The following is a 56,618-nucleotide window of genomic DNA, read 5'->3' on the forward strand; positions in this document are numbered from 1 at the left end:
CGCGAACATTTTGCTTTGCTCGGTGCGACCGTTCAGGAACATTCCGGTGCCATCGTCAAGACGATCGGCGATGCAGTCATGGCGGTCTTCTCTCGCCCGACAGACGCGATCTCGGCGGCGCTCCACATATTGGGGGAAATCGAACGCTACAATTCCGACCACGGCGATCCGAGCATCATCCTGAAGATTGGAGCCCATTGCGGCCCCTCCATCGCCGTGACCCTGAACGACAATCTGGATTATTTCGGCCAGACCGTAAATGTTGCCGCGCGTGTCCAGTCGCTGGCGGATGCGGGCGAGATTTGTATCTCGGAGGCGCTGTATTCGGCGCCGGGAGTGAGCGATCTCCTTTCCGGGCATGCAATCGCGGTGTTTGAAGCTCCTCTTCGCGGCGTTGAAGGAAATGCCAGCGTGTATCGTGTCGTGCCCGGGTAGGACCCTTACCTCCCTTGCCGGGGCAGCTTCTCCGCGAGCGCGGCTGCCATCGCCGAGATCAGAGGCCGCATGAAATAGGCTTCATCGGCCGGCGAGACGTCCGTGCGCAGTCCATGGGCAGCAAGCTCACCCGAAACCGCCGGGCCCACCGACGCAATCAGCGTCCGGTCGAAGCCGGCGCGCAGCTTCGCCTCGCTGCCATGCGCCTTGGCGGCCTCGATCAGGCGGCGGACCTGGCCGAGATTGGTGAGCGCGACGGCATCGATCCGCCCCGCGGCCATGTCGTCGATGGCGGTGACGATGTTGGCATCCGCTGCCTTGGAATCGTAGGCATAGGGCAGCACGGCATCGACCTCGGCGCCTTGCGCGGCAAGGGCGCCGATCAGCGCGCCATGGTCCTTGTCGGGATAGAGCTGAAGGCCAAGGCGCCGGCCCTTCAGGTCGAGCTTGCCCAGCATCTCCATCACGCCCTCGGTGGTCGGCTTGCCCGTGGTCTGCTGCGCTTCGAGGCCGACCTCGCGCAGCGCCTTGCCGGGCTTCGGGCCGCGGGTGAATTTTCGCGATCCGGCGAGGGCTGCGACAAACGCGCCGTCGAGCCCACGCGCCCGCGCGAGCTTCATGATCCGCCGAAGGCCTTCGCCGGTCATCAGCACAAGGTCGTCAAGGGGCTTGTCGGTGGCGCGGCGGATCCAGGCCTCGACCGGAGCAGGGTCCGGTGCATCCTGGATGGTAAACATCGGGCATTGCACGACCTCGGCGCCTTGCTCGCCCAGAAGCTTCGAGAACTGCGCCTCCTCGCGCGTTTCCAGGATCAGGATGCGGTAGCCGTTCAAGCGTTCGGCCATGGGCGTACTCCGGGCAGTTAAAGCAGTCGTCCGTTCATCCTGACTCCGCGCTTCAGGTCGAAGCAAGTCTTGGGATTGGCGCAAGGGGACGTCGGTGATAGAGCAGGGCGCAAATCGCGGGTCGTTCCGCATCATTTGCCCAAACCTTCATCAAGAGCCAAGCCTGTTCATCAACATGCCCGATCATCAATATGTCCTGACCCTGTCCTGTCCGGATCGTCCCGGCATCGTCTCGGCGGTGTCGACGTTTCTCGCCCACAACGGACAGAACATTCTCGATGCTCAGCAGTTCGACGACATCGAGACCAAGCAGTTCTTCATGCGCGTGGTGTTCACCGCGGCCGATCTCGCCGTGGAACTGTCGGCGCTGCAGACCGGCTTTGCCGCGATCGCCGAGCGTTTCGGCATGGACTGGCAGATGCGCGATCGGGCCGCGCATCGCAAGGTGATGCTGCTGGTGTCGAAGTCGGACCACTGCCTGGTCGACATCCTCTATCGCTGGCGCACCGGCGAACTGCCGATGACGCTTGCCGCCATCGTCTCCAACCATCCGCGCGAGGTCTATGGCGGGCTCGATTTCGGCGGCATTCCGTTCCACCATCTGCCGGTGACCAAGGAGACCAAGCGCGAGCAGGAGGCACAGATCCTCGACCTCGTCGCCAAGACCAGGACCGATCTGGTCGTGCTCGCCCGCTACATGCAGATCCTGTCGGACGATCTGTCGGCGCAGCTTTCGGGGCGCTGCATCAACATCCATCACTCGTTCCTGCCGGGCTTCAAGGGCGCAAAGCCCTATCACCAGGCCCATGAGCGCGGCGTCAAGCTGATCGGCGCCACCGCGCATTACGTCACGCGCGATCTCGACGAAGGTCCGATCATCGACCAGGACGTCGAGCGCATCAGCCATCGCGACACGCCTGAGGATCTCGTTCGCAAGGGCCGCGATATCGAGCGTCGCGTGCTGGCCCGCGCGATCCGCTACCACCTCGACGACCGCGTCATTCTCAACGGCCGCAAGACCGTGGTGTTTGTGGATTAGCGAATAGTGAGTGGCGAGTAGCGAATAGAAGGGGTGGCCATGTTCGCCACTCCCTATTCGCCATTCGCTCCCTTAGCGCACCGCGCCAGCCGGCGCTGTCCCGGTCGCGCCCTTCTGCGCCTGCTCTTCCTTCTCGCGATCCGCCGCCGGCAGCAGCCGCTTGCGTTCGCGCTCCTTCATGTAGGCGTCGTATTGCGGCGTGCCCGCTCGCGGCGGGGCATCGGCCGGCAGCCCGCCGGCCCATTGCGGGATGGAGTCGCCCATGCCGGCGGAGAGTCTTTCGTTGACGGTGCCGCAGCCGGCAAGGTTGGAAGCCAGCAAGGCAACGACGGCAGCGATTGAAGGCAAACGGATACGCATGAGCATCTTCTGGGTCGAGCTGGACCGGGCGCGGATGACCGGCGCCCGATGGGCGCCAGCGGCGCACTCTAGTCCTCAACAAGTAAAATTGGCCTATTCGACGACGGATTTGTTTGTATACATAATGGTAAAATAATACGCAATTTTAGGCGTTGATTGGGTCTCTTTAGGTGGTACGGTATACAGTCCGTATTCTCGGCGGGGGCAATCGGAGTTGGGAATTTCGATCTCGTCGTCCGGCGAATGTTCGAATTCTGCAAAGCGGAGGCGGATTTCTCCAGCCACGTCGCCGCCGGGCGCTCTTACCGTGCAGTATCGACCCGGAGGGACCCGGCTCGCACAGCGAAAGGCTTTCTTGTTGACAGGGCCATTTTATTTGTACAATCGTACAAATATCTCCTCCGCCGTCGATCCCGATCGCGCGGCTTGCGCCGAATGGTCGCCCAACGTCCGATTGACAACGGGGTTGCAGAGGACGCCATGTGGCCGCGCGGCATGGCTTGTCCGTAGGTTAGAGCGCGGCAAGGACCGGGTACTCGGTCTGGCGCACAACAGGTCAGGAATGAAGGGGAGGGACATCTGATGTTCGAACGCAGAATTTTTTCACGCACCGTAGCAGCAGCCGCCATCGCGGGCGTTGCAGGCCTTGCGTCTGCCAAGGCCGAGGACACCGTCAAGGTCGGCCTGATCCTGCCGATGACCGGCGGCCAGGCTTCGACCGGCAAGCAGATCGAGAACGCGATCAAGCTCTACATGCAGCAGAAGGGCGACACCGTCGCCGGCAAGAAGATCGAGATCATCCTCAAGGACGACGCCGCGATCCCGGACAAGACCAAGACCGCCGCGCAGGAGCTGATCGTCAACGACAAGGTCAACTTCATCGCCGGCTTCGGCGTGACGCCGGCCGCGCTGGCTGCCGCGCCGCTGGCGACGCAAGCCAAGATCCCGGAAGTCGTGATGGCGGCCGGCACCTCCATCATCACCGAGCGCTCGCCCTATATCGTGCGCACCAGCTTCACGCTGGCGCAGTCCTCGACCATCATCGGCGACTGGGCGGTGAAGAACGGCATCAAGAAAGTGGCGACGCTCACCTCCGACTACGCGCCGGGCAATGACGCGCTCAACTTCTTCAAGCAGAATTTCACCGCAGGCGGCGGCGAGGTGGTTGAAGAAGTCAAGACGCCGCTGCAAAACCCGGACTTCGCGCCGTTTCTGCAGCGCATGAAGGACGCCAAGCCGGACGCGATCTTCGTGTTCGTGCCGGCCGGCCAGGGTGGCAACTTCATGAAGCAGTATGCCGAGCGCGGCCTCGACAAGGCCGGCATCAAGGTGATCGGGCCGGGCGACGTCACCGACGACGACCTGCTCAACAACATGGGCGACGCCGTGCTCGGCACGGTCACCGCGCATCTCTACTCCGCGGCGCACCCCTCGCAGATGAACAAGGATTTCGTGGCAGCCTACAAGAAGGCGTTCGGCAATCGTCCGGGCTTCATGGCGGTGAGCGGGTATGACGGCATCCACCTGATTTATGAGGCGCTCAAGAAGACGAATGGCGACACCGACGGCACCAAGCTGGTCGAGGCCATGAAGGGCCAGAAGTGGGAGAGCCCGCGCGGCCCGATCTCGATCGACCCCGAGACCCGCGACATCGTCCAGAACATCTACATCCGCAAGGTCGAGAAGGTCGACGGCGAGCTCTACAACGTCGAGTTCGCGACCTTCGAGGCCGTCAAGGATCTCGGCAAGACCAAGAAGTGACCCGCGAAAGCGGGGCATCCCGGGGCGCGCATTAGCGCGAACCCGGGATATTATGCCCCTTGCTCCGCGTCATGCCCGGGCTTGCCCCGGGCATCCACGCGAAGCCAGGAAAACAAAGTCCGGACAAGAACCTGGATGGCCGGGACAAGCCCGGCCATGACGATAACTCTAAGCTGAGACGATGACCTCTATCCTCACCAACCTGTTCGATGGCGTTGCCTACGGCATGCTGCTGTTTGTGCTCGCGTGCGGGCTTGCGGTCACGCTTGGATTGATGAACTTCGTCAATCTCGCCCATGGCGCCTTCGCCATGGCCGGCGGCTATGTCTGCATGGTGCTGGTCAACCGGATGGGCTGGCCGTTCTTCGCAGCACTCCCGCTCGCTTTCGTCTCCTCTGCCGCGATCGGCATCGCGCTCGAACGGACGCTGTACCGCCACCTCTATACGCGCAGCCATCTCGATCAGGTGCTGTTCACCATCGGCCTGACCTTCATGTCGGTTGCCGCCGTCGACTATATCCAGGGCTCCTCGCGCGTCTTCATCAACCTGCCGGCGGCACTTCAGGGGCAGTTCGACCTGTTCGGCGTCGGCATCGGCCGCTACCGGCTGATGATCATCGTGATCTGCGGCCTGCTCACCATCGCGCTGCAGATGGTGCTGGCCAAGACCCGCTTCGGCAGCCGCCTGCGCGCCGCCGTCGATGACCCGCGCGCCGCAAGCGGCCTCGGCATCAACGTGCCGCAGGTGTTCGCCTTCACCTTTGCCTTTGGCTGCGGGCTTGCCGGCCTCGGCGGCGCACTGAGCGCTGAGATCCTCGGCCTCGATCCGTATTTCCCGCTGAAGTTCATGATCTACTTCCTGATCGTGGTCACCGTCGGCGGCTCGTCCTCGATCACCGGCCCGTTCCTCGCCTCGCTCCTGCTCGGTATCGGCGACGTCGCCGGCAAATATTACGTGCCGAAGATGGGCCCCTTCGTGATCTACACCATGATGATCGTGATCCTGATCTGGCGTCCGAACGGCCTGTTCGGCCGCACGGCCGCGCGTTGAGTTCGCCGATGAGTGCTTCCTCCGACGTCGGTCATCACGCCCAGCGCCACGCGCGATGGCACTACGGCGAAGTCGCCTTCTGGCTGATCGTGCTGGCCTGCGGCTTTGCATTTCCCACGCGCTATCTGATCATGACCGACATCCTGCGGCTGGCGCTGTTTGCGATGTCGCTCGATCTCATCCTCGGCTATGCCGGCATCGTCTCGCTCGGGCATGCTGCCTTCTTCGGCGTCGGCGCCTATGCCGCGGGGCTTCTCGCGCTTCATGGTATCGTGAACGAGCCCGTGCTGGCGCTGATCGTCGCTGGCCTGGCCGCCATGGTGCTCGGCTTTGCCACCAGTTTCCTGGTGATCCGCGGCGTCGATCTGACGCGCCTGATGGTGACACTCGGCATCGCGCTGCTGCTGGAAGCGCTCGCCGAGCGCTTCTCCAACATCACCGGCGGTACCGACGGCCTGCAGGGCATCGAGATGCAGCCGATCTTCGGCCAGATTCCCTTCGATATGTTCGGCAAGGCCGGTTTCTTCTATTCGCTGGCTGTCCTGTTCCTGCTCTTCCTGTTCGCCCGCCGCGTGGTGCATTCGCCGTTCGGCCTGTCGCTGCGCGCGATCAAGAACAATCCGCTGCGCGCCGCCGCGATCGGCATTCCCGTCAACCGCCGCCTGATCGCGATCTACACGCTCGCGGCGTTCTATGCCGGCGTCGCGGGCGCGCTGTTCACCCAGACCACGGCGATCGCCTCGCTCGACGTGTTTGCCTTCGAACGCTCCGCCGATCTGATGCTGGTGCTCGTCATCGGCGGCACCGGTTACCTCTACGGCGGACTGGTTGGCGCGGTGATCTTCCGCATGCTCCAGGAAGTGTTCTCCACCATCACCCCGCAGTACTGGCAATTCTGGATCGGTCTCGTGCTGGTCGTGATCGTGCTGGTCGGCCGTCAGCGCCTGCACCGCTGGGTGCTGTACGTACCCAATCTGGTCATCAGGCAGATTGCGGGACGCAAGGCCGTCGTCGCCGTGCCGGAGAGCGACGCATGACCATCGTGCTCGAAACCCAAAATCTCGAAAAGCAGTTCGGCGGCCTGCGCGTCACCCGCGACCTGTCCTTGAAGATCGAGCAGGGCGCTCGCCACGCGCTGATTGGCCCGAACGGCGCCGGCAAGACCACGGTCATCAACCAGCTCACCGGCGTGCTCAAGCCGAATTCGGGCCGCATCCTGCTCGAAGGCCAGGACATCACCGATCTTCCCGTGCACAAGCGTGTGCTGCGCGGCCTGTCGCGCACCTTCCAGATCAACCAGCTCTATCCTGACCTGACGCCGCTCGAGACCATTGGCCTTGCCGTTTCCGAGCGGCTCGGGCATGGCGGCGACTGGTGGCGGCGGATGGGCACGCGCAGCGACGTCAACGGCGAGATCGCCGATCTGCTCACGCGCTTCCACCTGCTCGACGTCATGAACGAACAGACCGTGACGCTGCCCTACGGCAAGCAGCGCCTGCTCGAGATCGCGGTCGCGATCGCCGCCAAGCCGCGTGTGCTGCTGCTCGATGAGCCCGCCGCCGGCGTGCCCGAGAGCGAGCGCCACGACATTCTCGCGGTCGTCGGCAGCCTGCCGCGCGACGTCACCGTGCTGTTGATCGAGCACGACATGGACCTCGTGTTCTCCTTCGCCGACCGCATCTCCGTGCTGGTTTCGGGCGCGCTGCTCACCGAGGGGCCGCCCGAGCAGGTCGCGCGCGATCCGCAGGTCAAGGCCGTCTATCTCGGCGAGGAGGCGGTCAATGTCTGACCTGCTCGCGATCGAGGCCCTGCGCGCCGGCTACGGCGAGGCGGTGGTGCTGCCCAACATGTCCCTGCGCCTCGCCGAGGGCCAGGTGCTGGCGCTGTTGGGCCGCAACGGCACCGGCAAGACCACGCTGATCAATTCGATCGTCGGCGTCACCCGCCGCTTCTCAGGCAGCGTGGCGCTCGCCGGCACCGATGTCACTTCGCTCCGGCCTGACCAGCGGGCGCGCGCCGGCATCGGCTGGGTGCCGCAGGAGCGCAACATCTTTCGCTCGCTCACTGTGGAAGAGAACATGACCGCGGTGGCGCAGCCCGGTCCCTGGTCGGTCGAGAAGGTCTACGAGATGTTCCCGCGGCTGAAGGAGCGGCGGAGCAATTTCGGCAACCAGCTCTCCGGCGGCGAGCAGCAGATGCTGGCGATCGGCCGCGCGCTCACCCTCAATCCGAAAGTGCTGTTGCTGGACGAGCCGACAGAGGGCCTTGCCCCCATCATTGTCGAGGAGCTCTTGAAGGCGATTGGCAGCATCACGCGGGCAGGCGGCATCTGCTCGATCATCGTCGAACAGAATGCCCAAAAGATTCTGGGGCTGGCCGACCGCGTTGTGATATTGGAGCGCGGGACGATCGTCCACGATGCTCCGAGCGCCGCGCTGAAAACCGACCCCTCGGTCCTGGAACGCCATCTCGGCGTCGCCGGGGCGGCGGCTCACTAAACTAAAATGTCCAGGGAGTAAGACATGCAGCGAACCAAAGCCCCCTTCCGCGCCGACGAGGTCGGCAGCCTCCTGCGTCCGGCCAAGATCAAGGAAGCCCGTAGCCGGCTCGAGAAGGGCGAGATCTCGGCCGACGATCTGCGCAAGATCGAGGACATGGAGATCGAGAAGGTCGTGCACAAGCAGGCCTCGATCGGGCTCAAGCTCGCGACCGACGGCGAGTTCCGCCGCTCATGGTGGCATTTCGACTTCCTGGCCAAGCTCACCGGCTGCGAGCTGTTTCATCCCGACACCGGCATCCAGTTCGCAGGCGTGCAGACCCGGCACGACGCGGTGCGGGTGATCGACAAGCTCGACTTTCCCGACGACCACCCGATGCTGGACCACTTCCGCTTCCTGAAGAAGGTCGCCGACCAGGCCCACGTCACCGCCAAGATGACGATACCTTCGCCGGCAGTGCTGCACTTCCGCGGCGGCCGCAAGTCGATTTCCAAGGACGTCTATCCCGATCTTGAGGCCTTCTACGAAGACCTCGGCAAGACCTACCGGAAAGCCGTCAAAGCGTTCTACGATGCCGGCTGCCGCTATCTCCAGTTCGACGACACCGTGTGGGCCTATCTCTGCTCGCAGGATGAACTGCAGAAGGCGCGCGAGCGCGGCGACAATCCGGACGGTCTCCAGCAGATCTATGCCCGCATCATCAACTACGCGCTGGCCGAGAAGCCCGCCGACATGGTGGTGACGACGCATGTCTGCCGTGGCAATTTCCGTTCGACCTGGATTTCTTCGGGCGGCTATGAGCCGGTTGCCGAGACCATGCTCGCCGGCACCAATTACGACGGCTATTTCCTCGAATATGACAGCGACCGCGCCGGCGGCTTCGAGCCGCTGCGCTTCCTGCCCAAGGGCAACAAGGTCGTCGTGGTCGGCGTCATCACCTCGAAGTTCGGAGAGCTCGAGAAGAAGGACGACATCAAGCGCCGTCTGGAAGAAGCCGCCAAGTTCGCCCCGCTGGAGCAACTAGCGCTGTCGCCGCAATGCGGCTTTGCCTCGACGGAAGAGGGCAACGTCCTCTCCGAGGAAGAGCAGTGGGCGAAGCTGAGCCTTGCGGTCGAGATCGCGAAGGAAGTGTGGGGCAACTGACGGGCAGCGCTCGCCTCGCTCCTGTCCCGGACGCGCTGCAACGCGCTTAGCGTTGCGGTGCAGAGCCGGGACCCAGAAAGCAACGAGCTGCCCCCGCGGGAAAATGGGCCCCGGTTCTGCAGCGCACCGCTGAACTGGACGATGCTACGCATCGCCAGGAAAGCGCTGCGCTGCGTCCGGGGCACGAGACCATCTCACTTCTCCGCCAGATAGACCTCGCCCAGCAGCGACGAGTTCGACCACGGCACCTGCTTGTTCTTGGTGCTCGAAACCACCTCCGCCCGCACCCGCGTCAGCATCTGCTGTACCTCCAACCCCGGGGTGCCGAGATGGCGAGACAACGCGGCAGAGAACGGCGAATTCGCGCCTTCGCCGTCGAGCGCGACCTGGCCCGGCGCGGTCGCGAATGCGATCAGCGTGCCGGCCCCTAACGTCGCGCCGCTGCCGAGGCTCGTCGGTGCAGCGAGACCCGAAGCGCCCTCGATGCCGCGACTGCTGCCGGCGGATGCGACCTGCTGCGCCATGGGATTGTTGCGGCAGGCATCGAAGATCAGGATGTTGGTGCGAACCTGGTCGTCGAGGCCGGCCATGATCGTGTCCATGTCGATCATCGCTTCTGTCATGCCCGTGCCCGGCTTGAGTTCGACGTCGACGGGAATGAGGTAGTTGCGGCCGTCGACCTGCACGCCATGGCCGGCATAATAGACCACCGCCACCTGCGCCCGTGCGGCCTCGCGCAGGAAGTCGCGCGTCATCTTCTGCATCGCGGCACGGTCGAGATCGACGCCCTCCGATACGGTGAAGCCGATCTCGCGCAGGCTCTTTGCGACCGCACGGGCATCGCTGGACGGGTTGGGTAGTGCCTTGACGTGTTGATAGGCGCCGTTGCCGATAATCAGCGCCATGCGCTTGCCGCGGCCGCTCGCGAGCGGAGATGGCGAGGGCGCCGGCGTCGCGGTCGCCTGCTGCTGTGACGGCGTGCCGGGCTGCTGCGCGATCGACATCGGCGCGTCGCGCGGGACCGGTGCGGGCGCTTCGGTGACGAGCGAGAGCCGCACCTTTGCGGTGGCCTGATTGGCCTTGCTGCCGGCGTCCGACGCCACGACCGCGAGCGCCGCCTTGTAGTCCTCGCGCGCGCTTGCGTAGTCACCCTTCGCTTCATAGGCCAGCGCGCGATGGGTGTAGCCGGAGATCAGCACGCTGTTCGGCGGCGTCATGATGTTGGCCGGCGGTTTGTCCCTGGCGAGCCGGATCGCCTCGCTGCCGTCGGCGATGGCGCGATCGAGATCGCCCTTGGCGCGCCAGATCGCGGTGCGGTTGATCAGCGGCTGCGGCAGCGAGGGGTCTAACCGGATCGCCTGGTTGATGTCGGCGAGCGCGTCGTCGAGATCGCCGAGCGCCTGTTTCGAGATGCCGCGGTTCTGGAACGAGAACGCCGATTTCGGATCGGCCTTGATCGACATGTCGTAATCGGCAATGGCCTTGGCATAGTCGTGCTTGCCGCGCCAGGCGTTGCCGCGATTGTGGAAGATGATGCCGCTGGGCGGTCCGAGTTTCAGCGCGTCGTCGAAATCGGCGATCGCGATGTCGTAGTCGCCCTTGTCGTAATAGGCCGAGCCCCTGAGATTATAGGCCGCCTGGCTCGGCTGGAGCCGGATCGCTTCGGTGGCGTCGGTGATGACTTTTGCGTAGTCGCCCTTCTTGTTCCAGCCCACCGCGCGCCAGAAATGGATCGTCGCAAGCTGCTCGCCTCGAAACACCTTCAAGGCGATGATCTTGTTGCAGGCGTCGATCATCTTGTCCGCTGGCGTCGTGTCGGTGGTGCAGAGCGGCCCAAGCTGGCTGCGCGCCTGCGCGAAGCTGGGTGCGGACCAGGGCAGGGCGGCAAGCAGAGCGGGGATCAGCAGCAGGCGGCGCACGCAGACCTCGGCGACAGGCGGATTTCGACGGTGGTTTCAGCCGTTTGGTCGCGCCGGCCTATGTCCCGGTTCACGCCCGGGCTTACCCAGGCAGCCGCAAGTCACTTCCTTGGCTGCCGGGTCCGGATCTCCATCGATCCACGCGCCATCTGCACCTCAAACCGCGACAGGAAGCTCATGCCGAGGAGGCCGTCGATGCCTGGCCCATAACTCTTGTCGTCGCTGCTCTGAACCGCGATCGGCACGTTGGTCGCCTCGAGCTTGCCCAGCGCGACCTTGTCGGCTTTGGTGAGCTTAGCCTTGATCTGCCCGTTGGCGGTGTTCAGCGTGATCTCGCTTGCGCCGCCGTCTGCAATCTTGGCCTTGCTCGCGAAGGACGACTTCACCGACACGTAGCTCGCACCGGTGTCGAGCACGAACAGCCCGCGCACGCCGTTGATCTCCGCCTTGGCGGTGACGACATCTCTCTGTCCCTGCAATGGGAAGCTCTCCTTGCGGAGCTCGTTCGATGAGACGCAATTACCCTGCCGCTCATAGTCGGCGATGATCTTCTGGGTCTTGCTGGTGTCGCGCGTGGCGGGATCGAACGCAACCCAACGGTTGATCGGCGCTGTCGCCTCGCAGAACTGCTTCAAGGCGGCGTAGGCGTTGGCCATGCGCAGGAACACGCTGCTGGACACCATCGTCTTGTCGCCGGCGAAAAGCTCAATCGTGTCGGAGTAATCGGTCAGCGCGCGGCGATAGTCGCCGGCACCATCCAGCGCCATGCCGCGCAGGTAGCGCGCGGTTTGGTCGGATGGGGCGCGCCTGACGTACTCGTCCGCCGCTTCGACGGCTTTCGGGTAGTCGGTCAGTCTTATGTAGATGCTGACTGCCTTGTTCAGTGCGGTCAGCGGCGCCCCGCAGTGCTTGACGAAATTGAAGAGTCCGTCAGCGGCCTGTCGCCGATAGCCGAGCTTGTCGAGCCACTGCGCAAGATCATCGATGCTCTTCTGGTCGCAGGGCTCGCGCTTGAGCTCTTCCAGCTTCAGCCAGACGGACGGGTCGCGCGTGGCGGCGACCGGGAGTGGCCCGATGCGCGCATAGACGGACTGGAAGACTTCGTCGGGATTGTCGGCCAGGTAGCCCGCGTGACCAGTACCTGAGAGTGCAGCGAGCAACACCACTGCAAGCCAAAACGACCTCAACATATCCAGCCCCGAACATCCCGTCCGCCATGTATACCGATAAGTGTAGGCACGGCCAGACGCACGACGGGAGTGTCCCCAATCGGCGTAGCACCGCCAATCGACAGCACGTGGAGCAATTCCAGGGTATTCCCTGAGTGGGCAGAATTTGTTAGAGAACAGTGCCCAACAGGTCTGCCCACCAAGTTCCCACCGATGAAAAACGACGAAATCCTGAGCCAGATCACGGAGTTCTGCCGCAAGGCGGACATGGCGGAATCGACGTTCGGCCGGCGGGCGGTGAACGATGGGAAGCTGGTGCATCGCCTGCGCGAGGGCAAGCGCATCACCATCGATACGCTGGACCGGATCCAGGCCTATATGGCGGCATCGATGGCCGGCGGCGTTCCGCCGCCGCGCGGGCTTCAGGTGCCGCCCGAAAAGCGCGATCCACGCGGCAATTTCCGTTTCTTCGAGAATCGCCAGAAGTACCTGCTGTTCGTCCACACCTGCAGCGAGAAGCGGGTGGTCGCCGACAGGGTCGCACTGGAGCTTTCCTCCATCCATCCGCGCCCACCGGCCTTGCGCGTGTTCGACGCCGGCGTGGGCGACGGCACGGTGCTGGCGCGGGTGCTGCGCGCGACGCATCAGCGCTACCCGCACATGCCGTTCTACGTCGCCGGCAAGGAGCTCAGCCTGGAAGACCTGCGCCTGACGCTGGAGAAGGTGCCGGACCGCATTTTCGAGCATCCCGCGTCGGTTTTCGTCTTCACCAACATGTTCTACTCGGAGGCGCCCTGGCTGACGCCGGCATCGCCGGCGGCGGCGGCTGCGACCGTCTGGCACGAGGTCCCGCTGCGGGGCGCCTCTTCAGGTGAGTTCGAGCAGCAGATCGCGGAGCTGAGACCGTTCCTGGAGCAGAACTGGCGCGCCGCGATCAGCCCACGCACGGCCATGCCGCTGTACGAACGGCCGGTCGTCCTGGTGCTCTATCGCGAGGACCACAGATTCCTGCTGGATTCGACCATTCCGCGGCCGGGCCAGACCGAGGCCAATTTCGACCTCGTCATCGCATCCCAGCCCTACCGCGCCCTGTCCTCGGTCAATTTCCGGGCAAAGCGGATCATCGCGCCTCTGGCGCGGGCGCTTCGGCCGGGAGGCCGGCTGATCGGAATCCACTCCCACGGCCAGGATCCGGGCATGGAAATGATCCAGGCGATCTGGCCAGGAGAAAATCCTTTCGCCGTGAGCCGTCATGAGCTATTGCGCGCCGTTAAGTATGAACTTGGCTCGTTGGGCCGCGACTTAAATTTTAATGCATATGCGGATAACCGCTCGATCTTCAGGTATGATATGGAAGCGCTGCCCAACGAGGTAACCGGGACGATCGGAACCTCGACAGCCTTTGCAGCGTGGAATGCGGCGGTGTATGTCGCTCAGATTGAGGACGACCGGTTGACAGAAATGACTCAAAACGGCCGCACTCTGGATGCCGCCAGGGACGTGCTGCGGAAGTACAATGGGCTCTGGTTTCTCGACGAATCCTACGTCATCTCGCGCCGGCGTGATTGACATCATCCACAGGTAAACATCGCAAACGCCCGCCGGTTTAGCGGCGGAACAAGGGGTTACTGATGCGCGCGTCCTATCTCTTCACCAGCGAGTCCGTGTCCGAGGGCCATCCGGACAAGGTGTGCGACCGGATCTCCGACGAGATCGTCGATCTGTTCTACCGCGAAGGGCCGAAGGCCGGCATCGACCCCTGGCAGATCCGCGCCGCCTGCGAGACCCTGGCGACCACCAACAAAGTGGTGATCGCCGGTGAGACCCGCGGTCCGAAGTCGGTGACCAACGAGCAGATCGAGGGCGTCGTCCGGGGTGCGATCAAGGACATCGGCTACGAGCAGGAAGGTTTCCACTGGAAGACCTGCGACATCGAGATTCTGCTGCATCCGCAGTCGGCCGACATCGCCCAGGGCGTTGATGCGCTTCAGCCGGGCGAGGTCAAAGAAGAGGGCGCGGGCGACCAGGGCATCATGTTCGGTTACGCCACCAACGAGACGCCAGATCTGATGCCGGCGCCGATCTTCTACGCCCACAAGATCCTTCGCCTGATCTCGGAAGCCCGTCACTCCGGCAAGGAGAAGGTGCTCGGTCCGGACTCCAAGAGCCAGGTCACCGTGCAGTACGAGAACGGCAAGCCCGTCGGCGTGCGCGAGATCGTGGTTTCGCATCAGCACCTGGTCGAGGACATCTCGTCCAAGCAGATTCGCGACATCGTCGAGCCCTATGTGCGCGAGGCGCTGCCGAAGGACTGGATCACGCCGAAGACGATCTGGCACATCAACCCGACCGGCAAGTTCTTCATCGGCGGTCCCGATGGTGACTCCGGCCTGACTGGCCGTAAGATCATCGTCGACACCTATGGTGGCGCGGCCCCGCATGGCGGCGGCGCGTTCTCCGGCAAGGATCCGACCAAGGTCGACCGCTCCGCGGCTTATGCTGCGCGCTACGTCGCCAAGAACATCGTTGCCGCCGGCCTTGCCGACCGCTGCACGCTCCAGCTCGCCTACGCCATCGGCGTGGCGCGGCCGCTGTCGATCTACATCGACACCCACGGCACCGGTAAGGTGCCGGAGGAGCAGCTCGAGAAGGCGGCGGCGCAGGCGATGGATCTGACGCCCCGTGGCATCCGCAGCCATCTCGACCTCAACCGCCCGATCTACGCGCGCACCTCGGCCTACGGCCATTTCGGCCGCACGCCCGACAACGAGGGCGGCTTCTCCTGGGAGAAGACCGACCTCGTCGAGCAGCTCAAGCGCGCGCTCTGATTCACTTGCGTCATTCCGGGGCGCCGCAACAGCGGCGAACCCGGAATCTCGAACTGCCTGATTCCGGGTTCGCTCGTTTCACGAGCGGGTCCGGAATGACGAGCCAAACAAACAGGAACCTCCAATGAACGCGAAGCCCGGCTTCACCGATTACATCGTCAAGGACATTTCGCTCGCCGATTTCGGCCGCAAGGAGCTCTCGCTCGCCGAGACCGAGATGCCCGGTCTGATGGCCACCCGCGAAGAGTACGGCCCGAAGCAGCCGCTGAAGGGCGCGCGCATCGCCGGCTCCTTGCACATGACGATCCAGACCGGCGTGCTGATCGAGACGCTGGCCGCCCTCGGCGCCGACATTCGCTGGGTCTCCTGCAACATCTATTCGACGCAGGACCACGCTGCGGCCGCGATCGCTGCCGCCGGCATTCCCGTCTTCGCCGTCAAGGGCGAGACGCTGACCGAGTACTGGGACTACACCGCAAAACTGTTCGACTGGCACGGCGGCGGTCACCCGAACATGATCCTCGACGACGGTGGTGACGCCACCATGTACGTCCATCTCGGTCTGCGCGCCGAGAACGGCGACGCTGCGTTCCTGGACAAGCCGGGTTCGGAAGAAGAGGAAGTCTTCTTCGCGCTGCTGAAGAAGCAGCTCAAGGAAAAGCCCAAGGGCTACTTCGCCGAGATCGCCAAGAGCATCAAGGGCGTGTCCGAAGAGACCACCACGGGCGTGCATCGTCTCTATGACATGCAGAAGGCCGGCACGCTGCTGTGGCCCGCCATCAACGTCAACGACAGCGTCACCAAGTCGAAGTTCGACAATCTCTATGGCTGCCGTGAATCGCTGGTCGACGGCATCCGCCGCGGCACCGACGTGATGATGTCGGGTAAGGTTGCGATGGTCGCCGGCTTCGGCGACGTCGGCAAGGGTTCGGCCGCCTCGCTGCGCCAGGCCGGCTGCCGCGTGATGGTGTCGGAAGTCGATCCGATCTGCGCGCTGCAGGCCGCGATGGAAGGCTACGAAGTCGTGACCATGGAAGACGCAGCTCCCCGCGCCGACATCTTTGTCACCGCGACCGGCAACAAGGACATCATCACCATCGAACACATGCGCGCGATGAAGGATCGCGCCATCGTCTGCAACATCGGTCACTTCGACAACGAGATCCAGATCGCGGGTCTGCGTAACCTGAAGTGGACCAACATCAAGCCGCAGGTCGACGAGATCGAATTTCCGGACAAGCACCGCATCATCATGCTGTCGGAAGGCCGCCTCGTGAACCTCGGCAACGCGATGGGCCATCCGTCCTTCGTGATGTCGGCCTCCTTCACCAACCAGACCCTGGCGCAGATCGAGCTGTTCGCCAATAACAAGGACGGCAAGTACAAGAAGGAAGTCTACGTGCTGCCGAAGTCGCTCGACGAGAAGGTCGCGCGCCTGCACCTCGCCAAGATCGGCGTCAAGCTCACCGAGCTGCGCAAGGACCAGGCCGACTATATCGGCGTGAAGCAGGAAGGCCCGTACAAGTCGGACCACTACCGCTACTGAGGCGCAGCGCGCGTCAAGAACGCACGAAGCCCCGGAGCAATCCGGGGCTTTTTTTCGGCCTCACGCTGTTGTCGGTCACGCGACCGGCGGACCTCCAGGCTTGCGCGCAAGGACCAGCATGGCCGAAGTCCTTGCGCCAAGCGTGCGACGAAGCAACTCAAAGCCTGTGATCGCCATCAACGGGAGGCGTGACTTCATCGGATTGAACCATTCCGCAAGCTTCGGCATCGGCAGGACCGTGTTGTAGCGCAAGCCATGGCGGAACGAGTGAAGCCAGAAGGAATGTCCGGTCTGGTAGAAAATGCCCGCTGGCTCCAGTCCGGCCTTCTCGACCGCCCGCCCGATGCTCTTGCTGTTAAAGAGGGTCCAATGCCGGGGAATATGAAGTCCGCCCCACCAGCCATTGGAGAAGAGCCGGCGATCGATCGAGTCGGTGTTCGGAGTCTCGAGCGCAAGGACTCCGCCAGGAGATAGCCACTCCGTTAACTTGCGCATCACGGCGATCGGATCTTCCACATGTTCGATCACGTGAAACATCGTGATGAGATCGATCGTGCCCGGTTCGATCTCGGTGCAGTCCTCGACGCGTCCCGCCCAAACCCTGAACCCGTCACTCTGAAGTTTGGGCAGCGCCGGCGAGGGCAAGTCCATGCCATAGATGCGGTCCCGCGACATCCCCCGTTCCGCGAACTGGTAGAGATAGCGGCCATCGCCGCAGCCGACGTCCAGATAGCTGGTCGGTTTTTTCTCCATCCGCTTGGTGATCCCGGCAAGCTTGATGCGATCGAGCATCGCCTTGCCTTTGAGAATGACGGCCGGCAGCTTTTCCGACATATCGTAGGCATAGTAGGTTGGCGGATAGATCGTGGACAGCTCACCGTTTGCCGGTCGCGGATCGATCCAGACCGCTTCACACTCGGTGCACTGGAAAAAGGTCCAAAGATTGCGGCACGTCTCGATTTCATAATCGAATCCGTGCGCATATTCGCGCCGATGATCGGACCCGCAAACGGGACAATGACTGACGCGCACCGTCTCGATCAGTGGTGCGTTCGTATCGTAGTTCGGCGGAAGACCAATGCCTCGCTCAAGCATGGGATTGCTCGGGCATGACAATTGCGGCGTTGCTCCGCCGCCAATTGGCATACGAGATCAGGTAGCCGACATACGATTTTCGCCACACAAGCCGCGTGTCGCCTTTCCTTGCGATCTCCGAGGTGCGTATCAGACGATCAGCCTCGGGCAGGTTGTAGTACGGGATGCTCGGCCAAAGATGGTGAGCCATATGATAGTTCATGTTGTGAGGGGCGAAGAACAGCTTCTCGAACCAATTGCTCTCGTAGGTGATCAATCGCATCGAGCTGTCTGCGTCTTCATCGGCGATCATCATCGAATGCTCGCAGAATACGCGCACGAGATCGGCGCGGTAGGCAAGGGCGTAGGTTGGCGCAAGCCAGAGGCACGGATAAGCCCAGGCTCCGATCGAATAGCTCAGGCCACCAATCAGAGCGAGTTGCCAGGCGGCCAGAAGAAGGATGTCTCGGAGCCGATAGGGCTCGGAGGGTTCGACGGGACTAGCGACGGAGTGGGGCGATCGCTTGAAAAACACATTCCTGACGGCCGTCACAAGCGGGCTGACGCCACTTAGGAATGCCATGAAGGGGATGACCACATCCTTGCCCTCGTGCACATATTTGAAACGATCGGGGTCGTCCGCGAGGCACGTTGAATGATGGTGCGTCATGTGGTTGCGACGATTGATCCGCGTGATTGCGCCGATCGAGGCGGTCATCGTCAGGTCATTCCAGAGATCATTGAGGGTAACCGATCGAAAGAGTCTGCGATGGAGCCCATCATGCATAATGATGTAGAGGCCATAGAAATTCACACCGACGACGAAGAAGGCGAGGACGGCTGTGGCAAAGTTCGGCCACAGCGCGACCATCGTCCAGGCCGCTACGATCAATGTCCAGTGGACCACCGTCGCCAAGACGGGAACCCACGGTCTTATCTCGTTGAGCCGTCTGAGGTCTGACGGCGTGATCAGATTAGCGCGAAACGGCGAATAGGCCTGGACCGACATTTCACGGTGCTCCCAGCGCAGGTCGTTCAAGCGGTCGAAGTACTACCCGCAATGGAAGGGAATATAAAGTAGTTCTACTAGCAAAAGGCCGACTCGATCGCCGGATTAGTCTGTCGTTTGCCGTGGATACACGTTCCAGCCGCTCCGCGGTTGGAGCCGGTTCCGAGCGAGCCAATGCCTTGGAGCCGTGCGCGGGGCGACGTCGTTGGCGCGCGCTGGGAATGCGCGTAGACCAACAAGAAGACCAAAAAGGTCGCGAAGACGCCGAAGTTCGATTTCTGGCGCTTTCAGGACGGGAAGGCGGTGAATTCCACGAGGATTTCGACACCACCTGGGTCTACAGTGTGACCATCTCCTGACGGTTGCAATTCGGCGCGGCGCTGCCCATGCTGTGCCCAGGGAGAGCGCCATGGCCGAAGCCGCAGAACATCTCGACGTCATCATCGTCGGTGCCGGCCTGTCAGGCATCGGCGCGGGCTATCATCTTCAGACCAAGTGTCCCACCAAGAGCTACCTCATCCTGGAGGGGCGCGACTGCATCGGCGGCACCTGGGATCTGTTCCGCTATCCCGGCATCCGCTCCGACAGCGACATGTTCACGCTCGGCTATTCGTTCAAGCCGTGGACCGATCCGAAGGCGATCGCGGATGGGCCGCAGATCCTGAACTATGTGCGCGAGACCGCGGCCGAGAACGGCATCGAGAAGCACATCCGCTTCCGCCATCGCGTCAAACGGGCTTCGTGGTCGACGCCGGACGCACGCTGGACCATTGAGGCCGAGCGCATCTCGGGCGACGGCGCGACCGAGCTGGTGTGCTTCACCTGCAATTTCTTATTTCTGTGCTCGGGCTATTACAAATACGAGGCGGGCTACACGCCGGAGTTCAAGGGCGCCGCTGATTTCGCCGGCCGGATCGTCCATCCGCAGAAATGGACCGAGGACATCGACTACGCGGGCAAGCGCGTCGTGGTGATCGGCTCGGGCGCGACCGCGGTGACGCTGGTGCCGGAGCTCGCCAAGAAGGCGGCGCAGGTCACCATGCTGCAGCGCTCGCCGACCTACGTGGTGTCGCGCCCTGCGCAGGATCCCGTCGCCAACAAGATCCGCCGTAATCTGCCGACGCGGCTTGCCTATCATGTCATCCGCTGGCGCAACGTGATGTGGGGGATGTTCTTCTTCCAGCTCAGCCGGCGGCGGCCTGCGAAGGTCAAGGAGCTCGTCCTCAAGGGCGTGCAGATGGCGCTTGGCCCGGACTACGACGTCGCCACCCATTTCACGCCGCGCTACAATCCCTGGGACCAGCGGCTCTGCCTGGTGCCTGACGGCGACCTGTTCAAGGCGATCCGCGAGCAGCGCGCCTCCGTCGTCACCAGCGAGATCGACACGTTCACGCGGGACGGGATTCGCCTGAAGGATGGCAGCGAGCTTGCCGCCGACATCATCGTGACGGCGACCGGGCTGGTGCTCCAGGTCGTCGGCGGTCTCGACGTCAGTGTCGACGGCCGTGCCGTGGATTTCGCCAATACGCTGACCTACAAGGGCATGATGTATGCCGACGTGCCCAACATGGCCTCGGCCTTCGGCTACACCAATGCGTCCTGGACGCTGAAATGCGATCTCACCTGCGAATATGTCTGCCGTCTCATCAATTACATGGACCGGCACAATTTCCGCCAGTGCATGCCGCATAACGACGATCCCGAAATCACCGCGCAGCCGTCGCTGGACTTCACCTCGGGATATGTGCAGCGCTCGGTCGCCAAGATGCCGAAGCAGGGCTCGAAGCAGCCGTGGCGGCTGTACCAGAACTACGCGCTCGACATCGTCTCCCTGCGCTTCGGCCGGATCGACGACGGCGTGATGCGATATTCCTGAACGCATCGCCGCCTGGAGTTATGCCTTGCGTGTGGCAAGTGCCAGTGCAAGGTCGATCGCGAGCGCCAGCCCCACCGCGCCGCCGCCGAGTGCGAACAGCACCAGATAATCGCCGCCGGTCTGCGCGTAGATCCAGGAGAAGCCGTAAGCGGCCGCGGCCTGGAACAGTGCAAAGCTGGTGGTGGCATGGCTCCAGGTCGCGCGCTGCTGCTCGGCAGAGTGCGGCACGAGTTCATGGATACGTCCGAGTACCAGTGGCACGATGCCGGGCGTGAAGCCGCCGACCACGAGGCTCGATACGATCAGGGAAAGAGGTGCGGTGCTGACGGTCGGCAGCAGCACCGCGGCCGCCTCGATCAGAAAGGCCGCGCGCAACGCCGGACCGAACCCGGCGCGGTCACCGAGATGGCCGGTGACGAGCGGGCCGACGATGGCGCCGAGACCGTACAGCACCCAATAGCGCGATCCCGCGGCAATGCCCTGGCCGAGGCCGCGCGCCACGAAATCGACGATGAAGACCATGTGCGGTACCAACGCCACCGCGTTGAGGCCGTACTGGATCAGCAGCGTGCCGGCGATGGCCGAGGTTTGACGGGGCTTGGTTTGAGAAAGCGGAGTGTCGCTCTTCGCTTCGGCGGGCCAGTTCCACCAGCTCGCGAGCGTGAGCAGGGCGGAGAGCACGCCGAGCCCATACCAGCTCTGCTGCAGGCCCTGTTGCAGCAGCAGCGGCACCAGCGTGCCCGATGCGGCGACGCCGAGGCCGACGCCGGCAAAGATCACGCCGCCGACGATGCCACGCCTTGCGGCTAAGGTGTGCGGCAGAATGACGGAGGCCGCCAGCACCATGATGATTCCGCCGGTGAGGCCGGAGAGGAAGCGCCAGGCGAAGAACCACGTGAACGACACCGGCGATGAGCTGGCGAAAAAGGAGAGGGTGGCAAGCAGCATCATCGCCCGCAACGCGCGAACCGCGCCGATGCGGCTGGCGACACTCCGTGCCGCGAGCGCGCCCGCGAGATAACCGGCGAGGTTCGCAGCGCCGAGATAGACGACATCCGATGCGCTGAACCATTTTGCCGCGATCAGGGCCGGGATCAGCGGCGTGTAGGAAAAGCGGGCGAGGCCGAGTCCGACCAGCGAAGCGGACAATCCCGCCGCCGCATATCGCCAGGTCCGCTGCGAAGAGTGCTGCTTTGACGAGGTCTCTCGTGAGGCCGATACTGGCCTCGGATGTGGCCGAGCCCCGGCGTGTGGTTTCAGATCTGCGTTGGTCATGTCACCCTCGTGCGCGCGCGATCGCGCGCGGATCATCCTGTCTGGGCGGCGCGGCGCCGCCGGAACTCCGGCACGGGCAGGCCGCCCCAGCCCCAATTGTCGGTGTCGACTTCCTCGATCACGACGAAGGTGGAATCGAACGGCTTGCCGAGCACGTCGAGCAGCAGCTGGCTCGACCCCTTGATCAGTGCGGCTTTCTCCTCCGCGGTGAGCGACGCCGCCCCTGGCGTCGTTCCTTCGCGGGTCACTTGAATGGTGACGATGGGCATTGTGGATCTCCTCCCACGCTCAGTGGCCGGCGCTCTGGCCGCCGTCGACATGCAGGATCTCGCCCGTGACGAAGGAGGCGCCCTCGAGGTAAAGGACGGCACCGACGATGTCGGACATCTCGCCCATGTGACCGACCGGGTGCAGCGCGCTGAGCTGGGCATGGGTCGCGGCCGGGTGCATCGGCGACTTGATGATCCCTGGCGAGACAGCGTTCACGCGAATGCCGCGCCTGGCATATTCGATCGCGAGCGACTTGGTCGCGGCGTTGAGGCCGCCCTTGCTCAGCGAGGCCAGCACCGAGGGGACGTTCGAATTGGCCTGATCGGTCAGCGTGGTCGTGATCTGGACGACGTGACCCGAACCCTGCTTCTCCATCTCGGCGATGGCGAGCTGCGTGATGTGGAAGAAGCCCGCGACGTTGGTGCCCATCACCGCCGCGTAATCCTCGGCCGTGTACTGCGTGAACGGCTTTGCGACGAAGATGCCGGCATTATTGACCAGCGTGTCGACGCGCCCGAAGCGGGCGACGGCCTGCGAAACCACACGCTCGGCGGTGCTCCGGTCGGCGATGTCGCCGGCCACGGCGAGGACGTCGTCGTCGCCTGACGGCTTGATGGAGCGTGCGGTTGCGACGACGCGGTAGTTGCGGTCCCGAAAACCCTGGACCAGGGCGGCGCCGATGCCCTGCGAAGCACCGGTGATGATGGCGACTTTCTGCTCGATACCCATAACGGGCTCCTGTTGTTGGCCTTGAGAACCTGCGCCAGCACTCGGCCGGCTTGGGTGGTGAGTTACGCCGGGGCAGCCCGGCTGCGAATACACGCCGTCCGGCAGACACTCTTTCGCGGCGCGAACGAATGCCGGGTCGGCGCCTGCCGACGGTTGTCGCCGCGGAGGGGAACGCCTAGCCTGCGGCCGGAATCTGAGGGGCGGCGGGGAAGGCATGGATCGTCTGGATGCGATGAAAGTGTTCGTCCTTGCGGTGGACGAAGGCAGCCTGGCTGCCGCCGGCCGCAAGCTCGGCCGCTCGCCGGCGGCGGTGAGCCGCGCCATCGCCTTTCTCGAGGAACGGGTCGGCGCCGAGCTGCTGCATCGGACGACGCGCTCGATCAAGCTCAGTGAGGAGGGCGAGCGCTATGTCGCGATCTGCCGCCGCGTGCTCACCGAGCTGGAGGAGGCCGACGACATCGCGGCCGGACCGCGGTCGGCGCCGCGCGGCCTGCTCACGATCACCGCTCCCGTGGTGTCGGGCGAGATGGTGCTGCGGCCGATCCTGGACGCGTTTCTCGATGCCTGTCCGACGGTGTCGGCCAAGCTGCTGCTGTTCGATCGCGCGGTCAATCTGATCGAGGAGGGCATCGACATCGCGCTTCGCATCGGCCCCCTCGCGGATTCGGCGATGGTGGCAATGCGGGTCGGCGAGATCAGCCGCGTGGTCGTGGCAGCCCCGCGCTATCTGAAGCAGCATCCCCGCATCACCGAGCCCGGCGATCTCGCCAAGCATCAGATCGTGGCGATGGCCCATCTGCCCAATTCCTGGACCTTCGCGTCGCAGGCCGGTGGGTCGGTGCCGCGTACGGTCCAGTTCACGCCGCGTTTCATCGTCAACAGCACTTACGCGGCCGTAGCCTCCGCCGTTGCCGGCCGCGGCGTCGCGCGGATGTATTCGTACCAGGTGGCCGAGCAGGTTGCGCGCGGCGAGCTCGAGATCGTGCTGGCCGCCGAGAAGGATCCGGAGATGCCTGCGCACCTGATCTGCCCGCAGGGCCGGCTCTCGGTGCCGAAGGTGCGGGCCTTCACCGACTTTGCCGTGCCGCGGCTGAAAAAGCACTTTGCGCAGCTCAAGAAGAGCGTCGATGCACCCTGAGCATCGCTGCCGCCAATGCGTTGTTTTGCGTATTCGGTCGTCGGCGTGAATCGGCCACTCTGTCCAAACGGTTAACGCCGGATTAACCGCGGACTCCTAGCCTGTCTCGGCCGGGGTTACTCGCAAGGCCGAGGTGAGCCTAATGGAAGCCCAGAAGATCGCGGTCGACGCCGTCGTCGCGCTGACCAATTGCGACCGCAACGCTGTCGTAGCCTTCATCCGCCAGCTCTATCTCGCCGGGGTGACCGACCCCAAACGCCTGACCTTCAAGGGTCTGCAGGCGCTGACGCGGGCGTAGCCGGCTGGTTTCGGCGTAGCGGCGCTGATCCTCGGCCTCATCGTGTTTTCGGTACTACGTCAAGCGTGGCACGATGCGTTGGCGGATTACGCTACGCTAATCCGCCCTACGACTTCTGCGGTAATCCCGAGCGCGTCTAGTGATGGTGTTTGCGCCCTGCGGAGCTATCAGGATGCTGATAGCCTCGCAGCTCGGCGTATCTTTGCATTTGGCTCTGATTGAGCAAGGCCGCGGTCGACAGGTGATATTTGAGGTGGCTCTCGCGGAGCCGGCCCTGCGTTTCCGAAATGGCGACGATGGTCGCCTTAAGCGACTCCGGCGTCACGGCACGGGCAGAGAACAGGTTGTCCAATTCCCTCTCTTGCTCCACGAGCTTGTTGCCCAGCGGGACCGTCTCTTGCTTCATCGAATCGAAGAGGTGCTGAATTTCGGCGCGCTGATCGCCGGTCAGCTCGAGCCGATCCCCGAGCTCGAGAACGTGACTGGGGCCGGGATATCCATTCAGTTCAGCGGCAAGCGCCAGACCCATACCGCGTCCGCTCTGGAGATCGTCGACCTGCTGGTGCGACAGCGCCTTGATGGGACGCTGCTCGAGGCCGGCATAGGGCTTGCTGGACTGCGCGCTGGCAGCGTTGCAGGTGACGACAAGCGTGGCCGCAAGCAGGAGAAGGCGTCTCATGAGTCTGGCTCCATGAAATCAGGCCGGCCGGTCGATCTCCGCCGGGGTGCTCTCGAAGTCCATATCTTGCTGGAAGGTCTGTCCCATGGCAACAAAGCTTGCCGTGATCGAGGTAGCCGAAGATGGAGCAGGTGATGGCCCTCTTGCCGACCGCCGACAGCGCGACGAAGCAGTTCTTCCTGGCGTGGCTGGACACCTTCGCGGGCTACGTCCGCGAGGTCGACTACGCCGCGGCGCGGCCGCTCTTCCATCCAGATGTGCTTGCCTTCGGCACGCATAACGACGTCATCCCCGGCCTCGATCAGTGGGTCACGACGCAATGGGACAACGTCTGGCCGAAGACGACCGACTTTCGTTTCGTGCTCGATCAGACCTCGGTCCTGGCATCCCGCGACGGCACGATGGCGACGGTGATCGCGCCGTGGACGAGCACGGGATATCATCCCGACGGCAGCGCGTTTGCGCGCCCCGGCCGGGCGACGATGGTGTTCACGTGGAACGGTGACGGGTGGCTGTGCGTGCATTCGCACATGTCGCTCAATCGCGGTGTGCCGCAGGTGAGCCACGCCAATCGGCCGGTGAAGGCCTGGTAGAAAACGCGAAAGGCCCCGGATGCGACCGGGGCCTTGATTTTGGATACCTAGGGCGCATTAGCGAAGCGTAATCCGCCGTTCAGCAATAACAGCAATCAACTGGTGATGGCCGCGCGAAGGTGACGGATTACGCTTTCGCTAATCCGTCCTACGCATCGGGCCTATTCCGGCTGGCCGATGCTCACCTTCAGCGTGCCGACGCCGTCGACGCCGCATTCGAGCTTGTCGCCGGGCTGGAGCTGCGACACGCCGGCGGGGGTGCCCGTCATGATGATGTCGCCGGCGGCGAGCTTCACCTGCTGCGAGAGCTGCCAGATGATCTCGGGCACGTTCCAGATCAGCTCGGTCAGGTCGCCCTTCTGAGCCTCCTTGCCGTTGACCGTCAGCCAGATCTTGCCCTTGGCGGGATGGCCGATCTTGGAGGCCGGCTGAATGGCGGAGCACGGCGCGGAGCCGTCGAACGACTTGCCGATCTCCCAGGGGCGCTCCTTCTTGCGCGAGGCGATCTGGAGGTCGCGGCGGGTGAGATCGATGCCGACGGCGTAACCATAGACGTGATCCAGCGCCTTGTCGGCGGGAATGTTCAGGCCGCCGCTCTTCATCGCGACGATCAGCTCGACCTCGTGATGCAAATCCTTGGTCAGCGGCGGATAAGGAATGGTGGCGCCGTCGGGCACCAGCATGTCGGCGTGCTTGGCGAAGAAGAACGGCGGGGCGCGCTCGTCATTGCCCATCTCGCGGATGTGCTCGAGATAGTTGCGGCCGACGCACCAGATGCGGCGCACCGGATAACGGCCGCTTTCGCCGACGACGGGAAGCGAAGCCTGGGGCGGAAGCGGGATGACGTAGGAGGCGGCGTTCATGCGGGTCTCGCTGCTCTTGAGGTAAAGTGGAACTCTATGCGGTTGCGCTGATCGGCGCCAGAGCGCCGGCATCGTAGTGTTGCAGGCGGAAGAACGAGGCATAGCGGCCGCCGCGGCGGAGCAACTCGTCATGCCGCCCCTGCTCGACGATCTCGCCGCCCTCGATCACCAGGATCGCGTCGGCATGCATGATGGTGTGCAGGCGATGCGCGATCACGATGGTGGTGCGGTTCTGGCAGAGATGCTCGATCGCCTCCTGCACCTGCCGCTCGGATTCGGAATCGAGCGCGGCGGTGGCTTCGTCCAGCAGGATGATCGGTGCGTTCTTGATCAGCGCGCGCGCCACGGCGATGCGCTGACGCTGGCCGCCTGAAAGCTGCGTGCCGTGCTCGCCGACCGGTGTGTCGTAGCCAAGCGGGAAGCCCATGATGAAATCATGCGCGCAAGCCGCTTTCGCTGCCTCGGTGATCTCGTCCTCGCTCGCGCCGGGCCGGCCGAAAGCGATGTTGTTGCGGATGGTGTCGCGGAACAGATAGACGTCCTGCCCGACATAGGCAGTCTGCGCCCGCAGCGATTTGCGAGAGATTGCGCCGATCGACTGGCCGTCGATCACGATCTCGCCTTGCGTCACCTCATAGAAGCGCAGCAGCAGCGCCAGCACGGTCGACTTGCCGCCGCCGGAGGGTCCGACCAGCGCGGTGACCTTGCCGGGCTCGGCCACGAAGCTCATGCGGTTGAGCACGGTCTCATTGGCGCGATAGGAGAAGCTGACATCGCGCAGCTCGATCCGGGCGTCGGAGAGCTTCAGCGCCGGCTTGTCGTCGTCGGAATGCTCGCTCGCCGGGCTGTCGACCACTTCGAGCAGCATGCGCGCGCCGACGAGCTGGCTGTTCAAGTCGATGTTGAGCCGCGCCAGCCGCTTGGCCGGTTCGGTCGCCATCAGGAACGCAGTCATGAAGGAGAAGAACGCGCCGGGCGTGGCGTTGAGCGCGACCACGCTGTAGCCGCCATAGAGCAGGCAGCCGGCGACCGCGAAGCCGCCGAGCATTTCCATCAGCGGGTTGGAGCGGTTGGCGACGCGCGCCATCTTGTTGGCGTTGCGCTCGACGATGGCGATGTTCTCGTCGATGCGGCTCTGCATTGTGTCTTCGAGCGTGAACGCCTTCACCGTGCGGATGCCTTGCAGCGATTCCTGCATGGTCTCCATGATGTCGGCGGTGCCGGTGAACTGGTTGTAGGCGAGGCCCTTGATACGCTTGACCAGCTTGCGCAGCACCAGCATCGCGGGCGGCACCACGACGAGGCCAATGAACGACATCACCGGGTCCTGCCACACCATCACGCCGATCATGGCGAGCAGCATCAACAGGTCGCGCCCGACGGCGTTGACCAGCATGTTGAGCACGTCGGTGATCGACTTGGCGCCGGCCGTCAGCCGCGCCAGGAATTCTGACGAATGCCGCTCGGAGAAGAAGCCGACGCTTTCGCGCATCAGTTTTGCGAACAGCTGGCGCTGGTTGGTGGCGAGGATGGCGTTACTGATCTTGGTCAGGATCACCATGTGGCCGTAGGTCGCCACGCCCTTGATGAACAGCAGGATCACCGTGATCCCGGAAAACATCGCGATGCCCGGGATGTTCTTGTCGACATAGGCCTGGTTGATGACCTGGCCGAGAACATAGGTCGCGCCTGCCGTCGCGCCTGCGGCAACCGCCATCAGCGCGAAGGCGACGAGGTAGCGCCGCCAATAGACGACGCCCTGTTCCGTGACCAGGCGGCGAATCAGGACCGCTGCCGCATAGGGATCGTCGGTGATTTTCTTTGGAAACTGGGCCATCCGGTGTCCATTGACGGCGCAGGACAACGCCTGCCCGCACGTCAGGGATCGAAGGGCCTCTGTGCCCGCTCAAGCGGGGTTTTTCAAGCCCAATTAAGGGCTTGCGCTCAGATGGAATCTAGGCCGAGGCGGCGTGGCGAAGCTCGCCATGGCGCTCGTGGAACAGCTTGTCCTCCCACGCCAAAGCGTGGGCCGCGATGGTCTCGAGGTCGTCGTATTGCGGCTTCCAGTCGAGCAGGCCGCGGATCCGGCTGGTGTCGGCGACCATGGTCATGATGTCGCCCGGCCGGCGCGGAGCGTACTGCACGGCGAAGCTGCGGCCCGAGACCCGGCGCACCGCGTCGATTGTCTCCAGCACCGAATAGCCGCGGCCATAGCCGCAATTGAGCGTCGTCGAGGCGCCGCCATTGCGCAGGTACGCGAGCGCCGAGCGATGCGCCTGCGAGAGGTCCGTGACGTGGATGAAGTCGCGAATGCAGCTGCCGTCGGGGGTCGGATAGTCGGTGCCGAACACGTCGATCTTGGCGCGCTGGCCGGTCGCGGCCTCGACCGCGATCTTGAGCAGATGCGTGGCGCCGACGGTGGCAAGCCCGATGCGCGCCTGCGGATCGGCGCCGGCGACGTTGAAATAGCGCAGGGTGACGTACTGCATGCCGTAGGCGGCGGCGACGTCGTGCAGCATGATCTCGGTCATCAGCTTGGACGAGCCATAGGGCGATAGCGGCCGCGTCGGCGCATGCTCGGGCACCGGCACCTGGTCCGGATTGCCGTAGACGGCGGCGGTCGAGGAGAAGATGAAACGGCCGATGCCGCGCTTGACGGCGACATTGAGCAGGTTGCGCGCCGTCGTGAAATTGTTGCGGTAGTAGCCGAGCGGATCGCGCATCGAATCCGGTACGACGACGGAGCCGGCGAAATGAATGATGCTCTCGATGTTGTGCTGCGCGATCACGCCTTCGAGCAGGTTCTCGTCGCCGGCATCGCCGATGAACAGCGGCACGCCCTCGGGCAGATAGGCGGAGAAACCGGTCGAGAGATCGTCGATCACGACGACGTCCTCGCCGGCTTCCGCCAGCGCGAGGACCGTGTGACTTCCGATATAGCCGGCGCCGCCGGTGACTAGCACAGTCATGATCTCACCCGTCTTCGATCAACGCGCCAAGTTAACGTTTGCGCGGTGAAGAGGGGGTTTCGGCGCGGCTGAACTGGTCACTATGCTTAATGTTGCGTATAGGGACTTTGCGAAACGGAGCATGACGTGGCCAATTCCCCCGGCGATCTCGAAGTGATCGTGCCAAATCTGCACAGGCGCTATTCCGGGGTCACCGCGACCAACCGGATGGTGGCGCCGCGGCTGGCGAAACTGTACCGCTCCGCCTGGTTCGGCTCGCACGCGCCGGCTGGGATTGCGCGGCTGAGCGTTGCCGATTTTCTGAAGCTATGGCGCCGCAAGGCGCCGCTGATCTGGCACGCGCGGCGCAACAACGAGATGATCGCGGGCGTCGCGCTACGCGCGTTCGGCTGGCCGTTGAAACTCGTGTTCACCTCGGCGGCGCAGCGGCACCATAGTTGGATCACGCGCTGGCTGATCCGGCGCATGGATGCGATCATCGCGACGTCAGATCTCTCGGCCTCGTTCCTGAAGGTGAAGGCGACGGTGATCCCGCATGGCGTCGACACCGACGTCTATGCGCCGCCGGTCGACCGCGCTGCTGCGTTCGCGGAGTCCGCGCTGCCGGGCCGCTACGCCATCGGCTGCTTCGGACGCGTGCGCGCGCAGAAGGGCACCGATTTGTTCGTCGACGCGATGTGCCGCCTGTTGCCGCGCTATCCCGATTTCACCGCCGTGATTGTCGGGCAGGTCACGGCCGAGCAGACGTCCTTTGCGAACGAGCTGAAAAAGCAGATCGAAGTGGCCGGCCTGCAATCGCGCATCGTCATCACTGGCGAGCTGCCGATCGAAGCGGTGCAGCGCTGGTATCAGCGGCTGACGATCTACGCCTTCACCTCGCGCAACGAGGGTTTTGGGCTGACGCTGATCGAGGCGATGGCGGCCGGCAGCGCGCTCGTCGCCGCACGCGCCGGCGCGGCCGAGCTGGTGGTCGAGGATGGCGTGAGCGGCGTGCTGGTCCCGACCGGCGATGCCGATGCGTTGGCTGCGGCACTGGAGCCGCTGATGCGCGATGTCGATGTCGCGACGGCGATGGGTGAGAGGGGCCGAACGCGGGTGCTCGCAAAGTTCAGCCTCGATGCGGAAGCGGCGCGGATCGGCGAGGTCTATCGGCCACTGCTTTGAGCGGCCGGTGTCGCGCCGGCAAACAAAAACCGCGAAAACAACCCCATGCACAGTAGCCGCGGCCAGCAAAATCAACGGCTTGGCGGCTGACGCGATACGTTGCGGATTTCACGAAGCGCGTTTGACGCGTCGGGCAAAACACCGGCGCTTATCATCGGCGGCGCAGGCGTTGCCGACGCTCACGTCTCCGTCCGCGCCCCGGCCTCACCCAGCACCCGCTGCGCGATCGCCACCACCTCGCGCGCTGCGATATCGCGCATGCAACGGTGGTCGTTCATTTTGCAGACCGTGCTCTGGCAGGGCTGGCAGGACAGATCTTCCTTGTCCTGCACCACGGTCGCCGCAAGGCCGTTGAGGGGGGCCCAGAGATAGGGGCTGGTCGGGCCGAAGATGCCCATGGTGGGCGTGCCCAGCGCGGCTGCGATGTGCATCAGGCCGGAATCGTTGGAGATGGCGACGCCGGCCGCGGCCATGGCCAGCACGCCGTTGCGCAGATCGTTGCCGGTGAGGTCCCTGACCCCCGGGCCGCCGGCCGCGACGATCTCCTGAGCCAGCCCCTTTTCCGCGGGGCCGCCGACCACCCAGACCTCGAGGCCGCGCTCGACCAGCAGCCGGGCGGCCTCCGGATAGTAGGTCCAGCGCTTTGAGACGCCGACCGAGCCAGGGGCGAGCGCCACTGCGGCGCCCGCGCTGAGGCCGTTGGCCTGCCGCCAGCGGACGATGTCCTCAGCCGGGACCCGCAATTGCGGCACCGGCCATTCCGCCGGCAGCGGGGCTCCGTCGGGCTGGGCCAGGGCGGCATTCTTGTCGATGAAGCGCGGCAGCTTCTTCTCGCCCCAGCGCCAGCGGTTGAGCAGGCCGAACCGGAACTCGCCGACGAAGCCGACCCGTTCAGGAATACCGGCCAGGGCGGGCGCGATGGCCGCCTTCCAGGTCCGGGGCAGCACCAGGGCCGTGCCGTAGTTCCGCTCGCGCAGGAGCTTCCCCAGGGCGAACTGGCGGGCGACGGCGAGGCGGCTGCGCGGCAGGTCCCAGACGATCCCCTGGCGCACGCCGGGCATGTAATCGACCAGCGGGGCGCACAGGGATGTGGTGAGGAGATCGACCGGCCGGTCGGGCCAGCGCTCCTTCAGAACCCGGACGACGGTGTGATTCCGAACGAAATCGCCGATCCACATGTAGGGAATGATCAGAATCGGGCGGGTGTCGCTCCGATCTGCATCTCCGCTAAGTGTCGAATCTTGGTTCATTCGTTAATGGAGCCGAGGCGATCTGATTGTGGCGGTTCGGTAGCCGCTCCGGGCCGGCAGGTAAAGCCGGCAGACCGCTCAATCCCAAAACCGCTTACACTTTGGCAGCTCATGCGCTACGGCAGGACCGGGCCGCAAAGATCGGGCAGGGATTTCGGAATGTTGCTGGTGACCGGCGGGGCCGGTTTTATCGGGTCGAATGTCGTGGCCGCGCTCAATGACGCGGGCCGCAGCGACGTCGTGGTCTGCGATTTCCTGGGTAACGAGGGCAAGTGGCGGAACCTCGCCAAGCGCCAGCTTGTGGATATCGTCCCGCCGGCCGAACTGATGGACTGGCTGAAGGGTCGCAAGCTCGATGCCGTGATCCATCTCGGGGCGATTTCCGCGACCACTGCGACCGACGGCGACCTCGTGTTCGAGACCAATTTCCGCCTGTCGACGCGCCTGCTCGACTGGTGCACGGCGGGCGCGGTGCCGTTCATCTACGCCTCCTCGGCGGCGACCTATGGCGACGGTGAGACGGGATTTGACGACGACGCCTCGCTGCCGGCACTGAAGAAACTGCGGCCGATGAATCTCTACGGCTGGAGCAAGCACATGTTCGATCTCGCGGTCGCCGGGCGGGTCGCGAACGGCGATCCGCTCCCGCCGCAATGGGCGGGCCTGAAATTCTTCAACGTGTTCGGCCCCAACGAATATCACAAGGGCTCGATGATGAGCGTGCTGGCGCGCCGTTTCGACGACGTCAAGGCCGGCCGCGTGGTGCAGCTGTTCAAGTCGCATCGCGAGGGCATCGCCGACGGCGATCAGCGCCGCGATTTCATCTATGTCGACGACGTCGTGCGTGTCGTGATGTGGCTGCTGGCGACGCCGTCGGTGTCCGGCCTCTTCAACGTCGGAACCGGCAAGGCGCGCAGCTTCAGGGATCTGATGTTGGCAGCCTATGCGGCGCTCGGCACCAGGCCCAACATCGAATATATCGACATGCCCGAGCAGATCCGCGGGGCTTACCAGTATTTCACCCAGAGCGAGGTCGATCGCCTCCACCGCGCCGGCTATAACGGCGGCTTCACGACGCTCGAGGATGCGGTGAAGGCCTATGTCGGGGATTACCTCGACCGGCCCGACCGCTTCCGCTGAGGCCATTTGAACATGCCGACGCCCATTCTCGATTTCGACGCCCTCGCGAAGGCCATCTCAGGCCGCACGGTGCTGTGCATCGGCGATATCATGTTGGACGAGTTCGTCTATGGTGAGGTGTCGCGGATCTCGCCGGAAGCGCCGGCGCCTGTCATCGCGGCCCAGCGCAGCGAGATCCATATCGGCGGCGCCGGCAATGTCGCGCGCAATGTCGCCTCGCTGGGCGCGCGCTGCATCTTCGTCGGCCTCGTCGGCGAGGACGATGCCGGTGCACGGCTCAAGGCGGCGCTGGACGAGCACGCCGGCATCGAAAGCGTGCTGGTGTGCGATCCCTCGCGCCCGACCACGCGAAAAGTCCGCTTCGTCTCCGAGCATTTTTCCACGCACATGCTGCGCGCGGACTGGGAGCAGGCGGCGCCTGCTTCCGATGACATCGAGACGAAGCTGATCGAGGCGATCCTGCCGCAGATCGCGCGCGCCGACATCGTGCTGCTCTCGGACTACGCCAAGGGCGTGCTGACGGCGCGCGTCATCCGCCACACCATCGACGCCGCGCGAAAGCTCGGCAAGCCCGTGATCGTCGATCCCAAGAGCCTGAACTGGGCGATCTATCGCGGCGCCACGCTGCTGACGCCCAATCGCAAGGAGTTCTCTGAAGCGACCCGAAGCCGCGCCGAGACGGTGCAGAGCATCGTCGAGGCCAGCGAGGACGTGATGCGGCTCGCCGATTGCGAGGCGATCCTGGTCACCCAGGGCGAGCACGGCATGACGCTGGTGCCGCGCAATGGCGCGGCGGTTCACGTTCCGGCTTTTCCGGTGAAGGTGCGCGACGTCTCCGGCGCCGGTGACACCGTCGCCGCCGCGCTCGCGGTGTCGCTTGCTACAGGCGCGGACTGGGACACGGCGCTGCGCATGGCCAATGCCGCTGCCGCCGTCGCCGTCGGCAAGCAAGGCACCGCCAGTGTGAGCGCGGCCGAGCTGCGCCGAAAGATCCTGCCGCATGCCACTCTGGCGGCCGAGGAGAAGATCGTGCTCGAGCCGGCCGCACTCGATGCGCAGCTCGCCGAATGGAGAACGCAAGGCCAGCGCGTCGGCTTCACCAATGGCTGCTTCGACATCCTGCATCCCGGCCACGTCAAGGTGCTGACCGCGGCGCGCGCCGCCTGCGACCGCCTGATCGTGGGGCTCAACAGCGACGCCTCGGTGCGGCGGCTCAAGGGCGCCGAGCGGCCGGTCCAGGACGAGCGCGCGCGTGCCGAGGTGCTCGCGGCGCTCGAAGCCGTCGATCTCGTCGTCATCTTCGATGAGGACACGCCGATCGACCTGATCACCCGGATCAAGCCCGGCGTGCTGGTGAAGGGCGGCGACTACACCCGCGAGCAGGTAGTCGGCCACGAGGTCGTCGAGGAAGCGGGCGGCAACGTCGTGCTGGTCGACATCCTCCAGGGCTTCAGCACGACGGCGCTGGTCCATCGCGCCCGGGGAGGGGGCAAGTGACGACACTGGCACGCGAGACGACCGGCGGGATGTTGCTTCGCCGCCTGCGCAGCCCGGCGGCCTGGCGCGAGACCGTCGATATATTTGCGGTCCTGACCGCGGCCTCGCTGCCGTGGTCGACCTCGCTGGCGGGGATCTTCAACGCGCTGATGCTGCTCTGCATGGTGCCGTTTCTCGACGTCCGCGCGTTCCTGCAATCCTTGAAGCGTCCGATCTGCGCGGCCCCGATCGCGCTGGTCCTGCTCGCGCTGGTGGGGACGCTGTGGTCGGACGCGAGCTGGGGCGCCCGCTTCTATGCGGTCAATCCGACCATCAAGCTGCTGGTGCTGCCGGTCCTGCTCTATCATTTCGAGCGCTCGCCGCGCGGCCGCTGGATCTTCATCGCCTTCCTGGTGTCCTGCGCCCTATTGTCGGTGATGTCCTGGCTGGTCGCCTTCTACCCGAACCTCGCGCTCAAGACCGATCCGGCCGAGCGCGGCATCTTCGTCAAGAATTACATCGACCAGAGCCAGGAATTCGCGCTTTGCGCGGTCGCGCTCGCCTATCCGATCGTGATGCTGCTGCGTGAGAAGCGATACTGGTTCGCCGGGCTGCTGACGGCGCTGGCACTGAGCTTCTTCGTCAACATGACCTTCGTCGTGGTGTCGCGCACCGCGCTCGTCACCGTTCCAATCATGTTCGGCGTGTTCGCGCTGCTTCACCTCAAATGGCGCAGCATCGCGCTCATCTCCGCCACGTTGCTCGTCGCCGCTATTCTCGCCTGGCAGGCCTCGCCATATTTGCGCCATACCGCCGAGAGGTTTTCCGACGACTACACGCGTTACGTGGAAAAGGGCGAGCCGACCTCGGCGGGTCTGCGGCTCGAATTCTGGCGGAAGTCGCTCGGCTTCTTCGCCGAGGCGCCGATCAAGGGGCACGGCACCGGCTCGACGCGCGGATTGTTCGAACGCGTCGCGACGCCCGCCGGTCAGTACCAGGCGTCCGCCGAGGTGATCGGCAACCCGCATAACCAGACGCTGAACGTTGCCGTGCAATGGGGCGTGATCGGCATCGCCGTTCTCTATGCGATCTGGATATTGCATCTGCGCTTGTTTCGCGGCGACGGCCTTGCCAACTGGATCGGGCTCCTGGTGGTGGTGCAGAACGTCTTCACCTCGCTGTTCAACTCCCATCTGTTCGACTTCCACGAGGGCTGGATGTACGTCATCGGCGTCGGCGTTGCCGGCGGCATGGTGATCCGGGGGCAACAGGCCGAGGCGAAGACGGGGGAAGCCGGTTCCTGAAAGCCCGCGCGGCTGGCAAGTCTGGTCCAGATGGGCTATCAGCGCGGTCAGGTTGCATCTAACTGGGTTTTCATCGGTCGGCGGATGACGCGTCTTTCGCATCTCACCTTGCGCAATTTCCTGATCGCGCTCCACGACCTGCTGGCGACCGCGGCGGCGCTTTTTGCCGCCTTCTATCTGCGATTCGAGGGTGGCGACGGCTTCTTCGACCGCCTGCCGCTGCTGTTCCAGATCCTGCCCTACTTCCTCGCCTTCAGCGTGGTCGTGTTCTTCATCTTCAACCTGACTACGACGAAATGGCGCTTCATCTCGCTGCCTGACGCGTTGAACATCATCCGCGTCGCGACCGTGCTGACGGTCGCCCTGCTCGTGCTCGACTACATCTTCGTCGCCCCCAACGTCCGCGGCGCCTTCTTTCTCGGCAAGGTGACGATCGTCCTCTACTGGTTCCTCGAGATCTCCTTCCTCAGCGCGCTGCGCATGACCTACCGCTACTTCCGCTATACGCGGGTACGGCGTCATGCCAGGGGCGAGGAGGCCGCGCCGACGCTGCTGATCGGCCGCGCCGCGGATGCCGAGGTGCTCCTGCGCGGCATCGAGAGCGGGGCGATCAAGCGCATCTGGCCGGTCGGCGTGCTGTCGCCGTCGAGCTCGGATAGGGGCCAGTTCATCCGCAGCGTGCCGGTGCTGGGTGGCATCGACGACGTCGAGGACGTCGTCGCCGATTTCGCCAAGCGCAACAAGCCGATCGCGCGCCTCGTCATGACGCCCTCGGCATTCGAGCCGGAAGCGCGTCCGGAATCGATCCTGATGCGGGCGCGCAAGCTGGGTGTGATCGTCAACCGGATGCCTTCGCTCGAGAGCGGCGATACGCCGCGGCTCACGGCCGTCGCGGTCGAGGACCTCCTGCTGCGGCCGAGCGAGACGATCGACTATGCGCGCCTGGAGGCGCTGATCAACGGCAAGGCGGTGATCGTCACCGGCGGCGGCGGCTCGATCGGGTCGGAGATCTGCGAGCGTGTCGTGGCCTTCGGCGCCGCGCGGCTCCTGATCGTGGAAAACTCCGAACCCGCGCTTTATGCCATCACGGAAGCGCTCGCCGCGCGAGGCGCGGCCGCCGAGATCGAAGGGCGGATCGCCGACATCCGCGACCGCGAGCGCATCGTGCGCTTGATGGCGGGGTTCAAGCCGGACATCGTGTTCCACGCCGCCGCGCTCAAGCACGTGCCCATCCTCGAACGCGACTGGAGCGAGGGCGTCAAGACCAACATCTTCGGCTCGATCAACGTTGCGGATGCCGCCGTTGCCGCCGGCGCCGAAGCCATGGTGATGATCTCGACCGACAAGGCGATCGAGCCGGTGTCGATGCTCGGCCTGACCAAGCGCTTTGCGGAGATGTACTGCCAGGCGCTGGATCACGACCTCGCAGCCGGGGCGCACGGCGCCAAGCCGCCGATGCGGCTGATCTCGGTCCGGTTCGGCAACGTCCTGGCTTCGAACGGCTCGGTGGTTCCGAAATTCAAGGCCCAGATCGAGGCCGGCGGCCCGGTGACGGTGACGCATCCCGACATGGTCCGCTACTTCATGACCATCCGCGAGGCCTGCGATCTCGTCATCACCGCGGCCACGCATGCGCTCGGAACGCACCGTCCCGACGTCTCGGTCTACGTGCTCAACATGGGCCAGCCGGTGAAGATCGTCGATCTCGCCGAGCGCATGATCCGCCTTTCCGGGCTGCAGCCGGGCTACGATATCGAGATCGTGTTCACGGGTATGCGGCCGGGCGAGCGCCTGCACGAGATCCTGTTCGCCACCGAGGAGCCGACCCGCGAGATCGGCGTTGCCGGCATCATGGCCGCGCAGCCGAACGAGCCGCCGATGCAGACGTTGCGCAAATGGATTGCGGCGCTGGAGCAGGCGATCGCGCGCGACGATCGCGCCACCATCAGGACTATCCTGAAGGATGCGGTGCCCGAATTCGGGTCGACCGCGGCCTGACCATGCAGCCTCGGGGCAAGATCGTCGTCGCGAGCCAGCATTATCCGCCGGATACGAGCACGACGGCGGCGATCATGGCCGAGATCGCATGCCGTCTCGCCGCCGAGCACGAGGTCGTCGTGCTCTCGGGCTGGCCGGGCGCGTTGCCGGACTTGCAGACCGGTCCGGGCAAGCCGCGCGTCATCGCAATCAAGAACCGCATGGCGGGCAAGGCGGCGCTGGTGCGGCGCGGGGTCTCGGAGCTGCTGTTCGCGGCGCGCACGTTCTTCGCCTTGCTGCACGAGCTCAAGGCAGGCGACGTCGTGCTCACGGTCACCGCCCCGTTCATGCTGCCTTACGCGGTGGCGGCGGCAGCCAGGCTCAAGGGCGCACGCTCGGCGCTGATCATGCACGACCTCTTTCCCGACGTGCTGGTGATGGCGGGCCTGCTGAAGCCGGGCTCGTTCGTGACGCGGACGATGCGCGCCGCCAACGGCCTGATGTTCCGCGCGCTCAATGCCGTCATCACCATCGGCCGCGACGCGGAGCGGCCGCTGCTGAGCTATGCCGGAATGACGCGGAACAAGATCCGCTTCATCCCGAACTGGGCGACGCTCGTGCCCGCGCCGCGGCCGGTCGATTCGGACAACCCGTTCCGCAAGGCGCTTTCCGCGCGCTTCATCGTCGGCCTGTCGGGCAATCTCGGTTTCACCCACGATCCGGAGATCGTGTTCGAGGCGGCGCGGCTTCTGAAGGACGAGGCCGACATTCACTTCCTGCTGTCCGGCTGGGGCATCGGCTTCGAACGGCTGAAGCAGTTGCAGGCAGCGGCGAACCTGCCCAATGTCTCCTTTGTCGGGCGGGTCGAGGATGCCGAGCTCGAGGCGTTCCTGGCGTCCGCCGACCTCTGGATCATTCCATACAGGAAGGACGTTGCAGGGGTGTCGGTGCCGAGCCGGTTCTACAATCTGCTGGCGGTCGGCCGTCCCGTGGTGCTGGTGTCCGAGCCGGAGTCCGAGGCTGCCTTGACGGTGGTGGAGAACGGGCTCGGCTGGGTCGTGACGCCGGGCCGCCCGGACCGGCTCGCCGCGGCGATCCGCGCGGCGTCCCGTTCCAACGACGATGCGATGACGGAGCGCGCGGTGAGGACGGCATTGCGATTCGACCGGACGACGGCGATGAACGCCTATGCCCGTGTGATCGACGAATTGTTGCACACCGCGAACCTTTCGGAGCAACGATGAGCGAGAAGAAACCAGTCGTGCTGGTGACGGGAGCGAGCGGCTTCGTCGGCCGTCATGTCGTGCCGGCGCTCCAGCGCGAGGGATGGTCGGTCCGCCGCGCGGTCCGTCGCGCGGAAGGTGCCGACGACGAGGTGGTGATCGAGACGATCGGTCCCGAGACCGATTGGCAAGCCGCGCTGGAAGGCGTCGACGCCGTCGTCCATCTCGCCGCGCGCGTGCATCACAAGCACGAGGAGCATGCGGTCCAGCTCTACCGCAACGTCAACATCGCCGGCACGCTGCATCTGGCGCGCTGCGCGGCGACGGCCGGCGTGCGCCAGTTCGTCTTCATCAGCACCGTGCTGGTGCACGGCCGCAGTAACGAGGGCCGCGCCCCATTCAGCGAGAGCGATATCCTGACGCCGCGCGGCCTCTACGGCATGTCCAAGGCTGCGGCCGAAGCGGGCTTGAGGACGCTGGCGCGCGACAACGACATGAAGATCTCGGTGATCCGGCCGCCGCTGGTCTATGGCGCGGGCGCCAAGGGCAATTTTGCGCTGCTGACGCGCGCGGTCCAGCTCGGGTTGCCGCTGCCCGTTGCCGCGATCCGCAACCAGCGCGCCTTCCTTGCCGTGCAGAACCTGTCGTCGTTCATCCTGCGCCGGCTCGGCCATCCCGATCCCGCCAGCAATTTCGAGATATTCCTCGTCGCCGATAGGGAGCAGGTCTCGACACCCGAATTCATCACCCGTCTGGCCGAAGCGTCCGGCAAGAGCCTGCGGCTGTTCGGCATGCCGCCGGGCCTGCTCAGCACGCTGCTCAGCGTCATGGGCCGGCAGGATACGCATGACAGCCTGATCGGCTCGCTCGAGCTCAACATCTCCAAGGCGCTCGCGACCGGCTGGCAGCCGCAGGTGTCCCTCGACGAGGGGTTGCGGCTGGCGCTGTCGGCTCAGGATGCCTGAGGGCGGGAGAAGCGCCGCAGCACGAAGGCGACCGCGACCGCGCCCGCGAACAGGGTGACGATCGCGACCGGCATCGAGCCGGCGCGAACGCTGACGATGGCAAGCAGTGCCAGCACGAGATTGAGCGCGAACACCTCGCCGATCACCTGCTTGACCTTAAAGCCGTTGTCGGTGGCGCGCTGATAGAAGTGCGTGCGGTGTGCCGACCAGAATGGTTCGCGCCTGATGATGCGGCGAAACAGCGTGATGGTGGAATCCGCAAGGTAATAGGCCGGCAGCAGCAGCGCCGCAGCGGGCTGTCCGTGCCAGGCGAGCTCCAGCAGGCACCAGCCGAGCAAGAGGCCGATCGGCAGGCTGCCGACATCGCCCAGGAAGACCTTTGCGGCTGGGCGGTTGAACGGCGCAAAGCCAAGCATGGCCCCGCACAGCGCCGTGGCGAGCAGCGCCGCGGATGGCGAGAGGTCGCCATACCATCCGAGCAATCCGAGCGCGGCCGTGACAGGCACCACCTCCGCCACGGTCATGAGGTCGAGCCCGTCCATGAAATTGACGAGGTTCACGAACCAGATGCCGGCGAGCAGGATGAGGCCGCGCTCGAGCGCGAGCGGCAGCGCCGGCACGATGCGCGCGGTCTCCGGTGTCGTGAATACGACGGCGGCCACGGCTCCAGCCTGAAGCACGAGGCGGAGCAGCACGGGCAGGGGCCTGATGTCATCGACAAGTCCGACCATCGCGATCACGACGGCGGAGCCGATCAGAGGCAAGGGAATCGCGCCGTACGTCCAGGCCGCCCAGGACGCAGCCACCAGCAGCGTGGCTGCGACAACCGCGATGCCCGCACCTTGCGGGGTCGGTATCTTGTGCGACGAGCGTGCGTTCGGACGCGCCAGTGCATAACGCTGCAGCAGCGGCATGCTGCACCAGATGATGCAGGCGGAGATCAGTGCAGCCAGCACGGCCGGCGCAAGCGCAAACAGCACCAGCCCGGCCGCATGGTCCGGACCCGCGACGAGGGTTGTCACTCCGGCACTCCGATCGGCGCCGACCCCTGCGCGGCTTTCTCCGCGCTGAGGATCCAGACCAGGCCGCCGAACGCGCCGACGATGAAGGACACGGCGCCGAACAGCAGCGAGACGTTGACGCCCTCGTTGGCGGCCAGGCCGGCGAAGCCGAACGCCAGGCTCATCGTGGCTTCACGCACGCCCCAGCCGGCGATCGAGATCGGCATCATCGTGATCAGCATCACGGGTGGCACCAGCAGGAACACGTCGCTGAAGCGAACCGGGGCCGCAATCGACTGCACGACGCACCAGGCGATGACGACGGCGAGCACGTGAACGAGCACCGACAGGATTGCGATGATCGGTCCGCGGCTGCGGCTGAAGATCACGCGGTTCGCGATCACGGCACAGGCGTGAATGTGATGCGTGGCCCACCAGGTCTTCAGCCAGCGCCATTTCAGCGCGCCGAAAACCAGGAAGCCGAGGCCGCCGGCGAGCGCCAGGAAATCGATGAGCAGCAGCGCCGAGCGCCCGTGCGGATCGGTGATGAGGGTGTAGCTCCAGGGCAGGCTCGCGACGATCAGAATCGCGAGCGCGATCAAGCCGATCGCGCGGTCGACGAAGATCGAGTAGGTCGCCGCACGCCAGCCGGCACCGGCGCGCGCGACCAGCCAGAGCCGGACCGCGTCGCCGCCGATCGCCGACGGCAGGGTCTGGTTGAAGAAGGAGCCGATCACGTTGTAGCGCATGGCGCGGCCGAGCTCGAGCGGCGCGCCGCAGACGGCGCTGATCTCGCGCCAGCGCAGCACGCCGACGAAGATCTGCAGGAAGGTGACCGTGATCGCGGCGCCGATCCAGAACAGGCTGGTCACGGTGAAGCGCGAAAACAATTCGGACAGATCGACCTTGCGCAGCGCCAGATAGAGCAGCGCCGCGGAAATCAGGATTTTGGCCGTCGACAGCAGGATTCGGCGCATCTCGCCCGCATGAACAGGGTTTGCGAAGATTTGAGGCAACCCGACGCGAGCGCCGAATTCGGCCGCTTTGGTATGGTTTTGGCGCCGATCTTGCAATAGCTCTCGTGGGCTCTCGTGGAGGGGCATTATGGAGCGCATGAGCCGCGGCGGGCCTATTGCGATCACCTTGAGGTGACGGCTAAACGGGATCGGGCTAGGGATCCCCGGGGAACAGGATGACGGATCAGGCGATTTTGGTCACCGGGGCCGCCGGCTTTATCGGCTTTCACGTCGCCCGGCAGCTCCTGGGCGAAGGCCGCACCGTCGTCGGGCTCGACAATCTCAACAGCTATTACGATCCGGCACTGAAGCGGGCGCGCCTGGCGCTGTTGCAGAGCGACCGCCGCTTCTCCTTCGTCGAGGCCGATCTTGCCGACCGCGAGACGATGGCGGCGCTGTTTGCGCAACATCGTTTTACGGAGGTCGTGCATCTCGCGGCGCAGGCCGGCGTGCGCTACTCGATCGAGCAGCCGCACGCCTACGCCGATTCCAATCTGGTGGGCTTTCTCAACGTCCTCGAGGGTTGCCGCAACAGCGGTTGTCGTCATCTCGTCTACGCCTCGTCATCCTCCGTTTACGGCGCCAACACAAAATTGCCATTTGCGGTTGCGGACCGCACCGACCATCCCGTGAGCTTCTACGCCGCGACCAAGAAGGCGAACGAGGTGATGGCGCAGTCCTACAGCCATCTCTATCGCCTGCCGGTCACGGGCCTGCGCTTCTTTACCATTTACGGGCCATGGGGACGGCCCGACATGGCCATGTTTCTGTTCGTAAACGCCATCATGGCGGGCAAGCCGATCCGGCTGTTTAACCATGGCCGAATGCGTCGCGACTTCACCTATGTTGATGATGTCACACGTGTAGTATCCAAGCTGATCAATCTTGTGCCTGCGGACGATCCGGCTGCCGCAAATGCGCCGTTTAAGCTCTACAATGTCGGCAATCACCATCCGGAGGAACTGATGCACGTCGTCGGGCTTCTGGAGCGGGAGCTGGGCCGGACGGCGATCAAAGAATTGCTGCCGATGCAGCCGGGAGATGTGCTGGAAACGTTCGCGGATGTCGAGGACCTGATGCGCGACACCGGCTTTGCACCGTCAACGCCGATCGAGCATGGGGTCCATAATTTTGTCACCTGGTATCGGGACTACTTCAAGGTTTGAGATGACGATGGACAAACGCATTATCCCCCTGATCATGTGCGGCGGCGCCGGCACGCGGCTGTGGCCGGCTTCGCGCGAGGTGCGGCCAAAACAGTTCCTGCCGCTGTTCGGCACCCGCTCGACCTTCCAGGACACGCTGCTGCGCGTTTCCGATCCCTCCCTGTTCGACCGGCCGATCGTCATCACCAATGCGTCCTATCGCTTCATGGTGCTGGAGCAGCTCGCCGAGATCGGCATCGAGGCCGACGTGATCCTCGAGCCGATGCGTCGCGATTCCGGACCTGCGATCGCGGCCGGCGCGGTGTTCGCGCAGAACCGCGCCAGTGAAGCCATCGTGCTTGCGCTCGCCGCCGACCACGTCGTGCAGGACAATTCCGCTTTCGTTGCCGCCTGCCGCGAGGGCCGTAACGCCGCGAGCACCGGGCGCATCGTCACCTTCGGCGTCAAGCCGGAGCGGCCGGCGACCGAATACGGCTACATCAACCCGGGCGAGGTGATCTCCGGTGAGGTGCATGCGGTCGCGCGCTTCGTCGAGAAGCCGGACGCGGTGAAGGCATCCGACTACGTCAATTCGGGCTATCTCTGGAACAGCGGCAATTTCATGTTCCCGGCCAGCGTGCTGCTCGACGAATATCGCAGGGTCGATGCAGGAAGCGTCGAGGCCGTCACCAACGCGGTCAACAATGCCGGCCGCGATCTCGGCTTCGTCACGCTGGAGCCCGAGGCGTTCGGCGCGGCCAAGGCGATCTCGATCGACTATGCCGTGATGGAGAAGACCTCGCGCGCCGCGGTCGTGCCGGTGTCGTGCGGCTGGTCCGACGTCGGCTCCTGGCACGCGGTGTGGGAGCTCTCCGACAAGGACGCACAAGGTAATGCGTCGCACGGCGCTGCGGTGTTCGAGGATTCCCGCAACTGCAACGTCACCACCGATTCCGCGCTGGTCGCGCTCGAAGGCGTCGACGATCTCGTCGTGGTCGCGACTGCTGATGCGGTTCTGGTCTCGCGCCAGAAGGATTCCAACGGCCTGAAACGTCTCGTCACGAAGCTGAAGTCGGTCGCGCCGAAGGTCACCGAGGAGCATCTCAAGGTGCACCGGCCCTGGGGCAGCTATCAGTCGGTCGACAATGGCGAGCGCCACCAGGTCAAGCGCATCGTGGTGAAGCCGGGCGGGCGGCTGTCGCTGCAGAAGCACCATCATCGCGCCGAGCACTGGATCGTGGTCCGCGGCGCCGCCCGCGTCACCGTCAACGAGGCCGTGAAGACGGTGCACGAGAACGAGTCGATCTACATCCCGATGGGCGCCGTGCACCGGATGGAGAACCCCGGTAAAATCATGCTGGAACTGATCGAGGTCCAGACTGGAAGCTATCTCGGGGAAGACGACATCATCCGGATTGAAGACGACTATCAAAGGTCGTAACCAGCAAACTCCGAATCACGGGACCCGGGCCAAAGAGGCGATATTTTTCGGCTTAAGGCCCGGGGAACGTGTAACTTTTTGAATCAAATCGTGTCCGGGCCGCCAAGGCGGCATTCGCCACAAATGTGGCGTCCGTGCTAGAAGCGCGCCGGGGATTTGCGTTGAATCGGGGTTTGCTCAAATGAGTTCCAAAGGATCTGCACCGGCAAAGGCCGGCTTGCGCGTTGGCGTCATTGGCGCCGGCGTGATGGGCAGCAACCATGCGCGCGTGCTTGCGGGTCTTCCCGGCGTCAGCCTCGTCGGCGTCGTCGATCCTTCGCCGGCACATCGCACACGCGCGACGGAACTTGCCAATTGCGCGAGTTTCGAGACGCTCGACCAGCTCTTCGCCGAAGGCATCGACGCCGTCACCATCGCAGCTCCCACCCACCTGCATCACGAGGTCGCGCTCGCCTGCATCGCCAAGAACATTCATGTTCTGGTCGAGAAGCCGATCGCATCCACGGTGGAGGAGGGCCGCGAGATCGTCGCTGCCGCGCAAAAGGCCGGCGTCACGCTGATGGTCGGCCATGTCGAGCGCTTCAATCCGGCGGTTGCCGCCGTCAAGCAGGCGATCGCGGGCGAAGACATTCTTTCCATCGCGATCACGCGCGTCGGCCCGTTCCCGCCGCGCATGTCCAATGTCGGCGTCGTCATCGACCTCGCCGTGCACGACATCGACCTGATCCGCTGGTTCACCGAATCCGACATCGTCGAGGTGCAGCCGCAGCTGTCGAGCGCGGTCGCCGAGCGCGAGGACATCGCGCTCCTGCAGTTCCGCACCGAGAGCGGCGTGCTCGCTCACATCAACACCAACTGGCTGACGCCGTTCAAGGCGCGCAGCGTCACGGTCGCGACCCGCGGCAAATACGTGATGGGCGATCTGCTCACGCGCCAGGTCACCGAGTGCTTCGGCTTCAAGCCTGACGGCAGCTATTCGATGCGGCATCTGCCGGTCGGGCATGACGAGCCGCTCCGCGCCGAACTGATCGCGTTCCTCAAGGCGGTGCGCAACGGCGAGACGCCGGCGGTCACCGGCGACGAAGGCGTCGCCAGCCTCGAGATCGCCACGCAATGCCTGGAGACGCCGTCACGGCCCGCGGCCAAATCGCCCGCCCTCAAGGGCCCGCGCCGCGTCGCCGGCTGAACCCTTCATCCATGTCGACCCTTCAAGAAGGCGCCAAGAGCCAGGTCATGAACCAGCATCTGCGTTCCGAACCCATTCCCTTCATCGACGTCGCCTCGCAGCGCCGCCGGCTCGGCGCTTCGCTGGATGCCGCGGTCAAGCGCGTTCTCGACCACTGCCAGTTCGTCAACGGCCCCGAAGTCGTCGAGCTCGAGAAGCAGCTTGCGGCCTACAGCGGTGCCAAGCATGTCATCGGCTGCGCCAGCGGCACCGACGCGCTTCTCATGGTGCTGATGGCAAAGAACGTCGGGCCCGGCGATGCCGTGCTGTGTCCGTCCTTCACCTTCATCGCGACCGCGTCGCCGGCCGCACGGATGGGCGCGACCCCTGTCTACGTCGATGTCGACGAGACGACCTTCAACATGAGCCCGGAGTCCCTGAAGCGCGGCATCGCGACCGCTCGCAAGGCGGGCCTGAGGCCGGTTGCGGTCATTCCGGTCGATCTGTTCGGTCAGCCCGCCGATCACGATGCGATCGCCGAGATCGCCAGGGCCGAAGGCCTGTTCGTGATCGACGACGCCGCGCAAGGGTTCGGTGCAAGCTATAAGGGCCGCAAGCTCGGCACCTTCGGGCTCGCCACCACGACCAGCTTCTTCCCGGCAAAGCCGCTCGGCTGCTTCGGCGACGGCGGCGCGATCTTCACCGATGACGACGAGCTCGCGGCCACCTTGCGCAGCATCCGCGTGCACGGGCAGGGCGTCGACAAATACGACAACGTCCGCCTCGGCCTGACCGGCCGGCTCGACACCATGCAGGCCGCGATTCTGATCGAGAAGCTGAAGATCTTCGACGACGAGATCGCAGCCCGCAACAAGGTCGCGGAGCGCTACGCGCGTGGGCTGTCCAACGTGGTCACCGTGCCGCGTCTCAGCCCGGGCAATACCTCGGTCTGGGCGCAATACACCATCCGCCTGCCTGAGGGCACCGACCGCGACGGCTTCGCTGCCGCGCTGAAAGCCCAGGGCGTGCCGACCGCGATCTATTACGGCAAGTCGATGCATCAACAGACCGCCTACAAGCAATATCCGGTCGCCGAGGGCGGCCTGCCCGGTTGCGAGAGCCTGTCGCAGGACGTCATCAGCCTGCCGATGCATGCCTATCTGACCGAAGCCGATCAGGAGCGAATCATCGCCGCCGTCCGCGGCGCGCTGGGGGGGTGATCTTGCGCTTTTCTTCCCTCTCCCCTTGTGGGAGAGGGTGGCTCGTCGCGAAGCGGCGAGACGGGTGAGGGGTCTCTCGCCGCACTGAATGCAAGGAGAGAAACCCCTCACCCGATTGAGTTTATATCTACTTGCGGCGCTGCCCTCTCCCACAAGGGGAGAGGGCACAGCAATGCGCATCGCAGGCCGAGCGGCCGTCTTTTTTCATCACGTCAAACTTCAAAGCCTTATCGTTAGACTGATTAGTCTCTAAAACAGACACATGCTCGGACGCATCTTCACGGTCGGTGGTTACACGCTGCTCTCGCGGCTGACGGGGTTTGCCCGCGACATCATGCTCGCGGCGATCCTCGGCGCCGGCCCCGTGGCCGATGCCTTTTTCGTCGCGCTGCGGCTGCCCAATCATTTTCGCGCGATCTTCGCCGAGGGCGCCTTCAACGCCGCCTGGGTGCCGGCCTATGCGCATGTCCATGGCGAGAAGGGGGAGGGGGCGGCAAAGCTGTTCGCCGACCGCATTTTCACGCTGCTGTTGGCCTCGCAGGTGGTGCTGCTGATCGTCGCCTGGCTGTTCATGCCGCAGGCCATGAGCATTTTGGCGCCGGGCTTCAGTGACGACGCCGAGCAGCGCAAGCTCGCGATCGAGCTGACCCGGATCACCTTTCCCTATCTGCTGCTGATCACGCTGGTGACGCTCTATGGCGGCATGCTCAACGTGATGCAGCGCTTTGCCAGCGCCGCGGCCGCCTCGATCTTCCTGAACGTCTCGATGATGATGACGCTGGCGGTCGCCGTCTGGTTTCCGAGCGCGGGCCACGCCGCGGCCTGGGGCGTCCTGATCTCCGGTTTCCTGCAATATTTCCTGCTCGCCGGCGATCTCGCCCGCCATGGCGGCCTGCCGCGGTTTGCGCCGCTCAAGCTCGACGAAGACGTCCGCGGCTTCTTCAAGGCACTCGGCCCCGCGACGCTGGGCTCGATGGGCACGCAGGTGGCGCTGTTCGCCGATACCATCATCGCGACCTTCCTGCCGGCCGGCGCGCTGTCGGCGCTTTATTATGCCGACCGGCTCAACCAGCTCCCGATCGGCGTGATCGGCATCGCCATCGGCACCGTGCTGCTGCCAGAGATGTCGCGCCGGATCACGGCCAACGATCATGACGGCGCGATGAAGGCGCAGCGCCGCGCCTTCGACTTTACGCTGCTGTTCTCAATCCCGTTCGTCGCGGCCTTTCTCACCGTGCCCGACGCGATCATGCGCGCGCTGTTCGCCCGCGGCGCGTTCTCCAAGGCCGACGCGGTTGCCGCCGGCGGCACGCTTGCGGCCTATGCCATCGGCCTGATTCCCTTCGTGCTGATCCGTAGCGCGGTTGCGACCTTCTATGCGCGCAAGGACACCGCAACGCCGGTGCGGGCATCGCTGACCGGCATCGCGGTCAACGTGGCGCTGAAGGTCGCCTTGATGGGATCGCTGGCCCAGGTCGGCCTTGCACTCGCAACCGCCGTCGGCGTCTGGACCAATCTCTTGCTGGTGCTGTTCTTCGCCGTGCGGCGCGGCTTTCTCGTGCTCGACCGTGCCTGGCTGATGTCGCTCGGCAAATTCCTGCTGACCGGGATCATCCTCGCCGCAGCGTTCTGGCTGATCGCGCGCCTCAGCACTTCAGCTCTCGCCTCGATGCGCTTCCAAGACGAGTTGACGCTGGTTCTGCTCGCGGTCGGGGGCACGATCGTCTACGCGCTTGCGATCCTCATCCTGTTCGGCCGCAGCTGGCTGGTTTCGCTGGTGCGCGGCTAGGCGCGTGCCGAAAGCCAACACGCCTAGCCCGCCGTCACCGCGCCGAAGAATCGCTTTGAACGCGGACAACGCCGTGAGCGGATGGACCGTTTGTTGGGCCTCGGAGGCACCAGGGGTCTCCAGCGCGTCATGCCCGCCGGGCGGCCTTCATGCGGTTCGCCAATCGTGATACGATCTCGACATTCAGGTGCCGTCCTCAGGCAGCAACGCGATGAGGCAGTGACCATGTCATTTCGCTCTTCCTGGTCCACATCTCGGATCGACCAGTTCGCCACCGGCAATGCCGACCTGTTGATCCTGATCGGCCGCATCCTGCTTGCATGGGTGTTTGTTGGAAGCGGGTATGGAGCACTCGGCAACTTCAGTGGCTCAGTGGGTTATTTTCGCTCGCTCAACCTTCCAGCGCCGCAGCTGTTCACGACGATCACCGTCATCCTGGAAATACTGATATCGGTTGGTTTGATACTCGGCGTTGGTACGCGCTACTGCGCAATTTTGATGTTTCTATTTGTATTGTCGGCTACTGCAATCGCTCATCGTTACTGGGAATATCCCGCCGGTCCGCAACAGATCGGGCAGTACAACAATTTCCTGAAGAACATCTCGATATCAGGAGGCGCTCTGTTGATCCTGGTCACCGGAGGGGGCCGGTTCTCCCTCGATCGGAGGCTGGCAGGCTAGCAGCGTTGTTCGTTTCAGCCGCTTCTTCGGCCTGATAGCCGATAACTTGCTTCGAGTGAGCATCGTCGGCCCCGGCAGAGTTGCGACAGGTTGCAGCCGCACGATGTGCCGTTTGGTCCGTTCGTCTGACGCCATCAACGCGACACGCAGTTCTGCCAGCTCGGCAGCTGCCAAGCCGTGCCTTTGCGGCCGTTTACTGCGTCACTTCGCCTTGTGCCTGAAAGCAACCTCGAGCAGATGGCTGACGAGATTCGAGAGCGGCTTCAGGCGCTCGCTTATTATCCTGAAGGAAAGCATCAGCCACGTCGCGAGCGCGGCACACCACAACAAGGTTTCCAATGTTTCGGGCATGAGGACACCCATGAAAGCGATTACTGGAAATCCGAGCAGTGTTGCCGATCTGAACCCACGCGACAAGTCCTCCTAAAAGTGGCAACATGCTGAAACACTCGGAAGAACCGTAGCTCGCCATGACAATCGCCTCAGCACGGCGTCTGAGTGTACGCCGGGAAGCTGGACCATTTTGCTGCTGGTGCTCTTCTTTGCCGCGCGGCGCGGCTTTCTCGTGCTGGACCGTGCCTGGCTGATGTCGCTCGGCAAATTCCTGCTGACCGTGATCATAGCCGCAGCGTTCTGGCTATCGCGCGCTTCGGCGGTTCAGCTTTCGCCTCGATGCATTTCCATGACGAGTTGACGCTCGTCCTGCTCGCCGTCCGCGGCACGATTGTCCATGCTCTCGCGATCTCATCCTGTTCGGCCGCAGCTGGCTTGTCTCGCTCGTGCGCGGCTAGGCAAGCAGGTGCTCGCCCCCAGGGTGCAACGGACATCGGCACATCTCTTGATTTTGCGCGATTGGCGTGCTACACGCGCTGCATGATTAAATGCTCGCGCACCGTCAACCGCAACCACATGACCCGCTTCGGCTGGGCCGTGGAAGGAGTCGTGCGCTAGGAATTCGACGACGACATCTTTTCCACCAGGCCCCGCCGGCATCGGACGGGGCCTTTTGTTTGGCCACGCTCCCTGCCGGCTCAACAGCAGGAGCGTGCGATGCCACCCCAACAGACGAACATCTCACCCGAAATTGAGGTCGATGCCGCAAGGCGTGGCCTCGACCTTTCCATCGTCCTGAGCCTGCTCAGGCGCTACTGGCGTGCGTTTCAGGAGTGGCGGCCGCGCGCAGGGGTCACCTTGCAGGACCTCAGTGACAGGGAGCTGATGGACATCGGTCTGACGCGCGGCGATATCGATTGCATTGCGCCTGAACGCGCCATCGAGAGATTGAGAGACAGCACGATGACTCTGTGGGGCCGCGGTGGGATGTGACGGACACAATTCCTGCCGTTCTTCACTGCGACAAGGAGAGGAGGCGAACATGATATCGCATGCTGCGGGTGCTCAGGCGGACGTGGAAATCCGGCGATTGAATGTCGATGATCTCGATCTTTTTCGCGACATTCGCGCGGAGGCGCTTCAGATGCACCCTCAAACGTTTGGGTCTCCTGAAGAGGACGAGGGCGGGGAGCCGATGATGGCGGCTTATCGCCGTTGGCTGGATGGAATGATCCTCGGCGCATTTCGATGCGGGAGCTTGATGGGCGTCGCGGGCTTCTATGTATCGCCAGATCGGCGATCGCAGCACAGGGGCAACATCTTCACGGTTTACGTGAGGGAGGAGGGCCGAGGTAAAGGGGTCGGAGATCGGCTCATCAAGGAGCTTCTTGCCCATGCCGAGGCACGCGTCGAGCAGGTGCATCTCGCCGTCCTGCTCGAATCGACCGCTGCAATCAACACCTACAAGCGTAACGGCTTTGAAATCTACGGTACCGATCCCGCTGCCGTCCGCATAGGAGAGGCCACCTACGACAAGTACTTTATGGTCAGGAAATTCAGCCGCTAAGGCCGTCCCGCACGGCTGTCCGGCCTGGTCGCGCCAGAACCGTCGGGGGTGGCTTCGAATCATCGGCCTCAATGGGGGAACGGCCCGCCTAAACCCGTTTGCCTTGCCAGTTTTTCCACGGCAATATGCCGGCAAAACAACCATGAGAACGGGAAGATAAAATGGCGGCTCCCATCAAGTTCGGCGTTGGCCAAAGCGTGCTGCGCAAGGAGGATGACGCGCTCATCCGCGGCAAGGGCCGCTATACCGACGATTACGCGCCGCAGGCTGCGCTGCGCTGCCTGATGCTGCGCTCGCCGCACGCGCATGCCAAATACACCATCGATGTGAGCCGCGCCCGCGGGCTGCCCGGCGTCGCGCTGATCCTGACCGCCGACGACGTCAAGGATCTCGGCAATCTGCCCTGCCTGTTCAACCTCGAGACCGATCCGTTCACCGGCCCGCCATACCCGATCCTGGCCAAGGACGAGGTACGCCATGTCGGCGATGCCGTCGCCTTCGTCGTCGCCGAGACCATCGACCAGGCGCGCGACGCGATCGAGGCGATCGACGTCAAATGGTCGCCCCTGCCGGCGGTGACCGGCGTCGTCAATGCCGTGAAGAAGGGCGCGCCGCAGGTCTGGCCCGACAAGGCCGGCAACGTGCTGTTCGACGTCTCGATCGGCGACAAGGCCGCGACGGAAGCTGCCTTTGCCAAGGCGCATGCAGTCGCCGAAATCTCGATCGTCAACCCGCGTGTGGTCGCGAGCTTCCTGGAGACGCGTGCGGCGGTCTGCGAGTACGATTCCAAGCGCGACCATCTGACGCTGACGGTCGGCAGCCAGGGCAGCCACCGCCTGCGCGACATCCTGTGCCAGAACGTGCTCAACATCCCGACTGACAAGATGCGGGTGATCTGCCCCGACGTCGGCGGCGGCTTCGGCACGAAGCTGTTTCCGTATCGGGAATACGCCCTGATGGCGGTTGCCGCGCGCAAGCTGAAGAAGGCGGTGAAGTGGGCGGCCGACCGCTCCGAGCATTTCCTGGGCGATGCGCAGGGCCGCGACAACGTCACCACCGCGAAGATGGCGCTGGCCGAGGACGGCAAATTCCTCGCGATGGACTGCGACCTGATGGGTGACATGGGCGCGTATCTGTCGACCTTCGGCCCCTACATCCCGCATGGCGGCGCCGGCATGCTGCCGGGCCTCTACGACATCCAGGCCTTCCACTGCCGGGTGCGCACCATCTTCACGCACAGCGTGCCGGTCGATGCCTATCGCGGCGCCGGGCGGCCTGAAGCTGCCTATGTCATCGAGCGCCTCGTGGACGCCTGCGCACGAAAACTCGACACGACGCCGGACGCGATCCGCCGCAAGAACTTCATCCCGCCGAAGGCGCTGCCGTACAAGACGGCCACGGGCAAGGTCTATGATTCCGGCGATTTCGCCGCGCATCTCAAGCGCGCGATGGAGATCGGGGAATGGAAGGAGTTTGCAAAGCGCGCCAAGGCGGCCAAGAAGGAGGGCCTGATCCGCGGCATCGGCCTTGCGAGCTATGTCGAGATTTGCGGCGTGATGGGTGAGGAGACGGCCAATGTCCGCCTCGATCCGAGTGGCGACGTCACCGTGCTGATCGGCACGCAATCGAGCGGGCAGGGCCATCAGACCGCCTACGCGCAGATCGTCGCCGAGCAATTCGGCCTGCCGCCGGAGCGCGTGCATATCCGCCAGGGCGACACCGAGGAGATCGCGACCGGCCTCGGCACCGGCGGCTCGGCCTCGATTCCCACCGGCGGCGTCTGCGTGCAGCGTGCTGCGGGCGATCTCGGCAAGAAGCTGAAGGAGTTCGCCGCGCAAGCGCTGGAAGCGAGCGCGGGCGACCTCGAGATCACCGACGGCATGATCCGGATCGCCGGCACCGACCGCTCGATCTCCTTTGCCGACCTCGCCAAGCGACCCGGCGCCGACCCCACGAAGCTGAACGGCAGCGCGACCTTCGCCAGTGCCGACGGCACCTATCCCAACGGCACGCATCTGGCGGAGGTCGAGATCGATCCGGCCACCGGCATCATCAAGATCGTCAACTACGTGATCGTCGATGATTTCGGCAAGACGCTCAATCCGCTGCTTTTGGCCGGCCAGGTGCATGGCGGCGCCATGCAGGGCATCGGCCAGGCGCTGATGGAGCAGGTGGTCTATGGCGCGGGCGACGGCCAGCTCATTACCGCGACCTTCATGGACTACGCGCTGCCGCGCGCAGCGGACGGGCCGGCCTTCGTGTTCGAGACTGCCAACGTTCCCTGCAAGACCAATCCGCTGGGGGTGAAGGGCGCGGGCGAGGCCGGCGCGATCGGCTCCTGTCCGGCCGTCGTTAATGCCATCGTCGATGCGCTCTGGCGCGAATACAAGATCGACCATATCGACATGCCGGCAACGCCTGAGCGGGTCTGGATCGCCATCAACGAGCACCATCGCCGTCACAGCCTCTAGGCGGCGATTCTTCCGCGGCGGGAATAAACGCTCGCTGCGGGGTTTCTATCCTTGAATGGGCCCATCCTCACCTCTGCGAGCCGGAGACATTTTCAATGAAACGAACGATGATTGTCGCGGGGACCATCCTGCTGGGTGCGGGCGCCGTGATGGCGCAGCAGGAGATCGCCGTTCAGCAGGACAATCTGATGCGCGCGATCGCCAAGAACCAGTATGGCGTGATCCAGAAGATGACCAAGGGCGACATCCCCTTCGACAAGAAAGCTGCCGATCAGGCCATCGCCAGCATCGAGGCCGATGTTGCCAAGATCGCCAAGACCTTCGAGGTCAATCCCAAGCAGGATGTCGTCGACGCGACCTATGGCGCCTCGCAAAAGGTCTGGCAGAACAAGGCCGATTTCGACTCCAAGATCCCGCCGGTGCAGAAGGCGATCGCCGATGTCAAGGGCAAGATCAAGGATGTCGCCAGCCTGAAGGCGGCCTATACCGCAATCAATGACCGCTGCAGCGATTGCCACGAGACGTATCGGGTCAAGCTGAAGTAGCGAGGCGCAATTCTCGCTCCATCCGGGCTACGGCGCCGATAAGGAATCGAAAAGGCGGTTGCGAAAGCAGCCGCTTTTTTGCGCCGGCGCGAAGCGCGGCAGGAATTTATGTCCGCAAGGCCTGACGGATCGCTGTGAGAGCAGCTATCTTGGCTGCAGTCGCCGCGGAATTGACGTGAGCTGTTGGAAATTGGCGCATCTCGCTCCCGACGGCCTCATCAGGAGTTCCATGGCGCGGCTTCAAGCAGAACAGCGAGACAGGCCATGGCAAAACCGTTTCCGTCGAAGACCCACATCGGCAACCATATGCTGCATCCCGAAACCTTGATGCTGACCTATGGCTATGATCCGCAATTGTCGGAAGGCGCCATCAAGCCGCCGGTCTTCCTGACCTCCACCTTCGTGTTCAGGACCGCCGATGACGGGCAGGACTTTTTCGATTTCGTCTCCGGCCGGCGCGAGCCGCCGGAAGGCATGGGCGCGGGCCTGGTCTATTCGCGCTTCAATCATCCCAACAGCGAGATCGTCGAGGACAGGCTCTCGATCTACGAGCGCACCGAGAGCTGCGCGCTGTTCTCGTCCGGCATGGCGGCGATCGCCACCACGATCCTGGCTTTCGTTCGCCCGGGCGACGTCATCCTGCATTCCCAGCCGCTCTACGGCGGGACGGAAACGCTGCTGACGAACACGCTGGCCCGCCTGTCGATCGGCGCCGTCGGCTTCGCCGATGGGATCGACGAAGCCGCGGTCAAGCAGGCCTCGGAGGAGGCCATGGGCAAGGGTCGCGTTTCGATGATCCTGATCGAAACCCCGGCCAATCCGACCAACGGCCTGGTCGATGTCGCCATGATCCGCCGCATGGCCGATTCCATCGGAAAGGCCCAGGGACACACGCCGATCATCGCCTGCGACAACACGCTGCTCGGCCCGGTGTTTCAGCGGCCGATCGAGCACGGCGCCGACATTTCCCTATACTCGCTCACGAAATATGTCGGCGGTCATTCGGACCTGATCGCGGGCGCCGCGCTCGGCTCGAAGGCGCTGATGAAAGGCATCAAGGCGCTCCGGGGCGCCATCGGGACCCAGCTCGATCCGCATTCCTGCTGGATGATCAATCGCTCGCTCGAGACGCTGAGCCTGCGCATGGAAAAAGCCGATGCCAATGCGCGCCTCGTGGCGGATTATTTGCGCGACCACCCCAAGGTCGCCAAGGTCCACTACCTCGGTCATCACGAGGAGGACTCGCCGGCCGGGCGTGTGTTCGCGCGGCAATGCCTGGGGGCGGGATCCACCTTCTCGTTCGACATCGTCGGCGGCAAGGATGCTGCGGTCAAATTCCTCAACGCGCTGCAGATCCTCAAGCTGGCGGTGAGCCTCGGCGGCACGGAGTCGCTCGCGAGCCTGCCCGCGACCATGACCCATTCCGGCGTTCCCGCCGACATCCGCCGGAAAATCGGCGTGCTCGATTCCACGATCCGGCTGTCCATCGGCATCGAGAATCCCTCCGACCTGATTGCCGACCTCACGCAGGCGCTGAACGCGGCTTAAAGCATGATCCGGAAAAGTGCGCAGCGGTTTTCCGAAAAGATCATGCTTGAACAACAACCTAGAGCGCGATGACGATTCATCCTGATCGCATCGCGCTTTAAGCGCGGCCGGAATCGAAAAGGCCGGACGCCCCTCCTGCGCCCGGTCTTCACGCAACGAAGCAGCGTCGCGGCTTACTTCGTCACCTGACCGCGGATCTCGCCGCCCGGGTTGGCCGCGGTGTGGATGTTGACGTAGAGCTTGCCGCCGAGCAGATCGGCAGCCTGCGCGTCGGTCAGCGTCGCTTCGCCCTTCACGGGGCTGGCGGTCGCATTCGGGATCGCGAGCGCGACGCCGGCGTTCTTGCCGGCCTCCGCGGGGCCGTGGAAATGGGCGGCGGTAGCAGGGCCGGACAGCCCGGAATAGGTGACCGTCCACGAAAGCTTCTTGCTGGCGGCATCATAGTCCAGATCGGCGGTTCCGGTGGCGCTGCTGGTCGTTGCCGGCACCTCGGACTTGCCGTCGAGCGTTGCTTTCAGCTTTTCGGCGCTGGCCGGAGCTGCAAAAGCAACGGCACCGAGTGCTAAGGCGGCAATGACGGTCTTGTTCATGACATTCTCCCTGCTGAACCCGTTCGGGCTGCCAAACTTTCAACAGCCGGCATTTCAGTTTATTCCCGTTTCCGGCCAAGGCGGGCTAAATTCTTCGTGGCTGGAGCCGCGGCGACATTGGTCTTAGGTTCGCCGTGTCGAGTGAATGGATACCCATGTTGCAACGAACAATTCTCGGGGGGCTGCTCGCCGCGGTCGCCGCCGGCGTCGTCTATTGGTGGCTCAGCGCGCCGGTGGTGG

General features: G+C 64.3%; 53 protein-coding genes (2 of these 53 running past the window's edge). 35 read left to right on the forward strand and 18 right to left on the reverse strand.

The window, feature by feature from the left end:
* A protein-coding gene (locus XI04_RS01975) for an adenylate/guanylate cyclase domain-containing protein (protein WP_028143357.1) crosses the window boundary here: on the forward strand, positions 1-435 show its end. It extends 1,011 nt beyond the left edge of the window; 435 of the gene's 1,446 nt are visible here — the last part of the coding sequence; its start codon lies off the left edge, out of view; its stop codon occupies positions 433-435.
* A gap of 5 nt (positions 436-440) precedes the next feature.
* On the opposite strand, the gene XI04_RS01980 is transcribed toward XI04_RS01975, so the two are convergent.
* On the reverse strand, positions 441-1,280 hold the full coding sequence (locus tag XI04_RS01980; RefSeq protein WP_028143356.1) for a uroporphyrinogen-III synthase: 840 nt from the start codon (positions 1,278-1,280) through the stop codon (positions 441-443).
* Positions 1,281-1,455: 175 nt separating this feature from the next.
* On the opposite strand from XI04_RS01980, the gene purU reads away from it, so the two are divergent.
* Positions 1,456-2,319, forward strand: a complete 864-nt coding sequence (purU, locus tag XI04_RS01985; RefSeq protein WP_028143355.1) for a formyltetrahydrofolate deformylase — start codon at positions 1,456-1,458, stop codon at positions 2,317-2,319.
* Positions 2,320-2,391: 72 nt separating this feature from the next.
* Here the strand turns inward: purU and XI04_RS01990 are convergent, their stop codons facing one another.
* The gene (locus XI04_RS01990; RefSeq protein WP_028143354.1) at positions 2,392-2,685 is read right to left on the reverse strand and encodes a hypothetical protein; all 294 of its coding nucleotides are present in this window, start codon (positions 2,683-2,685) and stop codon (positions 2,392-2,394) included.
* 576 nt (positions 2,686-3,261) lie between these two features.
* Here XI04_RS01990 and XI04_RS01995 point away from each other — a divergent pair.
* From XI04_RS01995 to XI04_RS02020, 6 genes are all read left to right on the forward strand, one after another.
* Positions 3,262-4,440, forward strand: coding sequence for an ABC transporter substrate-binding protein (locus XI04_RS01995; RefSeq protein WP_038949020.1), 1,179 nt, complete (start codon positions 3,262-3,264; stop codon positions 4,438-4,440).
* 181 nt (positions 4,441-4,621) lie between these two features.
* A complete protein-coding gene (locus XI04_RS02000; RefSeq protein ID WP_028143352.1) occupies positions 4,622-5,491 on the forward strand; it encodes a branched-chain amino acid ABC transporter permease in 870 nt (289 codons plus the stop codon).
* Between the two features lie 8 nt (positions 5,492-5,499).
* Positions 5,500-6,528, forward strand: a complete 1,029-nt coding sequence (locus XI04_RS02005) for a branched-chain amino acid ABC transporter permease (RefSeq protein WP_095425617.1) — start codon at positions 5,500-5,502, stop codon at positions 6,526-6,528.
* Positions 6,525-7,280, forward strand: coding sequence for an ABC transporter ATP-binding protein (locus tag XI04_RS02010; RefSeq protein WP_028143350.1), 756 nt, complete (start codon positions 6,525-6,527; stop codon positions 7,278-7,280). Before XI04_RS02005 ends, XI04_RS02010 begins: the two co-directional genes overlap by 4 nt.
* Positions 7,273-7,989, forward strand: coding sequence for an ABC transporter ATP-binding protein (locus tag XI04_RS02015; protein WP_271608786.1), 717 nt, complete (start codon positions 7,273-7,275; stop codon positions 7,987-7,989). The genes XI04_RS02010 and XI04_RS02015 overlap by 8 nt, the downstream gene beginning before the upstream one ends.
* Before the next feature lie 24 nt (positions 7,990-8,013).
* Complete coding sequence (locus tag XI04_RS02020; RefSeq protein ID WP_038949024.1) at positions 8,014-9,132, forward strand: cobalamin-independent methionine synthase II family protein; 1,119 nt, start codon at positions 8,014-8,016, stop codon at positions 9,130-9,132.
* 194 nt (positions 9,133-9,326) lie between these two features.
* On the opposite strand, the gene XI04_RS02025 is transcribed toward XI04_RS02020, so the two are convergent.
* Both XI04_RS02025 and XI04_RS02030 read right to left on the reverse strand, forming a co-directional pair.
* Entirely contained in the window at positions 9,327-11,051 is a 1,725-nt protein-coding gene (locus tag XI04_RS02025; protein ID WP_271608785.1) for a caspase family protein, read from the reverse strand.
* Between the two features lie 101 nt (positions 11,052-11,152).
* The gene (locus XI04_RS02030) at positions 11,153-12,241 is read right to left on the reverse strand and encodes a TIGR02281 family clan AA aspartic protease (RefSeq protein ID WP_271608784.1); all 1,089 of its coding nucleotides are present in this window, start codon (positions 12,239-12,241) and stop codon (positions 11,153-11,155) included.
* Between the two features lie 192 nt (positions 12,242-12,433).
* Between XI04_RS02030 and XI04_RS02035 the strand changes: the two genes are divergently transcribed.
* From XI04_RS02035 to ahcY, 3 genes are all read left to right on the forward strand, one after another.
* Positions 12,434-13,789: a hypothetical protein gene (locus tag XI04_RS02035; RefSeq protein ID WP_028143346.1), complete on the forward strand. Its 1,356-nt coding sequence runs from the start codon at positions 12,434-12,436 to the stop codon at positions 13,787-13,789.
* Positions 13,790-13,851: 62 nt separating this feature from the next.
* Entirely contained in the window at positions 13,852-15,048 is a 1,197-nt protein-coding gene (gene metK / locus XI04_RS02040; RefSeq protein ID WP_028143345.1) for a methionine adenosyltransferase, read from the forward strand.
* Positions 15,049-15,172: 124 nt separating this feature from the next.
* Positions 15,173-16,594, forward strand: coding sequence for an adenosylhomocysteinase (ahcY, locus tag XI04_RS02045; protein ID WP_028143344.1), 1,422 nt, complete (start codon positions 15,173-15,175; stop codon positions 16,592-16,594).
* 75 nt (positions 16,595-16,669) lie between these two features.
* Here ahcY and XI04_RS02050 read toward each other — a convergent pair whose 3' ends face one another.
* Entirely contained in the window at positions 16,670-17,689 is a 1,020-nt protein-coding gene (locus tag XI04_RS02050) for a class I SAM-dependent methyltransferase (protein ID WP_028143343.1), read from the reverse strand.
* Positions 17,682-18,677, reverse strand: a complete 996-nt coding sequence (locus XI04_RS02055; protein ID WP_080670205.1) for a fatty acid desaturase — start codon at positions 18,675-18,677, stop codon at positions 17,682-17,684. Before XI04_RS02055 ends, XI04_RS02050 begins: the two co-directional genes overlap by 8 nt.
* Before the next feature lie 409 nt (positions 18,678-19,086).
* Between XI04_RS02055 and XI04_RS02060 the strand changes: the two genes are divergently transcribed.
* Positions 19,087-20,553: a flavin-containing monooxygenase gene (locus tag XI04_RS02060; RefSeq protein ID WP_097668503.1), complete on the forward strand. Its 1,467-nt coding sequence runs from the start codon at positions 19,087-19,089 to the stop codon at positions 20,551-20,553.
* Positions 20,554-20,571: 18 nt separating this feature from the next.
* On the opposite strand, the gene XI04_RS02065 is transcribed toward XI04_RS02060, so the two are convergent.
* Genes XI04_RS02065 through XI04_RS02075 form a run of 3 tightly spaced genes read right to left on the reverse strand, consistent with a single transcriptional unit; the run spans position 20,572 to position 22,827 of the window.
* Positions 20,572-21,828 carry a YbfB/YjiJ family MFS transporter gene (locus tag XI04_RS02065; RefSeq protein ID WP_028143340.1) on the reverse strand — a complete coding sequence of 419 codons (1,257 nt, stop codon included), beginning with the start codon at positions 21,826-21,828 and terminating at the stop codon, positions 20,572-20,574.
* 32 nt (positions 21,829-21,860) lie between these two features.
* Positions 21,861-22,097, reverse strand: a complete 237-nt coding sequence (locus tag XI04_RS02070) for a tautomerase family protein (protein ID WP_028143339.1) — start codon at positions 22,095-22,097, stop codon at positions 21,861-21,863.
* 19 nt (positions 22,098-22,116) lie between these two features.
* A complete protein-coding gene (locus XI04_RS02075) occupies positions 22,117-22,827 on the reverse strand; it encodes an SDR family NAD(P)-dependent oxidoreductase (protein ID WP_028143338.1) in 711 nt (236 codons plus the stop codon).
* 214 nt (positions 22,828-23,041) lie between these two features.
* Between XI04_RS02075 and XI04_RS02080 the strand changes: the two genes are divergently transcribed.
* Entirely contained in the window at positions 23,042-23,965 is a 924-nt protein-coding gene (locus XI04_RS02080) for a LysR family transcriptional regulator (RefSeq protein WP_028143337.1), read from the forward strand.
* Between the two features lie 142 nt (positions 23,966-24,107).
* Positions 24,108-24,263 (forward strand): hypothetical protein, encoded by a 156-nt coding sequence (locus tag XI04_RS02085; RefSeq protein ID WP_162832253.1) that lies wholly within the window; start codon positions 24,108-24,110, stop codon positions 24,261-24,263.
* Between the two features lie 136 nt (positions 24,264-24,399).
* Here XI04_RS02085 and XI04_RS02090 read toward each other — a convergent pair whose 3' ends face one another.
* Positions 24,400-24,942, reverse strand: coding sequence for a Spy/CpxP family protein refolding chaperone (locus tag XI04_RS02090; protein WP_028143336.1), 543 nt, complete (start codon positions 24,940-24,942; stop codon positions 24,400-24,402).
* A 134-nt stretch (positions 24,943-25,076) separates the two neighbouring features.
* On the opposite strand from XI04_RS02090, the gene XI04_RS02095 reads away from it, so the two are divergent.
* Positions 25,077-25,535, forward strand: coding sequence for a YybH family protein (locus XI04_RS02095; RefSeq protein ID WP_028143335.1), 459 nt, complete (start codon positions 25,077-25,079; stop codon positions 25,533-25,535).
* 161 nt (positions 25,536-25,696) lie between these two features.
* On the opposite strand, the gene XI04_RS02100 is transcribed toward XI04_RS02095, so the two are convergent.
* From XI04_RS02100 to galE, 3 genes are all read right to left on the reverse strand, one after another.
* Positions 25,697-26,398, reverse strand: coding sequence for a fumarylacetoacetate hydrolase family protein (locus tag XI04_RS02100; protein WP_028137558.1), 702 nt, complete (start codon positions 26,396-26,398; stop codon positions 25,697-25,699).
* A 34-nt stretch (positions 26,399-26,432) separates the two neighbouring features.
* On the reverse strand, positions 26,433-28,235 hold the full coding sequence (locus XI04_RS02105) for an ABC transporter ATP-binding protein (protein ID WP_271608782.1): 1,803 nt from the start codon (positions 28,233-28,235) through the stop codon (positions 26,433-26,435).
* Positions 28,236-28,353: 118 nt separating this feature from the next.
* Positions 28,354-29,367: a UDP-glucose 4-epimerase GalE gene (gene galE, locus XI04_RS02110; RefSeq protein ID WP_028143333.1), complete on the reverse strand. Its 1,014-nt coding sequence runs from the start codon at positions 29,365-29,367 to the stop codon at positions 28,354-28,356.
* A gap of 126 nt (positions 29,368-29,493) precedes the next feature.
* Here galE and XI04_RS02115 point away from each other — a divergent pair, with 126 nt between their 5' ends.
* Entirely contained in the window at positions 29,494-30,531 is a 1,038-nt protein-coding gene (locus XI04_RS02115) for a glycosyltransferase family 4 protein (RefSeq protein ID WP_271608781.1), read from the forward strand.
* A 179-nt stretch (positions 30,532-30,710) separates the two neighbouring features.
* Here XI04_RS02115 and waaF read toward each other — a convergent pair whose 3' ends face one another.
* Entirely contained in the window at positions 30,711-31,781 is a 1,071-nt protein-coding gene (gene waaF, locus XI04_RS02120) for a lipopolysaccharide heptosyltransferase II (RefSeq protein WP_271608780.1), read from the reverse strand.
* A 159-nt stretch (positions 31,782-31,940) separates the two neighbouring features.
* On the opposite strand from waaF, the gene rfaD reads away from it, so the two are divergent.
* The 6 genes from rfaD to XI04_RS02150 all read left to right on the forward strand — a co-directional run bounded on the left by rfaD (position 31,941) and on the right by XI04_RS02150 (position 39,866).
* The gene (rfaD, locus tag XI04_RS02125; protein WP_028143330.1) at positions 31,941-32,921 is read left to right on the forward strand and encodes an ADP-glyceromanno-heptose 6-epimerase; all 981 of its coding nucleotides are present in this window, start codon (positions 31,941-31,943) and stop codon (positions 32,919-32,921) included.
* A 12-nt stretch (positions 32,922-32,933) separates the two neighbouring features.
* Entirely contained in the window at positions 32,934-34,418 is a 1,485-nt protein-coding gene (rfaE1, locus tag XI04_RS02130) for a D-glycero-beta-D-manno-heptose-7-phosphate kinase (RefSeq protein WP_038971720.1), read from the forward strand.
* Positions 34,415-35,701: an O-antigen ligase family protein gene (locus XI04_RS02135; RefSeq protein ID WP_038971719.1), complete on the forward strand. Its 1,287-nt coding sequence runs from the start codon at positions 34,415-34,417 to the stop codon at positions 35,699-35,701. The genes rfaE1 and XI04_RS02135 overlap by 4 nt, the downstream gene beginning before the upstream one ends.
* An 84-nt stretch (positions 35,702-35,785) precedes the next feature.
* On the forward strand, positions 35,786-37,699 hold the full coding sequence (locus XI04_RS02140) for an SDR family NAD(P)-dependent oxidoreductase (RefSeq protein ID WP_038971718.1): 1,914 nt from the start codon (positions 35,786-35,788) through the stop codon (positions 37,697-37,699).
* A gap of 2 nt (positions 37,700-37,701) precedes the next feature.
* Positions 37,702-38,922 (forward strand): glycosyltransferase family 4 protein, encoded by a 1,221-nt coding sequence (locus XI04_RS02145; protein WP_038971717.1) that lies wholly within the window; start codon positions 37,702-37,704, stop codon positions 38,920-38,922.
* On the forward strand, positions 38,919-39,866 hold the full coding sequence (locus XI04_RS02150) for an NAD-dependent epimerase/dehydratase family protein (RefSeq protein ID WP_028143325.1): 948 nt from the start codon (positions 38,919-38,921) through the stop codon (positions 39,864-39,866). The genes XI04_RS02145 and XI04_RS02150 overlap by 4 nt, the downstream gene beginning before the upstream one ends.
* On the opposite strand, the gene XI04_RS02155 is transcribed toward XI04_RS02150, so the two are convergent.
* Positions 39,854-40,849, reverse strand: a complete 996-nt coding sequence (locus tag XI04_RS02155; protein ID WP_038949050.1) for an MraY family glycosyltransferase — start codon at positions 40,847-40,849, stop codon at positions 39,854-39,856. The genes XI04_RS02150 and XI04_RS02155 overlap by 13 nt on opposite strands.
* 35 nt (positions 40,850-40,884) lie before the next feature.
* Positions 40,885-41,844, reverse strand: coding sequence for a lysylphosphatidylglycerol synthase transmembrane domain-containing protein (locus XI04_RS02160; protein WP_028143323.1), 960 nt, complete (start codon positions 41,842-41,844; stop codon positions 40,885-40,887).
* 215 nt (positions 41,845-42,059) lie between these two features.
* Between XI04_RS02160 and XI04_RS02165 the strand changes: the two genes are divergently transcribed.
* The 6 genes from XI04_RS02165 (at position 42,060) to XI04_RS02190 (ending at position 49,324) form a co-directional block, all read left to right on the forward strand.
* On the forward strand, positions 42,060-43,049 hold the full coding sequence (locus XI04_RS02165) for an NAD-dependent epimerase (RefSeq protein WP_038971716.1): 990 nt from the start codon (positions 42,060-42,062) through the stop codon (positions 43,047-43,049).
* A gap of 7 nt (positions 43,050-43,056) precedes the next feature.
* Positions 43,057-44,469 carry a mannose-1-phosphate guanylyltransferase/mannose-6-phosphate isomerase gene (locus XI04_RS02170; protein ID WP_173015804.1) on the forward strand — a complete coding sequence of 471 codons (1,413 nt, stop codon included), beginning with the start codon at positions 43,057-43,059 and terminating at the stop codon, positions 44,467-44,469.
* A 181-nt stretch (positions 44,470-44,650) separates the two neighbouring features.
* Positions 44,651-45,655, forward strand: a complete 1,005-nt coding sequence (locus XI04_RS02175; RefSeq protein WP_038949052.1) for a Gfo/Idh/MocA family protein — start codon at positions 44,651-44,653, stop codon at positions 45,653-45,655.
* 11 nt (positions 45,656-45,666) lie between these two features.
* On the forward strand, positions 45,667-46,854 hold the full coding sequence (locus XI04_RS02180) for a DegT/DnrJ/EryC1/StrS family aminotransferase (RefSeq protein WP_271608779.1): 1,188 nt from the start codon (positions 45,667-45,669) through the stop codon (positions 46,852-46,854).
* A 262-nt stretch (positions 46,855-47,116) separates the two neighbouring features.
* Positions 47,117-48,643, forward strand: coding sequence for a murein biosynthesis integral membrane protein MurJ (murJ, locus tag XI04_RS02185; RefSeq protein WP_271608778.1), 1,527 nt, complete (start codon positions 47,117-47,119; stop codon positions 48,641-48,643).
* Between the two features lie 225 nt (positions 48,644-48,868).
* Entirely contained in the window at positions 48,869-49,324 is a 456-nt protein-coding gene (locus XI04_RS02190; protein WP_271608777.1) for a DoxX family protein, read from the forward strand.
* 201 nt (positions 49,325-49,525) lie between these two features.
* On the opposite strand, the gene XI04_RS02195 is transcribed toward XI04_RS02190, so the two are convergent.
* Positions 49,526-49,675 carry a hypothetical protein gene (locus XI04_RS02195; protein ID WP_162130954.1) on the reverse strand — a complete coding sequence of 50 codons (150 nt, stop codon included), beginning with the start codon at positions 49,673-49,675 and terminating at the stop codon, positions 49,526-49,528.
* Positions 49,676-49,847: 172 nt separating this feature from the next.
* Here XI04_RS02195 and XI04_RS02200 point away from each other — a divergent pair, with 172 nt between their 5' ends.
* The 6 genes from XI04_RS02200 to XI04_RS02225 all read left to right on the forward strand — a co-directional run bounded on the left by XI04_RS02200 (position 49,848) and on the right by XI04_RS02225 (position 55,788).
* Positions 49,848-50,018, forward strand: coding sequence for a hypothetical protein (locus tag XI04_RS02200; protein WP_240536405.1), 171 nt, complete (start codon positions 49,848-49,850; stop codon positions 50,016-50,018).
* Positions 50,019-50,374: 356 nt separating this feature from the next.
* On the forward strand, positions 50,375-50,650 hold the full coding sequence (locus XI04_RS02205; RefSeq protein ID WP_028143316.1) for a DUF1127 domain-containing protein: 276 nt from the start codon (positions 50,375-50,377) through the stop codon (positions 50,648-50,650).
* 49 nt (positions 50,651-50,699) lie between these two features.
* The gene (locus tag XI04_RS02210; RefSeq protein WP_271608776.1) at positions 50,700-51,224 is read left to right on the forward strand and encodes a GNAT family N-acetyltransferase; all 525 of its coding nucleotides are present in this window, start codon (positions 50,700-50,702) and stop codon (positions 51,222-51,224) included.
* A gap of 161 nt (positions 51,225-51,385) precedes the next feature.
* Positions 51,386-53,695, forward strand: coding sequence for a xanthine dehydrogenase family protein molybdopterin-binding subunit (locus XI04_RS02215; protein ID WP_271608775.1), 2,310 nt, complete (start codon positions 51,386-51,388; stop codon positions 53,693-53,695).
* Positions 53,696-53,790: 95 nt separating this feature from the next.
* On the forward strand, positions 53,791-54,240 hold the full coding sequence (locus XI04_RS02220) for a cytochrome c (protein ID WP_028143313.1): 450 nt from the start codon (positions 53,791-53,793) through the stop codon (positions 54,238-54,240).
* Between the two features lie 264 nt (positions 54,241-54,504).
* Positions 54,505-55,788 (forward strand): cystathionine gamma-synthase family protein, encoded by a 1,284-nt coding sequence (locus XI04_RS02225; protein WP_038949056.1) that lies wholly within the window; start codon positions 54,505-54,507, stop codon positions 55,786-55,788.
* Positions 55,789-55,961: 173 nt separating this feature from the next.
* Here the strand turns inward: XI04_RS02225 and XI04_RS02230 are convergent, their stop codons facing one another.
* On the reverse strand, positions 55,962-56,378 hold the full coding sequence (locus tag XI04_RS02230) for a CHRD domain-containing protein (RefSeq protein WP_038949057.1): 417 nt from the start codon (positions 56,376-56,378) through the stop codon (positions 55,962-55,964).
* A gap of 155 nt (positions 56,379-56,533) precedes the next feature.
* Between XI04_RS02230 and XI04_RS02235 the strand changes: the two genes are divergently transcribed.
* Positions 56,534-56,618: the 5' portion of a cytochrome c gene (locus XI04_RS02235; protein WP_271608774.1), read on the forward strand. 842 nt of this gene lie beyond the right edge of the window; the window shows 85 of its 927 coding nt (coding positions 1-85); its start codon is at positions 56,534-56,536; the stop codon falls past the right edge of the window.

The organism is Bradyrhizobium sp. CCBAU 11430 (assembly GCF_028128855.1).
GTDB classification, from domain to species: Bacteria; Pseudomonadota; Alphaproteobacteria; order Rhizobiales; family Xanthobacteraceae; genus Bradyrhizobium; species Bradyrhizobium ottawaense.

Bases quoted from the DNA above. Each gene is read 5' to 3' on its own strand.
- XI04_RS01980 (WP_028143356.1), bottom strand. From the start codon at position 1,280: ATGGCCGAACGCTTGAACGGCTACCGCATCCTGATCCTGGAAACGCGC.
- purU (WP_028143355.1), top strand. From the start codon at position 1,456: ATGCCCGATCATCAATATGTCCTGACCCTGTCCTGTCCGGATCGTCCC.
- XI04_RS01990 (WP_028143354.1), bottom strand. From the start codon at position 2,685: ATGCTCATGCGTATCCGTTTGCCTTCAATCGCTGCCGTCGTTGCCTTG.
- XI04_RS01995 (WP_038949020.1), top strand. From the start codon at position 3,262: ATGTTCGAACGCAGAATTTTTTCACGCACCGTAGCAGCAGCCGCCATC.
- XI04_RS02000 (WP_028143352.1), top strand. From the start codon at position 4,622: ATGACCTCTATCCTCACCAACCTGTTCGATGGCGTTGCCTACGGCATG.
- XI04_RS02005 (WP_095425617.1), top strand. From the start codon at position 5,500: ATGAGTGCTTCCTCCGACGTCGGTCATCACGCCCAGCGCCACGCGCGA.
- XI04_RS02010 (WP_028143350.1), top strand. From the start codon at position 6,525: ATGACCATCGTGCTCGAAACCCAAAATCTCGAAAAGCAGTTCGGCGGC.
- XI04_RS02015 (WP_271608786.1), top strand. From the start codon at position 7,273: ATGTCTGACCTGCTCGCGATCGAGGCCCTGCGCGCCGGCTACGGCGAG.
- XI04_RS02020 (WP_038949024.1), top strand. From the start codon at position 8,014: ATGCAGCGAACCAAAGCCCCCTTCCGCGCCGACGAGGTCGGCAGCCTC.
- XI04_RS02030 (WP_271608784.1), bottom strand. From the start codon at position 12,241: ATGTTGAGGTCGTTTTGGCTTGCAGTGGTGTTGCTCGCTGCACTCTCA.
- XI04_RS02035 (WP_028143346.1), top strand. From the start codon at position 12,434: ATGAAAAACGACGAAATCCTGAGCCAGATCACGGAGTTCTGCCGCAAG.
- metK (WP_028143345.1), top strand. From the start codon at position 13,852: ATGCGCGCGTCCTATCTCTTCACCAGCGAGTCCGTGTCCGAGGGCCAT.
- ahcY (WP_028143344.1), top strand. From the start codon at position 15,173: ATGAACGCGAAGCCCGGCTTCACCGATTACATCGTCAAGGACATTTCG.
- XI04_RS02050 (WP_028143343.1), bottom strand. From the start codon at position 17,689: ATGCTTGAGCGAGGCATTGGTCTTCCGCCGAACTACGATACGAACGCA.
- XI04_RS02055 (WP_080670205.1), bottom strand. From the start codon at position 18,677: ATGTCGGTCCAGGCCTATTCGCCGTTTCGCGCTAATCTGATCACGCCG.
- XI04_RS02060 (WP_097668503.1), top strand. From the start codon at position 19,087: ATGGCCGAAGCCGCAGAACATCTCGACGTCATCATCGTCGGTGCCGGC.
- XI04_RS02065 (WP_028143340.1), bottom strand. From the start codon at position 21,828: ATGACCAACGCAGATCTGAAACCACACGCCGGGGCTCGGCCACATCCG.
- XI04_RS02070 (WP_028143339.1), bottom strand. From the start codon at position 22,097: ATGCCCATCGTCACCATTCAAGTGACCCGCGAAGGAACGACGCCAGGG.
- XI04_RS02075 (WP_028143338.1), bottom strand. From the start codon at position 22,827: ATGGGTATCGAGCAGAAAGTCGCCATCATCACCGGTGCTTCGCAGGGC.
- XI04_RS02080 (WP_028143337.1), top strand. From the start codon at position 23,042: ATGGATCGTCTGGATGCGATGAAAGTGTTCGTCCTTGCGGTGGACGAA.
- XI04_RS02085 (WP_162832253.1), top strand. From the start codon at position 24,108: ATGGAAGCCCAGAAGATCGCGGTCGACGCCGTCGTCGCGCTGACCAAT.
- XI04_RS02090 (WP_028143336.1), bottom strand. From the start codon at position 24,942: ATGAGACGCCTTCTCCTGCTTGCGGCCACGCTTGTCGTCACCTGCAAC.
- XI04_RS02095 (WP_028143335.1), top strand. From the start codon at position 25,077: ATGGCCCTCTTGCCGACCGCCGACAGCGCGACGAAGCAGTTCTTCCTG.
- XI04_RS02100 (WP_028137558.1), bottom strand. From the start codon at position 26,398: ATGAACGCCGCCTCCTACGTCATCCCGCTTCCGCCCCAGGCTTCGCTT.
- XI04_RS02105 (WP_271608782.1), bottom strand. From the start codon at position 28,235: ATGGCCCAGTTTCCAAAGAAAATCACCGACGATCCCTATGCGGCAGCG.
- galE (WP_028143333.1), bottom strand. From the start codon at position 29,367: ATGACTGTGCTAGTCACCGGCGGCGCCGGCTATATCGGAAGTCACACG.
- waaF (WP_271608780.1), bottom strand. From the start codon at position 31,781: ATGAACCAAGATTCGACACTTAGCGGAGATGCAGATCGGAGCGACACC.
- rfaD (WP_028143330.1), top strand. From the start codon at position 31,941: ATGTTGCTGGTGACCGGCGGGGCCGGTTTTATCGGGTCGAATGTCGTG.
- rfaE1 (WP_038971720.1), top strand. From the start codon at position 32,934: ATGCCGACGCCCATTCTCGATTTCGACGCCCTCGCGAAGGCCATCTCA.
- XI04_RS02140 (WP_038971718.1), top strand. From the start codon at position 35,786: ATGACGCGTCTTTCGCATCTCACCTTGCGCAATTTCCTGATCGCGCTC.
- XI04_RS02145 (WP_038971717.1), top strand. From the start codon at position 37,702: ATGCAGCCTCGGGGCAAGATCGTCGTCGCGAGCCAGCATTATCCGCCG.
- XI04_RS02150 (WP_028143325.1), top strand. From the start codon at position 38,919: ATGAGCGAGAAGAAACCAGTCGTGCTGGTGACGGGAGCGAGCGGCTTC.
- XI04_RS02160 (WP_028143323.1), bottom strand. From the start codon at position 41,844: ATGCGCCGAATCCTGCTGTCGACGGCCAAAATCCTGATTTCCGCGGCG.
- XI04_RS02165 (WP_038971716.1), top strand. From the start codon at position 42,060: ATGACGGATCAGGCGATTTTGGTCACCGGGGCCGCCGGCTTTATCGGC.
- XI04_RS02170 (WP_173015804.1), top strand. From the start codon at position 43,057: ATGGACAAACGCATTATCCCCCTGATCATGTGCGGCGGCGCCGGCACG.
- XI04_RS02175 (WP_038949052.1), top strand. From the start codon at position 44,651: ATGAGTTCCAAAGGATCTGCACCGGCAAAGGCCGGCTTGCGCGTTGGC.
- XI04_RS02180 (WP_271608779.1), top strand. From the start codon at position 45,667: ATGTCGACCCTTCAAGAAGGCGCCAAGAGCCAGGTCATGAACCAGCAT.
- murJ (WP_271608778.1), top strand. From the start codon at position 47,117: ATGCTCGGACGCATCTTCACGGTCGGTGGTTACACGCTGCTCTCGCGG.
- XI04_RS02190 (WP_271608777.1), top strand. From the start codon at position 48,869: ATGTCATTTCGCTCTTCCTGGTCCACATCTCGGATCGACCAGTTCGCC.
- XI04_RS02195 (WP_162130954.1), bottom strand. From the start codon at position 49,675: ATGCCCGAAACATTGGAAACCTTGTTGTGGTGTGCCGCGCTCGCGACG.
- XI04_RS02205 (WP_028143316.1), top strand. From the start codon at position 50,375: ATGCCACCCCAACAGACGAACATCTCACCCGAAATTGAGGTCGATGCC.
- XI04_RS02210 (WP_271608776.1), top strand. From the start codon at position 50,700: ATGATATCGCATGCTGCGGGTGCTCAGGCGGACGTGGAAATCCGGCGA.
- XI04_RS02215 (WP_271608775.1), top strand. From the start codon at position 51,386: ATGGCGGCTCCCATCAAGTTCGGCGTTGGCCAAAGCGTGCTGCGCAAG.
- XI04_RS02220 (WP_028143313.1), top strand. From the start codon at position 53,791: ATGAAACGAACGATGATTGTCGCGGGGACCATCCTGCTGGGTGCGGGC.
- XI04_RS02225 (WP_038949056.1), top strand. From the start codon at position 54,505: ATGGCAAAACCGTTTCCGTCGAAGACCCACATCGGCAACCATATGCTG.
- XI04_RS02230 (WP_038949057.1), bottom strand. From the start codon at position 56,378: ATGAACAAGACCGTCATTGCCGCCTTAGCACTCGGTGCCGTTGCTTTT.